Origin of the sequence: Longitalea luteola, from assembly GCF_017356035.1 — a bacterium.
GTDB classification, from domain to species: domain Bacteria; phylum Bacteroidota; class Bacteroidia; order Chitinophagales; family Chitinophagaceae; genus Niastella; species Niastella luteola.
The window spans coordinates 115,343-173,013 of the sequence record NZ_JAFIQX010000012.1; the positions used below are offsets into that span (position 1 = coordinate 115,343).

The 57,671-nt window shown below is 46.3% G+C and carries 39 protein-coding genes and 1 tRNA gene (2 of these 40 running past the window's edge); 28 read left to right on the plus strand and 12 right to left on the minus strand.

The window, feature by feature from the left end:
* Nucleotides 1–524, plus strand: the 3' end of a protein-coding gene (locus JUB15_RS23735; RefSeq protein ID WP_207515144.1) for a protein-disulfide reductase DsbD family protein. 1,141 nt of this gene lie to the left of the window's left edge; 524 of the gene's 1,665 nt are visible here — the last part of the coding sequence; the start codon falls outside the window, past its left edge; it ends in the stop codon at nt 522–524.
* Nucleotides 525–655: 131 nt separating this feature from the next.
* On the plus strand, nt 656–2,071 hold the full coding sequence (locus tag JUB15_RS23740; protein WP_207515145.1) for a glycoside hydrolase family 28 protein: 1,416 nt from the start codon (nt 656–658) through the stop codon (nt 2,069–2,071).
* 177 nt (nt 2,072–2,248) lie between these two features.
* Here JUB15_RS23740 and JUB15_RS23745 read toward each other — a convergent pair whose 3' ends face one another.
* Both JUB15_RS23745 and JUB15_RS23750 read right to left on the minus strand, forming a co-directional pair.
* Nucleotides 2,249–2,572: a hypothetical protein gene (locus tag JUB15_RS23745; RefSeq protein ID WP_242696492.1), complete on the minus strand. Its 324-nt coding sequence runs from the start codon at nt 2,570–2,572 to the stop codon at nt 2,249–2,251.
* 139 nt (nt 2,573–2,711) lie between these two features.
* A complete protein-coding gene (locus JUB15_RS23750; protein WP_207515147.1) occupies nt 2,712–3,452 on the minus strand; it encodes an SDR family oxidoreductase in 741 nt (246 codons plus the stop codon).
* A gap of 174 nt (nt 3,453–3,626) precedes the next feature.
* Between JUB15_RS23750 and JUB15_RS23755 the strand changes: the two genes are divergently transcribed.
* The 5 genes from JUB15_RS23755 (at nt 3,627) to JUB15_RS23775 (ending at nt 8,675) form a co-directional block, all read left to right on the plus strand.
* A complete protein-coding gene (locus JUB15_RS23755; protein ID WP_207515148.1) occupies nt 3,627–3,815 on the plus strand; it encodes a hypothetical protein in 189 nt (62 codons plus the stop codon).
* A gap of 125 nt (nt 3,816–3,940) precedes the next feature.
* Nucleotides 3,941–4,678 carry an SDR family NAD(P)-dependent oxidoreductase gene (locus JUB15_RS23760; protein WP_207515149.1) on the plus strand — a complete coding sequence of 246 codons (738 nt, stop codon included), beginning with the start codon at nt 3,941–3,943 and terminating at the stop codon, nt 4,676–4,678.
* A gap of 137 nt (nt 4,679–4,815) precedes the next feature.
* Nucleotides 4,816–5,457: a (2Fe-2S)-binding protein gene (locus JUB15_RS23765; RefSeq protein WP_207515150.1), complete on the plus strand. Its 642-nt coding sequence runs from the start codon at nt 4,816–4,818 to the stop codon at nt 5,455–5,457.
* Entirely contained in the window at nt 5,454–6,437 is a 984-nt protein-coding gene (locus JUB15_RS23770; RefSeq protein WP_207515151.1) for an FAD binding domain-containing protein, read from the plus strand. The genes JUB15_RS23765 and JUB15_RS23770 overlap by 4 nt, the downstream gene beginning before the upstream one ends.
* Before the next feature lie 9 nt (nt 6,438–6,446).
* Nucleotides 6,447–8,675, plus strand: a complete 2,229-nt coding sequence (locus tag JUB15_RS23775) for a xanthine dehydrogenase family protein molybdopterin-binding subunit (protein WP_207515152.1) — start codon at nt 6,447–6,449, stop codon at nt 8,673–8,675.
* 7 nt (nt 8,676–8,682) lie between these two features.
* Here the strand turns inward: JUB15_RS23775 and JUB15_RS23780 are convergent, their stop codons facing one another.
* From JUB15_RS23780 to JUB15_RS23795, 4 genes are all read right to left on the minus strand, one after another.
* Nucleotides 8,683–9,603, minus strand: a complete 921-nt coding sequence (locus JUB15_RS23780; protein WP_207515153.1) for a helix-turn-helix domain-containing protein — start codon at nt 9,601–9,603, stop codon at nt 8,683–8,685.
* A gap of 111 nt (nt 9,604–9,714) precedes the next feature.
* Nucleotides 9,715–10,467: an SDR family oxidoreductase gene (locus JUB15_RS23785; protein WP_207515154.1), complete on the minus strand. Its 753-nt coding sequence runs from the start codon at nt 10,465–10,467 to the stop codon at nt 9,715–9,717.
* Between the two features lie 238 nt (nt 10,468–10,705).
* Nucleotides 10,706–12,688 (minus strand): RagB/SusD family nutrient uptake outer membrane protein, encoded by a 1,983-nt coding sequence (locus JUB15_RS23790; RefSeq protein WP_207515155.1) that lies wholly within the window; start codon nt 12,686–12,688, stop codon nt 10,706–10,708.
* Nucleotides 12,689–12,701: 13 nt separating this feature from the next.
* Nucleotides 12,702–15,821 (minus strand): SusC/RagA family TonB-linked outer membrane protein, encoded by a 3,120-nt coding sequence (locus tag JUB15_RS23795; protein WP_207515156.1) that lies wholly within the window; start codon nt 15,819–15,821, stop codon nt 12,702–12,704.
* Nucleotides 15,822–17,431: 1,610 nt separating this feature from the next.
* Here JUB15_RS23795 and JUB15_RS23800 point away from each other — a divergent pair.
* From JUB15_RS23800 to JUB15_RS23815, 4 genes are all read left to right on the plus strand, one after another.
* Entirely contained in the window at nt 17,432–17,890 is a 459-nt protein-coding gene (locus JUB15_RS23800; protein ID WP_207515157.1) for a hypothetical protein, read from the plus strand.
* Between the two features lie 63 nt (nt 17,891–17,953).
* Nucleotides 17,954–19,513, plus strand: a complete 1,560-nt coding sequence (locus tag JUB15_RS23805; protein WP_207515158.1) for an FMN-binding glutamate synthase family protein — start codon at nt 17,954–17,956, stop codon at nt 19,511–19,513.
* Between the two features lie 13 nt (nt 19,514–19,526).
* Complete coding sequence (locus tag JUB15_RS23810; protein WP_207515159.1) at nt 19,527–19,922, plus strand: GreA/GreB family elongation factor; 396 nt, start codon at nt 19,527–19,529, stop codon at nt 19,920–19,922.
* 550 nt (nt 19,923–20,472) lie between these two features.
* Nucleotides 20,473–22,197 carry a GNAT family N-acetyltransferase gene (locus JUB15_RS23815; protein ID WP_207515160.1) on the plus strand — a complete coding sequence of 575 codons (1,725 nt, stop codon included), beginning with the start codon at nt 20,473–20,475 and terminating at the stop codon, nt 22,195–22,197.
* A 37-nt stretch (nt 22,198–22,234) separates the two neighbouring features.
* Here JUB15_RS23815 and JUB15_RS23820 read toward each other — a convergent pair whose 3' ends face one another.
* Nucleotides 22,235–24,100 (minus strand): PAS domain-containing sensor histidine kinase, encoded by a 1,866-nt coding sequence (locus tag JUB15_RS23820; protein WP_207515161.1) that lies wholly within the window; start codon nt 24,098–24,100, stop codon nt 22,235–22,237.
* A gap of 235 nt (nt 24,101–24,335) precedes the next feature.
* Nucleotides 24,336–26,717, minus strand: coding sequence for an ABC transporter permease (locus tag JUB15_RS23825; RefSeq protein ID WP_207515162.1), 2,382 nt, complete (start codon nt 26,715–26,717; stop codon nt 24,336–24,338).
* 334 nt (nt 26,718–27,051) lie between these two features.
* On the opposite strand from JUB15_RS23825, the gene JUB15_RS23830 reads away from it, so the two are divergent.
* The 11 genes from JUB15_RS23830 to JUB15_RS23880 all read left to right on the plus strand — a co-directional run bounded on the left by JUB15_RS23830 (nt 27,052) and on the right by JUB15_RS23880 (nt 50,080).
* Complete coding sequence (locus JUB15_RS23830; RefSeq protein WP_207515163.1) at nt 27,052–29,067, plus strand: serine hydrolase; 2,016 nt, start codon at nt 27,052–27,054, stop codon at nt 29,065–29,067.
* A gap of 234 nt (nt 29,068–29,301) precedes the next feature.
* Entirely contained in the window at nt 29,302–29,841 is a 540-nt protein-coding gene (locus tag JUB15_RS23835; protein ID WP_207515164.1) for a hypothetical protein, read from the plus strand.
* A gap of 397 nt (nt 29,842–30,238) precedes the next feature.
* Nucleotides 30,239–31,600, plus strand: a complete 1,362-nt coding sequence (locus JUB15_RS23840) for a PKD domain-containing protein (protein ID WP_207515165.1) — start codon at nt 30,239–30,241, stop codon at nt 31,598–31,600.
* 39 nt (nt 31,601–31,639) lie between these two features.
* Nucleotides 31,640–33,361 (plus strand): hypothetical protein, encoded by a 1,722-nt coding sequence (locus tag JUB15_RS23845; RefSeq protein WP_207515166.1) that lies wholly within the window; start codon nt 31,640–31,642, stop codon nt 33,359–33,361.
* A 19-nt stretch (nt 33,362–33,380) separates the two neighbouring features.
* Nucleotides 33,381–37,943, plus strand: a complete 4,563-nt coding sequence (locus tag JUB15_RS23850; protein ID WP_207515167.1) for a hypothetical protein — start codon at nt 33,381–33,383, stop codon at nt 37,941–37,943.
* Between the two features lie 10 nt (nt 37,944–37,953).
* Nucleotides 37,954–40,065: a fibronectin type III domain-containing protein gene (locus JUB15_RS23855; protein WP_207515168.1), complete on the plus strand. Its 2,112-nt coding sequence runs from the start codon at nt 37,954–37,956 to the stop codon at nt 40,063–40,065.
* A 32-nt stretch (nt 40,066–40,097) separates the two neighbouring features.
* Complete coding sequence (locus tag JUB15_RS23860) at nt 40,098–43,226, plus strand: T9SS type A sorting domain-containing protein (RefSeq protein WP_207515169.1); 3,129 nt, start codon at nt 40,098–40,100, stop codon at nt 43,224–43,226.
* 27 nt (nt 43,227–43,253) lie between these two features.
* Entirely contained in the window at nt 43,254–43,676 is a 423-nt protein-coding gene (locus tag JUB15_RS23865; RefSeq protein WP_207515170.1) for a hypothetical protein, read from the plus strand.
* Nucleotides 43,677–43,743: 67 nt separating this feature from the next.
* Nucleotides 43,744–48,054: a fibronectin type III domain-containing protein gene (locus JUB15_RS23870; protein WP_207515171.1), complete on the plus strand. Its 4,311-nt coding sequence runs from the start codon at nt 43,744–43,746 to the stop codon at nt 48,052–48,054.
* Nucleotides 48,045–49,067 (plus strand): hypothetical protein, encoded by a 1,023-nt coding sequence (locus tag JUB15_RS23875; RefSeq protein WP_207515172.1) that lies wholly within the window; start codon nt 48,045–48,047, stop codon nt 49,065–49,067. The genes JUB15_RS23870 and JUB15_RS23875 overlap by 10 nt, the downstream gene beginning before the upstream one ends.
* Nucleotides 49,064–50,080: a hypothetical protein gene (locus JUB15_RS23880; RefSeq protein ID WP_207515173.1), complete on the plus strand. Its 1,017-nt coding sequence runs from the start codon at nt 49,064–49,066 to the stop codon at nt 50,078–50,080. Before JUB15_RS23875 ends, JUB15_RS23880 begins: the two co-directional genes overlap by 4 nt.
* Before the next feature lie 70 nt (nt 50,081–50,150).
* Here JUB15_RS23880 and JUB15_RS23885 read toward each other — a convergent pair whose 3' ends face one another.
* Nucleotides 50,151–50,828, minus strand: coding sequence for a DUF3826 domain-containing protein (locus tag JUB15_RS23885; protein WP_207515174.1), 678 nt, complete (start codon nt 50,826–50,828; stop codon nt 50,151–50,153).
* A gap of 154 nt (nt 50,829–50,982) precedes the next feature.
* Between JUB15_RS23885 and JUB15_RS23890 the strand changes: the two genes are divergently transcribed.
* The 4 genes from JUB15_RS23890 (at nt 50,983) to JUB15_RS23905 (ending at nt 54,336) form a co-directional block, all read left to right on the plus strand.
* The gene (locus tag JUB15_RS23890) at nt 50,983–51,564 is read left to right on the plus strand and encodes a Crp/Fnr family transcriptional regulator (RefSeq protein ID WP_207515247.1); all 582 of its coding nucleotides are present in this window, start codon (nt 50,983–50,985) and stop codon (nt 51,562–51,564) included.
* 90 nt (nt 51,565–51,654) lie between these two features.
* A complete protein-coding gene (locus JUB15_RS23895) occupies nt 51,655–52,122 on the plus strand; it encodes a DoxX family protein (RefSeq protein ID WP_207515175.1) in 468 nt (155 codons plus the stop codon).
* Between the two features lie 112 nt (nt 52,123–52,234).
* A complete protein-coding gene (locus JUB15_RS23900; protein ID WP_207515176.1) occupies nt 52,235–52,882 on the plus strand; it encodes a DinB family protein in 648 nt (215 codons plus the stop codon).
* A gap of 32 nt (nt 52,883–52,914) precedes the next feature.
* Nucleotides 52,915–54,336 carry a serine hydrolase gene (locus JUB15_RS23905; protein ID WP_207515177.1) on the plus strand — a complete coding sequence of 474 codons (1,422 nt, stop codon included), beginning with the start codon at nt 52,915–52,917 and terminating at the stop codon, nt 54,334–54,336.
* A gap of 71 nt (nt 54,337–54,407) precedes the next feature.
* On the opposite strand, the gene JUB15_RS23910 is transcribed toward JUB15_RS23905, so the two are convergent.
* From JUB15_RS23910 to JUB15_RS23920, 3 genes are all read right to left on the minus strand, one after another.
* Nucleotides 54,408–54,481: transfer RNA gene (locus JUB15_RS23910), tRNA-Asp, on the minus strand.
* Between the two features lie 256 nt (nt 54,482–54,737).
* On the minus strand, nt 54,738–55,181 hold the full coding sequence (locus JUB15_RS23915; RefSeq protein ID WP_207515178.1) for a hypothetical protein: 444 nt from the start codon (nt 55,179–55,181) through the stop codon (nt 54,738–54,740).
* A gap of 208 nt (nt 55,182–55,389) precedes the next feature.
* Nucleotides 55,390–55,767, minus strand: a complete 378-nt coding sequence (locus JUB15_RS23920) for a winged helix-turn-helix transcriptional regulator (protein WP_255539670.1) — start codon at nt 55,765–55,767, stop codon at nt 55,390–55,392.
* A gap of 95 nt (nt 55,768–55,862) precedes the next feature.
* Here JUB15_RS23920 and JUB15_RS23925 point away from each other — a divergent pair, with 95 nt between their 5' ends.
* Nucleotides 55,863–57,254, plus strand: a complete 1,392-nt coding sequence (locus JUB15_RS23925) for an MFS transporter (protein ID WP_207515179.1) — start codon at nt 55,863–55,865, stop codon at nt 57,252–57,254.
* A gap of 200 nt (nt 57,255–57,454) precedes the next feature.
* Nucleotides 57,455–57,671 carry the start of an acetamidase/formamidase family protein gene (locus JUB15_RS23930; protein WP_207515180.1) on the plus strand. 839 nt of this gene lie beyond the right edge of the window, so 217 of the gene's 1,056 nt are visible here — the first part of the coding sequence; the start codon lies at nt 57,455–57,457; its stop codon lies off the right edge, out of view.

A 57,671-nucleotide genomic window follows, 5' to 3' on the forward strand; every position in this document is an offset into this window, starting at 1 on the left:
TTGATCTGTCATCAGGTATTGGTCATGAAAAAAATAAAATAATTGATGTGCCCAGGAAGTATGCGGATCTTTTTGAGGCGCCGAAAGGATTTCAACCTTTTTTTGATTATGAAGAAGGTATAGCCTACGCTCAACATACAGGTAAGCCGGTAATGATTGATTTTACCGGCCATGCCTGTGTGAACTGCCGCAAGATGGAAGCGAATGTGTGGCCCGACGGGGAAGTGGCAAAACTCATCAATGACGAGTATGTACTGATACAATTGTATGTAGATGATAAGACCAGTTTGCCGGATCCCGAACAATACACAACACCGGAAGGACGCCGGATAAAAACGATCGGCAATAAATGGAGTTTCCTGCAAACCAGTGTTTTTAAAGCCAACTCGCAACCTTTTTATGTATTGCTCGATCCGAAAACAAAACAGTTACTCGCGCCGCCGCAGGGCGCCGATTACGATGTAACCCGGTATAAACAATTCCTGAAGAATGGCTTGTCGTCGTATGAGCAGCTGGTGAACTAAACCGTACGTTCGATATAGTAAAGGCGTGGCACACTGTTAAAGTTTGTCACGCTTTTTTTATTGGTAAAACTGATTGAGCCGGATTTTATCCTAATTTAATGGCTCATTCCATGGAAATTAAAAATAATTTGATGAAACTTCCTTTGACCGCCACGGTGGTTTTTCTTTTATTTGCATCCATTATAAAAGGACAATCGAAAGTGTGGACTACATCAGCGCAGCCATTAAAAGAAATTGAGCAGTTACGTAAACTGATTAAAGCACCGGTTTTTAAGAATAAAGATTTTGTGGTAACCAGTTATGGCGCCAAAGGCGACGGCGTTACCAAAAACACGGAAGCCTTCAAAAAAACGATCGAAGCCTGTAATGCCAATGGCGGCGGAAGGGTAGTGGTGCCTGCCGGCAAATTCCTCACCGGTCCCATCTATCTTAAAAGCAATGTAAATCTGCACTTACAGGATAATGCTACCATTCTTTTCAGCCAGGACCCCAAAGATTACCCGATCGTTTTCACGCGCTGGGAGGGCATGGAATGTATGAACTATTCGCCCCAGATCTATGCCTGGAAAGAGGAGAATATAGCTATAACGGGGACGGGTAAACTCGATGGCAATGCCAATAAGGAAGCCTGGTGGCCCTGGTGCGGAAATCCAAGATTTGGCTGGAAGCAAGGTATACCGAGGCAGCAGCCCGACAGAGACAGCCTGCATGTGCTCATGCGTAACCAGGTTGATCCGCGCAAAAGGGTATTTGGTGAAGGCCATTATTTACGGCCCAGTATGTTGCAGCCTTATCATTGTAAAAATATCCTGATCTCGGGCGTAACAATGATCAGCTCACCCATGTGGTTTATCAATCCCGTGATGTGTGAAAATGTAACGGTAGAAAAAGTAAAAGTAGAATCGCGCGGGCCTAATACCGACGGCTGTGACCCTGAGGCCTGCAAGAATGTATTGATCAAAGATTGTTATTTCGATACGGGCGATGATTGTATAGCCATTAAATCCGGACGTGATGAAGATGGCAGAAGGATCGGCCGGCCCGCCGAGAACCACCTTATTGAAGGATGCCAGATGAAAGCAGGTCATGGCGGAGTGGTGATCGGTAGCGAGATAGCCGGTGGCGCGCGGAATATCTATGCCATCAACTGTACCATGAACAGTCCCCAGCTTGACCGCGTATTACGGATCAAAACAAGTTCATCAAGAGGCGGCGTTATCGAGAATGTGTTTATGAAAGATGTTAAAGTGGGTACGTATAAAGAATCAGCTGTACATTGTAATATGTTTTATGAAAAGCCAGGCAGCTTCATTCCTGTAATCCGGAATATCTGGGTGGAGAACCTTCACGTAGAAGATGGCGGTGAATATGCAGTGTATGTGCATGCCTACAAAGATTCCCCGGTGCAGCACCTGAAGATCGTTAACAGCACTATCAATGGTGTTAAAACGCCTATGAAGATAGATCATGTGAAAGACATGGAGCTGCAGAATGTGATGATCAACGGGGAACCAGCCAAAATAACTGCTGCGCCTGCCATGCAATGAGCTGTTAAACTGTTGGCAAAAAAGAGCTGGCGCTTTTGAGGCGGAAGTAAACGATATAGTGTAAGGCTTACTAAATAAATAAAGGAGGATCGCCCGTTTGCGATCCTTTTTTTGTTGGCTCATTCTCATCATCAGCACCCAATTGTGCGCCTGTTTATTGTCCCTTACCAGGTTGATTTAATAATCTGCCTGTCCGATCTCGAGTTTGTAAATTTTATTGTTGGCGTCAATATGGAATTTGAAATAGGTTTTGAAATTCCCCCAGGTGTCGCTATGAAATTTTCCATAAACAGACCGGCCACTGTCCTTCACTATATCAACGCTGGTGAATCGCTCGGTGCCGATGGCCCGGGTAGAGAACTTTTGAAAATCCCGCGGGCGGCCATCATCCAGCAATTGTGCATCTTTTGTGAAATGCGAAAGCCATAATGGTGAGTCGCCTTTTTGCCAGGCCTCAAACGCAGATCTTACAATGGGATTGCTTAGCTTGCTTGTATCCATATATATTGTTTTAGCATATTTTTTATTGCATTCACTTTTTACTTCCGCAGCCACACCGCCAACGGATAAAATAAACGCGATCAGTAATCTTGGGAAATGCATGATTGTAAATTTGAAAGTGATGGTATGATGCTGCTATTTACGCCATAGCGCCATTTACGCCAATGGTTTGTCCGCTGATCCATTTGGCCTCATCGCTCGCCAGGAAGCTGACTACTTTGGCTATGTCTTCCACTTCGCCCAGGCGATTAAAGGCGTTTAGCGAGGCGAGGCGGTCAATCTGCTCCTGGGTTTTTCCTTTGGTGAACAATTCAGTGTTGGTAGGACCAGGCAGGATGGCGTTTACGGTGATACCTCTGTTGCCTGCTTCTTTGGCAAACACGCGGGTCAGTTGTTCTACAGCGGCTTTGGTGGCTACATACGTTGAGTAAGAGGGCGTCATGACACGGGTTTGCGTGGTTGATGTATTAATGATGGTGCCTCCGTTGGCCAGTTTCGTAGCAGCCTCGCGCATGGTGTTGAAGGTGCCACGTACATTGATCTCGAATTGACGGGTAAAATCTTCATCGGTAGTGTCTTTCAGCAGTTTGGTGATCATGATGCCGGCATTGTTGATCAGCACATCTATCCTGCCAAAATGAGCAATGGCGGCATCGAACAGGGCGGTAACTTCGGCAGGTTTACTTACATCGGCTTTCAGGGCAATGGCATCACCACCATTATTCCTGATGGCCTTAACTGTTTCATCGGCTTCGCTTTGAGAGCCTGCATAATTGATCACTAATTTAGCACCATGGCCGGCTAATTGTTTAGCAATAGCAGCGCCAATTCCTCTTGAAGCGCCTGTTACCAATACCACTTTGTTGTTTAACGAGTTCATAAGACTTTGTTTTTATTTGTTGTATTTGTTTCAATTGACAACACAAAGATGGCTCATGAACGGCGCCCTGAACGTACAAGGATTACAGCATGAGTTGCAAATTTCTAAGATCGGCTCTTAAAACAACGGTGGCTGTCCCACTCAGGCAGGTATGTGTTGATAACCATCCATTTAATGTTTGGGTTGTTCAGCGGCAGGAGAATAAGTCTGGTAAACGTCTTAATCAAACAATCGGTAGCTATGGGTGGTGGCATCACAATTGAAGCTGAAATGCATCTATTGGCGCAGTCCGTCATTACGATGGACACCATCTTATCAGCAGAAGGAGGCAGGGCGGTTAAAATAAAACAGATAAAAGCATAAGGCGATATTCAACAGATCAACGAAGCTATGCACGCCTGTTGAAAGGCGATGTAAAATATCACTTCGTCATTGATATGAATTCGCTGATAAAAGTATAAGATCAAAAACAACATAACCACGCATTAATGGCTAGGGTATTTATTACAGGTTCGGCAGATGGCCTTGGGCAGTTGGCAGCAAAGGCATTGATAGAACAAGGACACCAGGTGCTGCTGCATGCACGCAATGAAAAAAGAGCCGGGGAGGCGTTGGCCAGTGTACCCGGTGCTGAAGGGGTGGTGACGGCCGATCTTGGCAATATGGAGCAAACAAAACAGCTCGCTGCAAAAGTGAATGCGTTAGGCCGTTTTGATGCCGTCATCCATAACGCGGGCGTTTATAACACTTCAGCAAAACATATCCTCATGGTGAATACCCTGGCGCCATATATTCTCACCTGCCTCATACAAAGGCCGCAGCGCCTCGTGTACCTCAGTTCGGGCATGCATATACAGGGACGCTTTGAACCGTTAGCTCTCAAAACCGGCAATCGCATTACCTACTCCGATTCAAAGCTGCATGTGGTAATGCTTTGTAAAGCGGTAGCCCGCAAGTGGCCGGATGTATACGCCAATGCACTGAACCCCGGCTGGGTACCTACAAAAATGGGTGGGCCGGGTGCTCCCGACAGTTTGGAAACCGGGTATAAAAGCCAGGTATTGCTGGCCGTAAGCAATGAGGCCAAGGTGAAAGTAAGTGGGCGTTATTTTAGCCGGTACAAAGAAGCAAGTGCTAATCCGCAGGCCGATGATGTACAACTGCAGGAGAAGCTTTTACAGGTTTGTACCGAATTGACGGGTGTTTCGTTTCCTGAAGAGGTTTAGCAGGCAACAATGCCCTGAATGTTTGAAATTCATAAGGATTGGTTTGTTTTTCATAACTTCAATGTGAATAACCGCGATTATCTTTAGCCAGCCTGATACTACGTAGCGACATTTTTAAAGCCGATAAAACGATCAGTATGGCAACTAAAGGACCGCACAACGAAGATCCCAACGACAAAGCGCTCAATAAAGGGAGAAGAGAATTTTTAAAACATTCTTCACTGCTCACGGCGCTGGCAGTAGCGCCGCCTCATTTAGTCAAAGCAGCCGAATCGGCATTAGATGAAAAAGCAGCCGTTTATTTTGAACAGGTACCACTATCACTGGAGGTGAATGGCGTTCATCACAAATTGTCTGTTGAACCGCGTGTTACTTTACTGGACCTGCTTCGCGAACAATTGGCTTTACCGGGCACCAAGAAAGGATGTGATCATGGGCAGTGTGGGGCCTGCACCGTGCATGTAAACGGAAGACGTGTTCTTTCCTGCATGTCGTTGGCTGTTATGCAGGAAGGAAAAAAAGTGACTACTATTGAGGGACTGGCCAATGGCGACCAGCTGCATCCCATGCAGGAAGCCTTTATCAAACACGATGGCTTTCAATGTGGTTATTGCACGCCGGGGCAAATAATGTCGGGCATAGCCTGCATCCGCGAAGGACATGCTAATTCTGATGAGGAGGTCCGCGAGTATATGAGCGGTAACATCTGCCGGTGTGGTGCTTATCCCAATATTGTTAAGGCAATTGCCGATGTAAAAAAGGGAGGGCATAAGTTATGATCAATTTCGAATACCTGCGTGTTTCAACCCCCAAGGCCGCCATTGAGGCATTGAGCAGGGATAACACGTCACAGTGGATCGCCGGTGGCACGAACCTGATCGATCTGATGAAGAAAGGCGTTATGGCGCCCCAGAAGCTTATTGATATCAGTAACCTGCCTTTAAAGGAAATTAAAAAGGAGGGCAATAAGGTTCACATCGGGGCAATGGCCCTGAACAGCGATGTGGCGGAGAACGAGCTTATACAAAGAGAACAACCGCTGTTATCCCTGGCGCTGGCCGCCGGCGCCTCGCAACAGTTGCGCAATATGGCTACTGTTGGCGGTAATATGATGCAACGCACCCGCTGTCCATATTTTTACAATACCGATCTGCCCTGCAACAAACGACAGCCTGGTAGTGGCTGTGGTGCTTTAAAAGGTTTTAACCGGATGCATGCCATCTTTGGCGCATCTGATAAATGTATTGCCGTTCATCCGAGCGACATGTGTATTGCGCTGGCAGCTTTAGACGCGATGGTATTGGTGAATGGGCCAAAAGGAGACCGACGCATTCCCTTTACCGATTTTCATCGCCTGCCAGGTGACACCCCGCAAAAAGACAATACCCTCGAAAGAGGCGAATTGATCATTGGAATAGAAATACCGGACAATCCTTATAGAAAGAATGTGCATTATTTAAAAGTGCGTGACCGTAGCTCTTATGCATTTGCGCTCGTATCAGTGGCCGCGGCAATGGATCTGGAGGGCGGCACCATCAAGGATGCCCGACTGGCCATGGGTGGCGTAGCCCACAAACCCTGGCGACTAAGCGAAGTAGAAACCTGGTTAAAAGGTAAGTCGGTTTCAGACGCTGTGTTCCGTGAAGCAGCGCAGCTGGCCATGCGCGGTGCAAAAGCATATGGGCAAAACAACTTTAAATTAAAGCTGGCACCCAACGCCATCGTTGAAGCATTAAAAGCAGCCACCCAAAAAACATAAAAGAAAGCTATGGGTAAGAACTTCTTTTTCGACAGGAATGAGCCTGTTCCCATTGACCGGGTAGACGGCAGGGCAAAAGTAACCGGTACGGCCACCTATGCAGCCGAATACAAAACACAGCAGATCGCCTACGGCTTTTTAGTGGGCAGCACCATAGCAAAAGGCCGTATTAAAAGCCTGGACACAAAAATGGCGGAACGGGCGCCGGGAGTGCTTTCCGTTATTACTTATTTAAATGCACCGAAGCTGCCAGGTTATCAAACCGGGAAAGACCCTTCCAAACCACCTACAGCCGGACAGCCGCTGCGCATTTTTTATGACAATGAGATCTTCTATTACGATCAGCCGGTTGCGTTGGTCATAGCCGATACGTTTGAACGGGCTGTACATGCAGCTACATTGGTGAAAGCGCAATACGAAAAAGCGGTCCATCAAACGGAGCTCGATGCCAACCTCTCCAGGGCAAAAGTGCCTACCGGGCCCCGGTTTGAAGACTATAAGCGGGGTGAAGCGGATGCTTATAAAAATGCGCCGGTAAAAATAGAACAGGAGTATCACCATCCCATAGAAGTGCATAACCCTATGGAACTGGCCAGCATTATTGCCCGCTGGGAAGGCAAAGAACAGGTGACCGTATATACTAAAACGCAAGGTGTTGAAGCAACGCAGCGCTCAATCGCCGCTGCGTTTAAAATGCCTTTGGAAAATATTACTGTTAATGCTGAACATATAGGTGGTGCATTCGGTATGGGGCTCCGTACCTGGCCGTATGAAATTGCCTGTGTCATGGGTGCCCAAAAGATCGGCCGGCCTCTAAAGTTGGTTCTACACCGCGAGCAAATGTTTACCAATGTAGGCCATCGTCCTGAGACGATCCAAAAGATAGGCATGGGCGCTACCACTGATGGCAAACTGGTGGGGCTTACCCATGAAGCGATAGCAGATACATCTTCCTACGAAGAATTTACCGAAGCTACCGTAAACATTTCACGGTTCCTGTATGCGTGTCCGAATGTAACTACCCGCTACCGGTTGGTGCCTTTGAATATTTGTACACCCATCTGGATGCGCGGGCCCGGTGAAGCTACCGGTGCATTCGCGTTGGAATCTGCCATGGATGAGTTGGCGTTTGCCCTGAACCTGGATCCGCTCGAATTTCGGATACGCAACCATTCAGACACAGATCCCGAGCGCAACCTGCCCTGGTCAAGCAAGCATGTAAAAGAATGTTACGAAATGGGCGCCGAAAAAATAGGCTGGAAAGAGCGGAAACTACAGCCCCGGGCTTTAAAAGATGGAGACTGGTTAATAGGTTATGGCATGGGCACTGGCTCCTTTGGCGCTTTTCGCGGTGCAGCTACTGTAAAAATAAAGCTGGAGCCGGATGGTAAACTGTTGTTACAATGTTCGGTAAATGATATGGGGCCTGGCACCGCCACCATGATGACTTCCATCGCCTCCAACGAAATGGGATGGCCGGTAAACCAGATCAAAGTAGAAATGGGCAGCACTAATTTTCCTCCGGGGCCTACACAGGGCGGATCAACCGTTACTTCTACGGTAGGCGCTGCCGTTCAGGAAACCTGTACTGCATTAAAAGAGAAAATAGCGGAGCTGGCAGGTAAAGCGGGTTCCGCCTTTCAGGCGGTAAAAGCAGAAGACCTGAAATTTTCAGCAACCGGCATTTCCTTACAAAAAGACGCTTCCGTTAAAATAGCATACAACGAGCTGCTTACAAAAAACGGGTTGGCTGCACTTGAATTAACGAGGGAATCCAAAGCAAAGCAACAACAATCTTACTCTATGTATTCCTTCTCTGTGCATTTTGTAAAATTACGCGTGCATCCGCCTACGGGTCGCATCCGGATAGATCATGTTGTATCGTGTGCCGATGCCGGTACGATCGTAAGTCCGAAAACAGCCGCCAGCCAAATGATAGGTGGTGTGGTAGGAGGTATCGGTATGGCGTTAATGGAAGACATGGTGATCGACCACCGCTTTGGCAGACCGGTCAATAATAACCTGGCCGACTACCATGTGCCCGTGAATGCAGACATTCCACCAGTAGACGTTTTGTTTGTCAATAAAAAAGATCCGCACACCAATCCTATGGGTTCAAAAGGGCTGGGCGAAATAGCATTGGTAGGTGTTGCGCCGGCTGTTGCCAATGCAGTATTCAATGCCACCGGAAAACGGATCAGGTCATTACCGATCACACCAGATAAACTGATGGAATAGTCGCGGGTTACACGAGCTGTTTGCGGTAATCAGCCGGGCTTTGGCTGGTGTGTTTCTTGAAATAATTGCTGAAATGCGAGGCTTCGAGGAAACCCAGTCTGCCGGCAATTTCTTTAATGTTCAGCGTTTTGTCCTGCAGCAGCGCCTTGGCTTCAGCTATGGTCTTATCGGCGATCCACGCGGTAATCGATTTGCCGGTTTTACTGGTAATAACGCTTGAGAGGTAATTCACGTGCAGGAATTGTTTATCGGCGTAATCCTGAACGCGTAGCTGGGTGTCGGTCTTACCGCTGGCCAGATCGCGGAAATGTTGTTCCAGGTTTTGCTTGAAAGTTTTTACGATCTGGGAGCTGCGGTTGCCTTCATAAATAGGATTATAGTCCTGGAAGAAGTACTCTTTGATCTTCAACAACAGCGTTACTACACAACTGCCGATGACCTTGTTCTTGTAAGGCGAATGGCTATGGTGTTCGCGGTAAATGAATGTATACAGTTCTTCAATGATAACAAATTGTTCTGGTGTCAATACCCGGGGCTCAACGGTTTCTGTAAGCAGGAAAGAGAATTCGCGGTAGATATCCGGATGTACCTGTTCTTTTAAATAGGATTCATTAAATACAAGCAGGCAGGTGTCTGTGACCTTATGCCATTCGAACCGCCGGAAATTACCCGGGTTGGTAAAATAAACAGTTCCGGGCACCATTGGAAAATTAAGATCGTCGATGGTGTAGTTTCCGAAGGCATCCTTGATGAAAAGGAAACTGAAAAAATTGGGGCGGAAAGGAATGGAGGAAACAGGATATTCCTTGAAGAGATCTTGCAGGTAAAGGATCGAAAAGCCGGAGCTTTGATCGATAACGCTGTGTGATAACCCCATAAGGTCGTACAGTTCGTTCAGTGTCTTAACTACAAGATTTTTGGTTGACATGGCCCGAATGTAGGGAATTAGTTGATAAGTTAACAAATATGCCTGTAAGGTACGCCACATGAGCCGGCGCAGCTATTATGATCAGGCGCACCTTACAGGTTGGGCCGGGTGTTACTGCGTAGCACCGCCATTCACCAGTAAATGTTGTCCGTTTACGAATGAGCTCAGGTCGCTGGCGAAGAACTCGGCAATATTGGCTACGTCTTCTACTTCAGCCAGTCGTTTCATGGGAGAACTTTCGATCAATGATTTTCTCAGTTCAGGATAGCTGTTAGGATCGGCAAAGATGCCGGAGTGATCTACCGCAAAAGGAATGATGGAGTTCACGGTAACGCCACGATGGCCGATCTCTTTTGACAGTACATCAACCAGGTATCGGGGAACGGTCTTGCTTCCGCCATATATGGCCATGCCGGGAATGGGGAAAGCAGTGGTACTGGAAGCAATGTAAATAATGCGGCCATTGTTCTCCACGGTAAGAGCGGCTTGTTGCATGGTGAAATAAGCGCCTTTGGCGTTGATCGAAAACAGCCGGTCGAACTGTTCTTCGGTAAATTCGGTAACCGGTGTTTCAACCATTTCAATACCGGCGTTGGCCACTACGATATCTATCTTCCCGAATGTTTTAATGGCTTCTGCAAACAGACGTTTAATATCAGCCACTTTACTCACATCTGCCTGTACGGCGATCACCCGGGCGCCCATGGCGGTGATATTGGTTACTACTTCATCGGCCGAAGCTTTGTCGCGTGAATAATTGATAACGATGTCGGCACCAAGCGCGGCATAACGTTCTGCGATGGCTTTGCCTAATCCTCTTGCTGACCCGGTAATTAAGGCCACTTTGTTTTTTAAGGAGTTCATAAGTTGTCGTTTTAATTGTTTGAGTTATTTGTTGAGTTTGTTTGTCGCTATTGACAACACAAAAATGGCTTATGAACGGCCCCCTGAACGTACAAGGATTACAGCAAGCCTTACAAATTTCTAAGGTTGGTGAACCCGTGCGGAAAAGCACGTTATTGGCGGTTGTTTTAATGATATAAACAGAAAGCCCCTCCCGGTGTATCGGGAAGGGCTTCTTTTTAGTTGCTCTTTATTATGTTTACTGATAGCCCGGATTTTGGTAGGCCGCTTTTTCTTCGGCAGTCAATTCCATACGGTCCATCTGGTCTTGCGGTATAGGCCGCAGATAATGGGTAGGATTAATTGTACGTGTTACCAATTGTGGAGTATGATTTCCGTAAGCAGGGCCTGCAATTTCATAGGTACCGGCAAGTTCATTCCACTTTTGTGTACGAACAAGATCGAACCAGCGATGACCTTCGCCGAAATATTCCCGCGAACGTTCTGCGAGAATATAATTGATATCTATGGTGGCCGGTGTAGCAGCTACCATGGCAGCGCTGTTATCTGCAATAAACGGCGCATTGTCCTTGTTGGAAAACTTCCACTTGCCTGCTCTGGCACGAATTACATTGATCAGGTCGCGGGCGCTTTTGCCAGCTGCCGGAGTAGCGCCTTTAACAGCCGCTTCAGCAGCTATGAAATACAGTTCGGAAAATTTGGCGATCTTGAACGGACGGGTGCTTGTGGCATTTGGCTGGCCCAGGCCTGCGCCATTATCGGTTCTGTATACGCCCAGTTTCCATAAATTAGGAAATACAATCCTGCTGATGGCGCGGGGCGTGATCACCCAATCTGCCCTGCCGGTTATCTGGCCGGCGCCAATATTATTGGCAGCAGGTTTATCGGCAAAAGTAGCTCCGGAAGGATAGGTGATAGCAGGCGCCAGTGATTCATCCTCAAGGAAGGTTAGTATGGGCTGCCCCGGCGTTACTGGTAATCCGTTCGCATTGTACAAGGTGGCATTCGTTGTGCCTCCTTTTGGCCAGTTACCTCTGAAGACGGTAGTGAAAGTACCGTCATACCGAGAGTCGAGCGTTTTATCGGCAAAGGTGTTCGTAATAGCTCCGATAGTTGGCGCCATACGGGTGTAAGGCCGTCCCAAAGGCTGGGCCGCTTCGCGCTGTACAGAACTAATGCCGGCGCCGGTACCGGTAGCATCTGGTGAGCTTCTGATTACCGTATAGTTAAAGGTTACCATCCAGGTGGCGGAGTTTCTGCCATTGCCGGCCTCTGAATCAAAGCAGGCAAGACAAGCTCCGTTATAAAACTCGCTTTCCTGCGTATGATCGGCATACAGTAACATTTCCTTGTTGCGGTCATTACCTCCTACATGAAGGTCGTAGAATGTATTCTCAAGGCCATAAGGACCTGGGTTCTCTATCGCTTGAACAGCTATGTCATAGGCTTTTTGAAAGTACCATTGTGCATTTTGACCATCGGGGTCAGTCCTACTGGTTAACGGGTAGGTTGGAATGTTATTCGGATTCTGCAGCCACCAGCCATACGTTAAATACGCTTTTGCCAGGTAAAGCCGTGCCACTGTTTTTGTAACGCCACCGGTTACCCGGGGTACAGCCGGCAACTCATCAATTGCCTGCAGCAGATCGGGGAATATAGCTTTCGTATATACTTCAGGCACGGTGTTGCGCACAGATTTCCTTGAAGGCGCTGTATTGAATTTCAATTCACCTGCACCCAGATCCAAAGGCACGCCGCCAAACGTTTGCACCAACAGGAAATAATCGAAGGCGCGGAAAAACCTGGCTTCAGCGATCAGCGAAGCGGGGAAGCCACCCACAGCAGTGGCATTCTCGATGATACCACTGGCGGTATTGATGTTTGAAAAGGCGGTTCCCCATAATACATCTGAGCGGCTGCTGGCTGGTGTTAGATTTCCAACACCGCTCAGATCCGCATCCTTGAAGTTGGCATCAGCCGACTGGGCCCAGGTATATTCATCGGTACCGGTCTCCAGCGTATTATAAAAATAGGGCTGTCCGTATATAAAGCGAAGGTGGGCATATTGTGATGTTATACCGCCCTGCACGCCTTTTTCAGTTTTAAAGAAATTGGGATCATAAAAGCTGCGCGGCTCTTCCTCCAATACTTTTTTACACCTTGAAAATAACAGCATGGTACATGCTGATAATACAAGTGATTTTATAAGCAGATGTTTCATAATACTAAATGATTTAAAATGTCAAATTAACGCCAACAATATAATTCCGGGTCGATGGGCTGTTATAGCCGACAGTAAGGATGCGCCTGAGCAGATTCGGATTGGAGCTGATAGCTCCTGTTGAAGAAACATTCTCGTTACCGAACGAGTTGGTTTCAGGATCGAGCCCTGATTCTTTGTGAAACGGCGAGAACATGACAAATGGGTTTTGCGCGGTAAAGTACATGCGCATTTTAAGACCCGAATTTTTCATCAGGCGCTGGTTGAAGTCATAGCCCAATGTGATGGTGCGTATTTTCAAGAAAGAGCCATCAAAGTAACTGAGCGTGCTGCCATACTTGGGGTTATCACTGCTGACAATACCGCCGGGTTTAGGATACTTTGCACCTGTATTCTCCGGTGTCCAGTAATCTACATCGATATTGTTGCGGCGGCCGCTCAACAAATTAAGATAACCGCTTGAACCATGTATGGTGCTGAAAAGTATGCCCCCCTTTCTGAAAAAACCTACAACACCCAAATCGAACCCTTTATATGAAACACGGGTATTGAAGCCGCCCTGAAAATCAGGGTCCACATCCAGCACCTGTCTGTCAGCCGGTCCAATGGCCCGCTCGGGTGTACCGTCTGATTTATACCCGCCAGTATATTTCACTTTGATCATCCCCACATTTCCACCCGGCTCCAGCGTGGTTAAATAGGGATCGTCTTTTTGCCACAAGCCCTCTCTCTCGTAATCGTATATAGCATTGATATTGTGGCCTACAAACCACCAGTTGCCTTCATCACGGCTTTGTCCGGAAGCAAGGGATACCAGTTTGTTGTTATTTACAAAGAAATTAACGCCCGCGTCCCAGGTAAAGCCATTCACATTGTCGAGGATCGTACCATTCAAACCAAGTTCGAAACCTTTGTTTTCCGTTGCTCCAATATTGGCTGTATAGCTGGTAACCCCCGAAGTTGGCGGCAGGTCGAGGCCGAGCAAAATGTCTTCGGTCTTTGTAATATAATATTCGATCGTACCTGACAAACGATTTTTGAGTATGCTGAAGTCAACTCCAACATTCCAGGTCTTGGAGAACTCCCATCCTAAATTGGCGTTGGGCAATTGAGATACATACAGGCCGGTGGCGTAATTGGTGGGACCAAAATTGTAGGGTCTTGTGTCCAGTCGTCCCAGGGTTGCATAGGGGTTGATCGCCTGGTTAGAGGTTTGGCCAAAACCTGCCCGCAATTTCAAATTATCGAATACGGGAAGGCCCTGCATGAACGATTCATTCGTCAGGTTCCAACCCACAGAGATCGCCGGATAGGTATGCCATTGATGTCCCGGCGCCAACCTTGAGGATGCATCCGAACGCACCGTAGCCGAGATCATATAACGGCTGTCGTAAGAATACATCACACGTCCCATTACCGACTGAAGTCCCCATAACTGGTACTCCTGGTTAGCAGGGTCTATAGTTATCTGTCCTGCGGCCTGACCGATGTTATAGAATTGAAAGTCATCGGCCTGGATGTCACGGGCCGCCATATTCGATCTGTTGTATTTATTCTGTTCTACAGAATACAGGGCCACCGCATTAAAGGTATGTTTGCCAATTGTGCGGTCGAATGTAAGCAGGTTTTCCAGTGTGTAGTGAACGGTATTCCTGTTATCAACAGAAGCAGAGGAAGCCGTATTCGGGTTTAGCGCATCGCCTACTCCTGCGCCGGTATAGGCGCCATTATGTGTTTGGATATAATCGAGCCCCAGGTTCACTCTGTATTTCAACCCATTCAGGAAAGGCGCTTTCACTTCGCCATAAATAGCATTGTAGGTAGCGAAGCCGCGGGTTTCATTCAACCACTGGTCATTGTCCCTTAAGTTCTTTACAACGTCTTTCGTATAAACGAACTGGTTATCGGCTATCATGCGTATGCCCCTTCTCAAACTTCCGTCGGGGTTGTACGGGGAAGAAATAGGCGTCATGCTTAAAGTATTATAAAGGCCTACCTGGCTTCCTTCAGTTTGATTGTAGTTGGTATTGGTAGTAACGCCGAAACGGAAGAGTTTGCCCACCTGTTGGTCTATTGAACCGCGCAGTGAGTACCGTTTATATTGCTGGGTAGGCACCACACCCTGGTTCAGGTAGTAACCGCCGCCGAAATTGTAACTGCCCGTTTCAGTACCTCCTGAAAGACTGATATTGTGGTCGGTTACGATGCCTGTTTGATAGAACAGGTCCTGCCAGTCGGTATTGATGCTGTCTGCCTCATCTTGTCCGTTCGTATATTGACCGGCCGCTTTACGCAGTGCAACAAACTTGGGCCCGTCCATCATGGGATATTTGGCAAACACTTTTTGTGCGCCAACATAGCCGCTGTAATTGATGCGGGGCTTTCTGTTCCTGCCGCCTTTATCGGTAGTAACCAATATAACGCCATTGGCGCCGCGCGAACCGTAAATGGCCGTAGCGGAAGCATCTTTCAATACATCGACGCTTTTAATATCGTTAGGGTTGATATCGGCCAAAGACCCAATGAAGGGAATACCATCCAGTACGATCAACGGGTTGTTGTCGGCACTGAGTGAGCGGGTACCCCGGATCCTGATCTGCATGGTGGCTCCCGGGCGGGTGGAAGTCTGCGCAATATCCACCCCGGGTAAACGCCCTTGCAGCGCCTGTGAGATATTGGGTGATGGCACTTCGCGCATTTTTTCCCCACCCATGGAAGCAACCGAACCGGTCACCGCTTCTTTACGTTGAGTACCATAACCTACCACTACCACTTCCCCGAGATCGGTTGATGAAGGCGAAAGCTGAATATCAATTGTGGTTTCATCACCTACCGTAACTTCTTTCGTAGCATAAGTGACGCTTGAAACAACCAGAATGGAACCTTTGGCTGCGGGAATTGAATAACTGCCGTCAACCCCGCTGTTAGCGCCTACAGCGCTTCCTTTAACACTTATTGAAGCGCCGGCAACAGGCTCTCCCGACGTGTTTGTGATCTTTCCTCTGACAGTATTTTGAGCATACGCTGCTGCTCCGGTGAAACAGCTTAGGAAAACAAGCAGCGTCATCGCAAGCACTTTTTCCCATAACAACCTTTGCAGGCTGATCTTTTTTGGGTGTTCAATTTTATTCATATTCATCGTTTTGATTATAAACAGTTTGTTTTTTATTGATAAGGCCAGGCGCAGTAACCAGGGCATGCCCGGCCGGTATGTTGTGAACAATTGTTTTAATTGCGATAGTTATAAAGGATGGATCCGGGTATACGGTACGGCGCGGGCTAATGGATAAATTATCCGGGAACCACGCAGGCGGAGAAAATGTAATAGATAAAGTGTCTGAAGTATAAGCAGTTAGGATGTTGCATACGGCAATTTTTAAAAAAAATTCAATCGTTTGGCCCCACGAATCTGAGCGTCTTGCAAAACGAATTTAGGAAAAAAAGCAAAAAAATGAAACCGATTACATTTTTTTAATCAAAAAAGCCGGTAATTCTGCCTGCAAAGGCAGCTGCAGGTACCCGTTCGCTATGTATTTATCAATACGAATCTGGTTTTGTTGCTTTTTATAGGCTGTAGCAACCGATTACAAAAAGTTCTCGTTGTGGACTGTAAATCGCCATTTCAGTGGAAGGACACCTTCATTTTACAAAGTGGCGGAGCTTGAGCTGGTTCCTGGTGCTCATTATTTCATCTGTCGTCAGGCTGGTTCGGGCAGGGTAAATAAGCAGCAAATCTCTTTTGAAGGGGTCGGGTCGGCAGGTTTTGGCATTGAATTAATACCTGAACCATCGGCTGCTTCATGATGTTCACACGCTGGCTGATAAAAAGAAAGCATCCGCATGCCGGGCGCTTTTTTTGATCGCTGGGCTGGCTATCTGTCGAGAATAATCACTTTATCGTTCAATGTGGCGTCAATCCGCATTTCGCATGACAGCCCGAATTTTGGTGATCCGTTGCTGTCCATAATAAATACACCGCAGGTTCCGCAACACCCGCCGCCGTAACATACACCAAAACACCTCACTGGAAAATGATCGGAAATAAGGCACATAAGGGAGTCGTATTCATCCTCATAGGTGTGAAACTGATACAGTCTTTTGTTATAATGCAGGGAGATTACGATCATTTGATGCACTAAGTACTCAAAATTAAATAATAACTATTGACCCGATTTGATTTTGCAGCAACAGCCTGGAAAAGAAGCGGCTTTTCCGCCTACTTGACCCGTTGATCAAATTTAGTATCTTTGGTATCAGGTAATACAGCGTAACAGCGAATGCTGCCTGCTTATTAACTATTATTTGACAGAATTGACTAAAGTTTTCATTAATTTTATTTCAATGCGAGGTATATCTGAAAATATGGTTTTTGTTCATCGTGTTGAGCACCTGGTGCTTGATATGACAAATTCGTTTACAGATTCCTTCACCGAATTCTATCCTTTCTGTACAAGATTGTTTTACATTTCCAATTTTAAGGACTTTAGCTCCTCCCTCTCAGGCCAGACATCCGCAGGCCTGATCTAGCAGACTTCTGCCGACAATCACAATCAATTAACGGGGCCGATCTGTCTCTATCCGGGTTGGTCGTTTTTGAAATGCTATCCTTCGTCAACTGGCTTTTATGCATTGCCATGCCGCTTTGCTGAGAGCCGCGTGCACCCTGGTAGTTTTTATTCATTTATGGCAACTGGCTTATCGGGTATACCATAAGCTTATGCTTTTGCACTTATTCTTATCAACATGAGCAATTGGAAAACAGCGTTTGCGAAAAGCAAATACCTGGAACTCAGTGAGCATGGATCAAGATTGAATTTATCGTTTACCAGCCATCTGATAACTGGCAATGCTATCATTGGGCTCGACGGCATAAAGAACTGTTTATTTGTGCTGGATACGAGCCACGGGGTAACACGTTCTTATGTAATTGATCTGAATAAAGTTCATGCCGTATCTGTTATAAAAACGTACCGCAATATAGAACATGATGAGCTGAAGAATAGAAGTATAACAGAGTTCCTGGAAAGAATAGCCCTGCAGTTTCACTTCAGTGATACGAACGATACCATTGTTTTACCCTTTTATGATTGTAATGCAGATCAGGAAAAAGATCGTCAGCAGTTGGAGTTGAATGCGGAAAACTGGCAAAAGATGCTTTCCAAGATGTCAGGGTCACGATCGGATAAACATGTTGGAAGATGAGGCAAAGCATTCGTGATCCATTTATGCCTAACCGCTGATATAAAAATCAAAGGAGTTATTATCATGAAAAATACAAAACCGTTGTCAATAAGCGCAACTGTGTTGCTGGTTATTGTACTGATAAATGTTATTGTAGCACAGGAAGCTTATACGGGAAATGAAGACCTTTATTATGTTCTGTTGATCACATTGCCATTGATGGTGCTCGTCATTTATAATGTGCGGCAAAGGAAGCATGCGATCCTGCGAAATTTTCCGCTGATCGGTTACCTGCGCTATTTTTTTGAATGGATGCGGCCGGAAATGCGTCAATATTTTTTTGAATCCGACCTCGATGGCAAGCCGTTTAACCGGCGGCAACGATCAATTGTTTATCAAAGAGCAAAGAATGTAAAACAAACCGTTGCTTTCGGGATGCAAACAAATCCTGATGCGCCGGGATTTGAATGGGTGGCGCATTCCGTTTATCCGGCCAGTTTGAAGGAAGATGAATTACGCGTGTGGATAGGTAATCATTTGTGTAAACAGCCTTACCATGCAAGCATATATAATATCGGTGCAATGAGTTACGGCGCATTGAGCAAAACGGCCATTACTGCGCTGAACCAGGGGGCGAAGATCGGTGGATTTGCGCATAATACCGGTGAAGGTGGTATCAGTGATCATCACCTGCAGGGTGGTGACCTGATATGGCAAATAGGAACCGGTTATTTCGGTTGCCGGGATGAGCATGGCCGGTTCCATCCATTTGCCTTTCGCAAAAATGCATTACGACCCGAGGTAAAAATGATTGAGCTGAAGCTGTCGCAGGGAGCAAAACCTGGTCATGGAGGCATTTTGCCGGCAACAAAGAATACGGACGAAGTCGCCAGAATAAGACAGGTACAACCGGGAACCACTATTTATTCTCCCGGAAAACACAGCGAGTTTGATTCTGCTGAAGGGCTGGTACGTTTCCTCCAGCTTTTACGGGAATTGTCAGAAGGTAAACCGGTTGGATTTAAGATCTGCATTGGCGATAAGCAGGAATTCATTGACATCTGCAATGCAATGCGGTCAACCGGCTGCATTCCTGATTTCATAACGGTAGATGGCGCAGAAGGTGGTACAGGGGCTGCACCGCTGGAGTTTACGGATCATTTGGGAATGCCTTTATATGAAGCACTGGCTTTTGTAAAGCAGACCCTGGATGAAAAAAAGTTATCACAACACATCAAATTAATTGCTGCGGGCAAGATCATAACCGGTTTCGACGTGCTTAAAGTGCTTTCATTAGGTGCGTCGGCCTGTTACAGTGCACGCGGAATGATGTTCGCCTTGGGTTGTATACAGGCGCTGGTATGCGATAGCGGCAAATGTCCGGTGGGCGTGGCTACCCAGGATCCAACACGGTACAAAGGACTGGATCCACAGGATAAAAGTGTGCGGGTGTTCAACTTTCATGCGAACACTATAAAAGCCACCAGGGAATTGATGGAAGCTTGTGGTTTTACTGAGATCCGGAAGATACAGCCTTCAAAACTGTTCCGGAAAATAGATCAGCAAACCCTGTTGAGTTTTGAAGAGATATATTTTGCCAACAACCTGAAAAAAAACAAACAAAAACAATATTTACTTACATAAAAAATAGATGATCATGCTAACAATAAAAAATGAACTGGTGCTTAGGACGGACGATTACAAGCTTTTGATCTCTTTCCTGAATGGAGGAAACGCAAAGACGGCCTTCGATCAACGTAATGCTGCTGCTTTACATGCTGAGCTTAAGAAAGCGAAACTGGTAGACAAGGACGATTTCCCCGATGATGTTGTCAGGATCAATTCTACGATCCGGGTAAAAGCTGAAGAGTCGGACGATATTCTGCAGTTTATGCTGGTAACACCAGATAAAGCTAATATCAAAGAAGGCAGGGTTTCGATCATGGCGCCCATTGGTACTGCGCTCATAGGTTTTAAAAAAGGGCAGCAGGTGAAATGGCGGGTGCCCGGGGGTGAAAAAACGTTTACCATCCTGGATGTTATAAATCAATAAAGCTATTAGGTGGTTACTAAGGGTAGTACTGTGCTGATCAACCGTCCTGGTTTAACCCGGACGGTTTTTTTTATTTTAGAAAGTCAAAAACAAACCTGCCCGCGTCATTAATGATCATGATCAGGATACAACCGCACGGCATTGATCAAAGACAAGTTTTTCGGGCGGTTCAATGAATGTTTTTTGGTGACATGAAAAAAATAATTAATTTATAAAAAATTTTAAACTGAACTCCAGCCAGCATGCTTTATCCTACGAATGTTAGGTTCAACTGATCAGTCAGTCCAGTAAACGTTACCAACTTTCTCAGTTACACTGCTAATACAATATCCAGATATCTTAATGAATTACCGGATAATGTTCCTGCTGTGTTAATCCCATCCAGAATTAATGATCGACTGTAAGTATTAACGGATAATACAATGACTTTCTATGCCCGAAAGCCAGAAGAAAAAATGTCAATGTATACTAACAGCTACCAATGTACGTATTTTGTAGCGTTGAGCATGAGCATTCTATAGAACTTCCCTGACAGCAAATAAAATAACTTATGTATAAAACTGTTAACCCTGAGAGCGGGTGCGAAGCCCAAATGCCGATATCCGGCAACGATGCAGCGGCTGCTCATGACACCAGTCCGCGCTTCAACAATGCCTCCACGATTGAAGTGATAACCGGTCCTGCCGTTATTCATCTGTTAATGAAACCGGAATTTCAAAAAAAGCTCGATCTCCTTTTTGTCTCTTGTCCGTGGGCAACCGTATTTCAAAGCAGTGTTTACATTACAGCGTGGTATCAGGTGTATCGCCACAAACATCTTCCGTTGATGGTACTGGCTGTTGAAAACGGACAACTTACCGGTATGCTGCCCATGGTCATGTTAGATACGCAATCCAGTAAAGACACCGGCAAACAGAACAGGATCACAGGTGCAGGGCATTATGATGCGGAATACCAGTCGTGGCTCGCGGCGCCTGCTTATAGCGAAGTTTTCATAAAGGCAGCACTGGAAGAACTTCTGAAACAGTTTCCGGGTCATCCCATCACATTCAGGTACCTGCCTCCGGCAACACCCCTGCATTGGTTAAAGACAGAAAGGAGGTGGCGACGGCTGGGTGTTTTACAGTCTCATACGCGCCCGCTGATCGATCTGAGCCAGCCAGACCATGCCAAATTATTAAAGAGCAAACAATTCCGGAACAAACTGAACCGGTTGAAAAGATTGGGCGAGCTGCAGTTGGAAAGCATTACCGACCTGGAGTCTTTTAAAAGCAGCCTCGACGAATTGGCGGTGCTGTATGATTTCCGGTTCAGCGCATTATATAACAAGCACCACTTTAAGAACGATCCGGCAAAGAAGGAGTTACTTTTGCAGCTGTTCCGTTTACAGTTGCTGCATGTAACCATATTAAAAGTTAATGGAAAGACATTTGCAGCCGTAGCGGCGATAGCAGGGGAGAATTGGGTGTATCTGTCGGGCTTCAGTTGTCATTCACCATTTAAAGCCAGGTCATATTCTCCCGGCATTATGCATTTTTTATTTTTGGCAAAAAGGCCAAAAGAAGAGAACATACAATATTTTGATCTCACGCCAGGTTATGATTCCTTTAAAGAAACGCTGGCCAATGAACACGATAAAGTGCATGAGCTGCTGATCAGCAGCGCTCCCGTATACCGGCTGAAAAAGAGAATAAGGAAATGGATGCATCTGCGTCTGCTCAGCGCCGGCATACGACCGATGACTGCTGAAGTGACCGTGAAAAAATTTTGGTATCGCCTTAAAAATATAAGCTTATGGGTTGTGATACAAAAACTGGCGGGAAGTGTACTCAGGAGGTCGCCCAAGCAATGTTATGTAATACCACCGAACCCGGTTCTGTCAGGTGTGAAAATAGCAGTGAATAAAGATGATCTCAACGATCTGCTGCAATTCAGGGCTGAAAAAGGAACCGGTATCACAAGATGGGATTTTCTGGCCGATGCGATGTGCCGGTTGGAGACCGGGCAGCATTGTTATACCTGGATGGAAAACGATCGCTTATTGAGCTGTGCCTGGTTTACTTTCCCCGAGGAAACGGAAACAGATGTGCTAAACGGTAATGTTATTGAACTGAGGCGACTTTATTGTCACGGTGCAGGTAAGAATCATTTGCATTTATTCTTGTATAGTGTTATCGATGCTGCGATCAATGTAGGGAACGGGAAGTATTTTATTTCAAATGACCCGTTGTTTTGCCAGGCACTGGAGGCGATCGGATTCAACCAGGTAAATTAATAAGCGCCCGGTTCGGGACTGGATGATTTTTACAGGATCAACTATAGGGCAACAAAAAATAAAAAGTGGATCCATCGCCAGGGTGTGATGTTACGCCTATTGAGCCATAATGTTGTTTGATGATTTCCGCAGAGATATATAAGCCCAAACCAAACCCTTTAGCCTCGGGGCCATGTTCTCCCCGGTAATACCGGTCAAAGATAAATTGCTGTTCTTCGGGCGGAACACCAATGCCCTGATCCTTCACACTGAGCATCGCCTTGTCCTGCTTGTCTTCCGTTGAAATAACAATATCAGTTTGCTGAGGCGAATACTTCACCGCGTTGGAAACCAAATTGTTTAGTACCTGACCGATCCGTTCACGATCTGCGTGAATGAGGCCGATGGGCCCCGCCTTCCAAATGAGATGATGATCAGGGGCAATTGATCTGAGTGCCTCCAGTTGTTCTTCAACCATGGCATTCAGATCAAAAGTTTGCAAATATAATTTCATTCGTCCTTCTGAAAAGTTACTTGAGTCAAGCAGGTTCTGGATGAGCTTGACTAGCCGGTCAACCTGGCTATTGAGTTTGCCAAGTAATAAAACGTTTTGCCCTTCGTTCACTTCTTCGAAATTTTCACGAAGCAGTTCGCTATATGTTTTGATGGCTGTCAGAGGCGTTTTCAGTTCATGGCTGGCCAGGCTTATAAAATCATCCTTTTGCTTTTCGAGTAATTTGCGGGGCGTTATATCGTAAATAACACCGATCATTTTTGAAGCCTGGCTGCCTGTATGCGATAATACACGGCCATATACATTTACCCATTTCACCTGTCTGTTATCTGGTCTGATGATCCGGCATTCCGTATTAAAAATATGCAGGCCATTCAACGCAGCATCTAACTGCTCCTGCACGGCGTGTTTGTCTACGGGATAAATATAATTCAGCAGGACATCCGGCTCCTGTTGTGCATGATGGTCGGGTAATCCTATCAGCAGGGCAGCCTGATCGCTTAATTTAACAAGGTTGGTTTCCCCATCCCATTCCCATTCGCCCATTTCCGCAGATTTCATGGCAAGGCTTTTACGCTGCTCGGACAGTAGTAAGGCTTCTTCCGTCAACTTACGGTCAGTAATATTGCGTCCTACTTTCACATATCCTTTTATGTCGCCCTGATGTATAGGCGTCATTACGCCGCTCATGAAAAAGCGGCTGCCATCCTTATGCAGGTGCCAGCGTTCATCGATAGAGCGGCCGGTTGTTTTTACCATGTTGATCTCAAGTTCGGGAATAAGACCCTGCTGGTCCTCTTTAGTGTAAATGATCCGCGTGTGACTGCCAATGACTTCATTCTTCATATAACCGAACATGATCTCGGCGCCGCTGTTCCAGTCTATGATAACACCTTGCTCGTCCATGGTAATAATGGCAAAGTCCACCGCTGCTTCCACCATCGCCCTTAACCTGCTTTCCGAAGCTGCCAATGCTTCCTCGGTCCTACGAAATTCCGTTACATCCCTGGCAACAGTAGAAACGCCTATAACTGAACCCTTATCATTTTTAACGGGTGATAATGTTATTTCCAGATGAATATAGTGACCGCCTTTATGTATCCTGTAAGTGTCGTACAACACTATCGGCTTTCCCTGTCTGATCGCCTCGATCTTTTGAAGAAGGTCGCTAAAATCGTTGGGAAAGGTGACCATAAGTAGTGATCGCCCGATGATCTCTTTTGCCGGATAACCGTATAATCGTTCTGCTGCCTTGTTCCAACTGGTTACTATGCCGTGTAAATTCACAGTCACAACAGAATCTTCCATCGTATCTATTACAGACGCCAGAAAGAACTTTGCTTCATCATCCTTTATCAGCTGGTTGCCAGAGCACGAGTCATCGTTGTGTTTGCCACTATTATTTTCCATATAAAGACGTTGAATGTGGAAAGTTGTTTGAGAAACATATTCCAATCGCAAGTATTAAAGGTAGTCTTTTAGGAAGACATAGCCGGCATGGTCCGCACAATTGTTAGCCATACTGGCATCATAACCTTCCCTGTTCAATAAAAAGATCCCCGGTACAACAAAATACCGGGGATTTAGATACCCACCGTATGGATGCCCCTGATGAGCGGTCAGGTGGTTATGATCATGTGGTCGCCTATTCGGTGCGCAAACTTTTTACGGGATTGGCCAGCGCCGCCTTGATAGCCTGAAAACTTACGGTGATCATGGTAATGATCAAAGCGCCAATAGCAGCCACTGCAAATACCCACCACGACAAATTGGTTCTGAAATCGTATTTCTGCAGCCAGGTGCTCATATAATACAATGCTAACGGGATAGCGATGAGGCAGGACAATATCACCAGCAGGATAAAATCTTTCGTTAGCAATTGCCATATGTTCAATATGGAAGCGCCCAGCACATTGCGGATCCCGATCTCTTTTACACGTTGTTCAGCCATAAATGAAGTTAATCCGAACAAACCCAAACAGGAAATGAAGATTGCCAGCATGGCAAAGGAAGTGGCCAAAGTGCCAATGCGTTTTTCATTGCCGAACTTCTTCGCAAATTCTTCATCGGTAAAATCGGCTTTGAAAGGAGAGGAAGGATCATGTTTTTTCAGCACAGCTTCTATTGCACTCAAAGCGTCTTTAGCGCTCCGGTTGGGATTTATTCTCATGATGAATAAATTCTGCTGCTCAGGCGAAATGTGGAATAGCGCAGCACGTACCGGCTTGTAAGGCGATTCTACCAGCATATCTTCTACCACCCCAATGACCGTAAACGGTTTGTCTTCCCAGCGGATCACTTTACCCACAGGATCTTTCAGCCCGATAAAGGCAACCGCAGACTCATTTAGTATAAAGGCCGAGGTGTCAGTAGCGAATGCTCTCGAAAAATCCCGCCCCTGTTTTATTTTCCAGCCTACTGTTTTTCCATACTCATGGGTTACTGCATTGTTCGGGAAATCTACGCCCAGGTTCGGGTCCTTGCCTGGCCAGTCGAAACCGCCATTGGTATTCCACACGCCGGTGGTAGGACTGCCCGATTCCGTCATTTCAACAATTACGCCGGCATTTTTCAGATCATTTCGTATTGCTTCAAAATGTTTATGCAATTCTTCTGAGACGCGGTGTGTGATCAGTCCGTCACGGTTATAACCAATCGGCCGGTTCATGCCAAGATTGATCTGTTTGTATACTACAATAGTGCCTATGATAAGGATAATCGAAATGGTGAACTGTGCCACTACCAGCACTTTTCTTGGCAGGGATGCATATCGCCCTGCCCGGAAAGTTCCTTTAAGCACTTTTACGGGTTGAAAGGAGCTAAGGAACAATGCAGGATATAAACCTGCCAGTAAACCGGTAAGCACACTAAGCCCCAGACCTGCAAACCAGAACAGCGGATCATTCCAGGGAATGACCATTTTCTTTTCTGCCACCGAATTGAAAAACGGCATAAGGAGGGCGGCCAGTAAAATGGAAATCATAAATGCTATCAGAGCGGTGAGCACGGACTCACTGAAAAATTGCGCGATCAGTTGGGTCCTTGCCGAACCAACGGTCTTGCGTATCCCCACTTCCTTGGCCCTTTTTTCAGACCGGGCGGTGCTCAGGTTCATGAAATTTATGCACGCTAGCAGCAGCACGAAGATGCCGATGATCCCAAACAGCCACACTGTTTCAATACGCCCGCCGACATTAACGCCCTCCTTGAAATCGCCATACAAATGCCATTTGCTCATGGGATGCAGAAAAACCACCGGTTTATACCGCTTGCCATGTTCATCCAGATTGTTGAGCTTTACATTCCTGATCTTTGCCGAAACTTTTTCGATGTTCACATGGTCGGCTACCTGCGCATACGTTTGGGTGAAATTGCTGCCCCAGGGATTCTCCATTTTTTCGATCCAGGGATTCATACTCAGGTACAATTGCCAGGGCAGAATGAATTCCATATCGCGGAAACTCGTATTGTCGGGCAGGTTCTCATAAACGCCGGTCACTTTTACATTTGTTTTATTTTCCAGCCGCAGCAGCCTGCCAATGGGGTCTGCGTCACCAAATATAGCATTGGCAACAGATTGGGAAAGCATAATAGAATTCATATCCTTCAAACCATTCTTTGATCCCTTCAGTATTTTCAAACTCAGCATATCGGTGGCCTCTGGTTCCATATACCTGCCCTGTTTTCCAAAGATCTTGTCGCCACAGGCAAGGCCCATAAGCGTATTCCAGCTCGACTGTACCACATATTTAAAATCATTGCCGTACAATCGCCGGATCTCCGGGCCCATGACAGCTGGGTTGGCCACCTGCGTTTGCCATTTGCCATTGAAGAGCTGGTGCTGCATAACCTGCGTTATGCGATCATAGTTTTTATGATAGGTGTCATAACTTACTTCATCTTTGATCCAAAGGGCGATGAGAATAGTTACTGTTAAACCCACTGCCAGGCCACTGATGTTTATAAAAGAGGAGGTTTTGCTCTTGAAAAGATTACGCCAGGCGATCTTGAAATAGTTCTTAAGCATACCAATATAATTGTGCAGAAATTAAAATGAATAATAAAAGCACTAATCAGGTGCCATTTTGCAACCGTATAAAAACAAATACATTACAGATCGGCATTTCCACGAACTGTACGGTTTCGATACACTGGTGAACGCTATCAATACAAACGGCAGGCGGACTGGGCTGCCATTTCCTAACGGCAGCTGCCACGAAGTTGCCGTTTTAATAAAACACCTATGCAACATTTTATGATAAAAAGCTACATTAAAAAAGGCTTATTTCACAACATTGTGTAACTTAATTACGCGCCGGTTCGTCACAGCTTATTCATCCTTCACTTTAAACTTTGGGAATATGCAAGTAAGATCATCGATCAGGACCATCTCCCTGTTGGCTGCTGTTACCTTATTATGTATTCAATCGCTGGCCCACAATGGGAGCGTAGCTCATGCTTATCCGCTTGGAAAGATCACCATTGACGGCAATCTGGGCGACTGGCCCAAGGATGCCACCCGGTATCTGATCGCCATGAACCCATCGGATACAAAACCAAAGAGTGAAGCTGATTTTTCAGGTTTTTTTCAGGTGGGCTACCGCCTCGACAACCAGTCGCTATACGTGGCGTTTACCATAACCGATGATGATTTTATTGAAGATACTTCCAGGAACGTACGATGGAATACGCAGGATGGACTGGAAGTGAGTGTTGACGCCCGTCACCTGTTGTCCGGCTCAGGTGTTGCTTCCTTTTTGTACACCAAACACCTGAAATATATCAATAAGGCTTTTTTCGATCCTTTTGCCAATGCAGCTTCCTGGGATATCACAGAAATAGCGGTTACCCGGCAGGGAAATACCCGCCTGTATGAATGGCGGATCCAGCTGGGAAAAGAAATGGTGGTTGGCAAATCACTTGGTTTTGACTTTCATGTATTCGATAAAGATAGCGATGGAAGTTTCAGCTGGTCAGGCTGGGGCAAAGGCGGTGCAAAATATATGGACCCCAACAGCCTCGGCGATATTATATTAATGCCGGCAACAGCCAGGCTGTCAACCGTGTCGGGCAACATGCATTGGGATAAACAGGCGGCTGTAAAGTTACCAGGCGAGGTGCGGTTGCATGCAGCAGCAAATCCAAACCTGTGGGTAGAAGCAGCATTGGATAGCTTGGGAAATTATTCAGTAGCAGTGCCTCCGGGAAAATATGGCATCAGTTTACCGGATCCTTATTTTCACAATGATGACAAGTTATATGTGGCTACGCAAAAAGCGCCTCTTACCATTGTTGCAAAAGCCGGACAGAAAACCATTGCTCCTCCGCTTATTGTTCCGGTAACAGCGGCGCCTGATCTGATCCCAGACAAAGGCATCTTGCATGATCTTACAACCGCCGGTACGAAGCAGATCGATCATTTTATAGAAACCTACCGCAGTTATTACAAAATTCCCGGAGTGTCACTGGCATTGATAAAAGATGGTAAACTTGTTTATCATAAGACCTATGGCGTTAGCAACGCTGTGACAGGTGAAAAAGTAAATGACAATACCTTATTTGAAGCGGCTTCCATTACCAAACCTGTATTTGCCTATGCCGTGGAACGGCTGGCCGAACGCGGCGTCATTAACCTGGACAAGCCATTGTATGAATACCTTCCCTATAACGATATTGAATATGACGAACGCTATAAACTGATCACGGCCCGGCATGTATTGACGCACCGAACTGGTTTTCCCAACTGGCGTTCTATGAATGCAGATAACAAACTGGATCTTAAGTTTACACCCGGCACCTCCTTTGGCTATTCAGGCGAAGGATTCGAATATCTGAAAATGGTCGTGGAAAAAATAACCGGTAAAAATGTAGAGCAGGTATTACAGGAAGAAGTGATAGAACCGATGGGACTATACCATACATTTTTTTCAAAGAACGATTCCTTGCAACGGATGGTGGCCTATGGGCACTATGACGGGCGGCCAAGTAAGAACGACCTTCCTGAAAAACCGGGAATGGCCTATTCCATGCATACCGAAGCCAGGATCTTCACACGGTTCATGTTGCATTTACTGGAACAAAAGGGACTTAAAGCGGAAACCTATGATACCATCCTGTCGAAACATTCGGAATATAATTTTGATGACTGGGACAAAAAGCCGACAGTGCCCACCTATATGGGAATGAGCCTCGAGATACGGGAAACCCCCTGGGGAAAAACGTTTGGCCATGGCGGCAATAACGGCGATTTTAAATGCCGGTTCGAAGTATACAAAGACCAGAAAATGGGTTATGCCATCTTTACCAACTCCAGTACATCGGACCCATTGTTGCAAAACCTGAATAAATTTTTGGTGGAGGGAAAGGATAAGGAATAGAATAAAACAGGAAAACCCTGCTGTCCGTTTGATTTCCAATATTGTTGGCTGCTCTTCATGGGCGGCCTTCGCCGGTAATAAACAGCATTCCCGGGCGACGCAACAAGCACCCGCCTGGGCTAATGTGAAATTTTTTTTCAATCCACTTAGTATTTCTCATGAACCAGATCGTATTATATAAGAGCCCGGTCGCGGCTTTCGCCAGACACCGTAAAGCTTTTAATTACTGCTCATATGGAAAATTCATTTTTATGGAAACAATGCAGGCTGGCATACAGGACAATGCAGCTTCAGTTAAAAGAAGGCGCCCCTGCCGCCGATGAAGTGAAATGGATTGAGCGCGCCTTTGGTATTGCAATGCATACCTGGTTCAATATAGAAAAACTGGTAACCAATTACCATTTTGCCGATCAGGAGGAAGAGAACCATTTTTACCGCACCTTACAACCCCAGTTCCTGGGACTGATCGATTATCTTACGATCCTTTACAAGTCGGTTTTGTTTGAGCCCGATGAAAGAATGAAACGATGTGAGTACTGGCAGGATGAATACCAGCATTGCAGAAAGATTATTGCCAGGTGTAAAGCAGAGCGCCGCTATTATGAGCGGGCCGTTATGCAGGAACACACAGGGCAACCCAGCCATGAGCAACCGGTGATCTTTGGAAGCAACATAAATTATAATAACATTCAAACTATTTCTTACAGCAACCTGGCAGGCAGAATGATTGCATTGAAGAAATATATGCAGTACCTGAAGGAAAAAAGAATGTAAGTGATTTTGTCTTAAACGAAGCTGTCATTAACGATTTAATAACTATACGTTTATTGACTTTGTGCATATTGTTTTTAATATCATAACAGCGTACGTTAGAAGGCGTTACCTGTAAAACGGTGATCCATATCCCCTCATGTGTTTGGGCATTTTTTTCACAGGCAGTTGATGAAACCGGAAATTGTTATTACTTTGTCGAACAAATATCATTAACCCCCTAACTCCCTATGAAACAATTTTACGCTCAATTGTCGAACTCTTCTTTCAATCCATTCCTCCGCAGGAGACAATACATTAACATAATTATTAATTAGCCGGCAGTTTAATAAGCCGGGCCACGGTTTTCAACCTGACCCGTCATTCGCACTAACTAATCATAATACCTAAACCTTGTCGCATGAGATGGCATAAACTGCGCTGGCTGTTTGCATTATTATGCCTGTTTACAGGAACAAAGATCGCCTCCTGCAAACGGGAACAGGTGATTGCTGCACATGCTGATTTCAGTTATGAGATTGTGGACAATAATTTTACCGTTCCGGTAAAGATCAGATTGACCAATAATTCATCTGGCGGAAATCAATACAAATGGACGTTTGAGGGGGGCACCCCTGCCACATCCGATAAACGCGATCCCGGCGAAGTGGTTTTTAATCAGGCAGGTTCCTTTAATATAACACTGGAAACATGGAATGCTGACAGCCGGGACGAAAAGTCCGACAGGATAGCACTCGACAGCTCGGTAAGGATCGATTTCATTCCGGAGATCCTGGTTAACGAGTATGCACCCGCGCAGGTAAGAATAAATAACAGAACAGTGGGCGCATCTGCCTGGTTATGGACCTTTGCCGGCGGATCGCCTGCAACAGTTTTGACGCAGCATCCGGGAACCATTTCCTTTGCAGAACCAGGTGACCATGTAATAACGCTCACTGTGAACAATGGTAGAAAGGAGTTTACCCTTTCAAAGACCATTACCCTTAAACAGCCGCTGGCACCGGCTTTTTCCATAGAGCCTTCATTCGACGATGAAGACTACCAGGCGCCGCTCACAGCCACCCTGAACAATACGACGATCAGTGGCCTCACCTGGAAATGGGAAACAACCGGAGGAACGATCCCTAATCCTGCCGACAGTTCGCCGCACATTCACTTTGCTGCACCGGGCACTTATACCGTAACACTTACAGCGGATAATAAGAAAGAAACAAGATCTGTATCCCATACCATCACCGTATTGCCGAATTCCAACCTGCGTACTTTTAGTGATGTGAAATTAGGCGTCAACACAGCGCATGGCAGTATCGGAAGCTTTTTCTCTACCAGTCTCCGGAAAAAATTCAAAGCAGGAGACGATCTTTCAGTCGCCGGAAGGGACATAGACATTGTGTTCTTTGGCTTGAATAAAAATTTCCTGTACAACCGGTTTGCAAGTCCTGATTCCGCTGATAAATACGTGTTTGACCCCATTCCCGGTGCAACGAATGTGACCATCATCAATTCATTGGAGAACTCACCGTATGCAGCCCAGATGACGCCGGCTGTTTTTGATGGCATGACCACCGATGCGGTATTACGGTCTATTCCGGTAGATTACAGTGATGCCGCCTGGAAGCAGTTTGATAATGGGGTAGTGCCAAGGATCGTACTGTTTAAAAAGAGTAATGGCATTAAAGGTGCCATAAAGATCAAACAATTTGTTCAGGATGAAATGCAATCATATATAATCGTGGATATAAAAGTGCAGAAAGAGCCCTAACAATAAATGGCCCGGGGCCTTTGTTGAAAACCCAACCTTATGAAACAATTTTCGCTGATAACCCTATCCCTATCGATCTGTGCATTCACCAATGCGCAACAGGTAGATATCGAAGGATTGAAGGATGTATTTAAAGCGAAGCCTGTAAAGTTCAACGGCGGCATTTCTGCCGGTTCCATGTTCTACAATGGCAGCGGCAATACCGGCCGCCAGCCATTTACCTGGTATGTGCAGGGCAATGCGAACGCCAATATCCTGGGTAAAGTGAATTTACCCTTCAGCTTCAACTTCACCAATGCAGGCTCAGGTTTTTCCTATCCTGTAATGCCTAACCGGCTTAGCCTGCACCCAACCTATAAATGGATCAGTGGGCATATCGGCGATGTAAGCATGAGCTTTTCGCCATACACCTTGAATGGTCACCAGTTCAGAGGGGCCGGCGTCGACCTCGCATTCAATGGGCCGCTGAAAGTAAGCGCCATGGCGGGCAGGTTGCAAAGGGCCGTGGAATACGATAGCACTAACAAGAATGCGCTGCCTGCGTACGAGCGCATGGGATATGGCATTAAGACCGTTTATGAAAAAAGATGGTGGAAGGCAGGCCTCAACGCTTTTTATGCAAAGGATAACGCCCGCAGCCTTTCGTACCCGCCAGACAGTTTGCAGATCTATCCACAGGAGAACCTGGCCATTGCTTATGAGCTTGGCCTTAAACCGTTCAGGGGCATGGAGATCAGTGCGGAATTAGCCAACTCAGCAATTACGCGGGATACAAGAACAAATAATATCAAAGTAGAAGCTGCCGGCGACGATGGCTTCATGACAAAGCTCATCAATGGTAATTCCTCAACAACCGTTTACCAGGCATTTAAAGGCCAGCTGAACTATAGCTTTTTGAACAGTTCAATAGGCGTGGCGTATGAACGGGTAAATCCCGGGTATACAACACTCGGTGCTTATTATTTCAACAGTGACCTGGAAAATATAACCGTGAATCTTGCGCAAAGCCTGCTGCGCGATAAAGCCAATATTGCGGTAAACATCGGCTCGCAGCGCGACAACCTCAATGGTCAGAAAGAGAGTGCCACCAGGAGACTGGTGGGCGCAGTGAATGTGAACTATATGCCCATCGAAAGATTACAGACCAGCGCCAGTTATTCCAGTTTTCAAACCTACATGAATATCAGGCCGCAGTTTGACTATATCAACAATGTATCACCCATTCAGAATTTTGACACCCTCAACTTTACGCAGCTTTCACAAAATGCGTCGCTAACGGTGAACTACATTACCCGCAGAGATGAGCTGCAAAATCAATACCTGAATGTAAATGCCACCTTCCAGGATGCATCCGATGGACAGGGCGGGGTGGTAGCCAAAGGCAACAGTTCCCAGTTTTACAATCTGGCAACAGCTTATGGATTTCTTTTCCTGAAGAAAGGTATGAGTGTAACACTGGCCTATAATGTAAGCTATAACACAATTGCCAGGAACGATTTCATTACGCAGGGACCTACTGTTTCCGCCAATGCGAAATTGTTTCAACGAAAACTAACCACCGGGTTTTCCTCTTCTTACAATACCAGTGCCGCACAGGGTAACAGGCAAAACAGTGTATTCAGCATCCGGATCAATGCCGCTTATACCTTGCTGAAGAAACACAATATCAATTGCAGCCTCATCAACCAGTACCGTACGGTAGTCAATAAGGAGAATACCAAAGATCTTACCGGCACGCTGGGGTACAGCTTTGCTTTTTAAAATATTCAATGAAGCACACATGAATCAAAGGATCTTATATATCGTACTCTTCCTGCTCACCGGCGCATCGTCATTGGCGAACGATAGCCTGGCCGTGCATACAATGCACCGGAACATATTGCCGGATAGTGCCATGGCCACGCTTCAACAATATACGATCGCAGATTCAGTGAAGGTCAAAGAAGTAGCCAACGGCGCCGTGCAGCGGGTAGATGATATGAACCACTGGCTGGAGTCTTTACAACCAGATGACCTGAACGAGCTGCCGGTTGGATTGAAGAAAACCATAAGTAACGTCACCTATAAACTCGCCATCAGCAGCGCCGTGTTCCATGAAACATTTGCCGAGCTGACGGTATTTGCAAAAGTGGAGATCCCGCAGCATCCCGGACAATTGTTCTTCGGTATCAGCGGACTGAAATTATCTTACAAAGGCGGCATCATCGGCGATGCAAGGCTAACCTTGCTGGGTGATGTGCCCATCAATATCAATGGCGGCAATAGCCAGGTGATCCTCAAGGGCGGTTTTAACCTCAACAATGGACAGGCGGCTGACGGCCTTACCTACCTGAGCATGGATTGTAACGGATTCAAAGAGCTGGGCCTGGCGGCGGATGTGGTATTTCCCCGGTCATTACTGATACCATGTGATGATAACGGCGAACAGCTGGCCGATGCAAATGCGAAAGTGAAAGGAAGCTTTAAAACCATTGTGAACGACTGGAATGATATGCTGGTAGGCATTACCTTACCCCGGTTCCAGATAAGCGGCCTCGACGGATTTGTATTCACCGTAACCAATGCCGTATTTGATTTCAGTGACATCCGCAATAGTTCAAGTATTATTTTCCCCCAGGGTTATGAGCTCAGGCATATGAGCTATCCTAACCCCTCCATGTGGCGCGGCGTATATGTGCAGCTGGTAGATGTGATGCTGCCAAAGACATTCAAAAGAAATAACAGTAACGACCGGATTTCTTTTGGCGCCCACGACCTCATTGTAGACAATAACGGCGTCAGCGGTTTTTTCTATGGAAAGAATATCCTGCCCTATAACAGCGGTTCTGCATCAGGCTGGAAATTCTCTGTAGATGAATTTAACATTGGTATTGAAGCCAACAGGCTGATAGCAGCGGGGTTCAAAGGAAATATAGGACTGCCTGTTGCTGATAAAGATTCCCTGTCCTATGAAGCGGTAATTACCCAGGATAACAAATACTGGCTTACGGTAAGCCCCAAAGGCCAGATGGACTTTAAACTCTGGCAGGCTACCTGTACGCTCGATTCCAATTCTTATGTAAAACTATTGGTGGAAGACGGGCAGTTCATGCCGGAAGCAAACCTGTACGGGCGCCTTACGATCAACGCATCTACCAATCCCGACGGATCAAAAAGTATTGCCAAATTCAACGGTGTAACCTTCAGAGGGTTGAGGCTCCGCACGCGCAGCCCTTATTTCTCGGTAGATTATTTTGGCTATGACGGCGAAGTGAAAGTGGGCAATTTCCCAGTATCGATCGATAAGATAGCGCTAACGGTCAACAATACCCATGCCGATCTCTCATTCGGCCTGAAACTCACTTTGCAGGACAATGCGTTTAAAGCAACTACCAGGCTGAACATTGGCTGCGACTTTGAGAACAGCAACGGTTCACATAGATGGAAATTGGATAAGGTACGACTGGAAAGCATCCGGATTGACAATGCAAAACTTGGCGGACTTATCCTCAATGGAGAAGCGCATTTCATGCAGGACGACCCTATCTATGGTAATGGCTTTGCCGGCGGCATCAACGCTAAATTCACTTCACTCGACATAGAAGTACAGGTACGGGCCATATTCGGGAATACCACCTTCCGCTACTGGTTTGTAGACGGTATGGTGCGATGGTCGCCTGGTACACCAGTAGTAGGGCCTGTTATGCTGAATGGTTTTGCCGGCGGCGCCTACTACCGGATGAGCAAAATGAATCCCTTTGCCGGTATCAGTAAAAGCCTGATGCCGGAATACAAACCGGATAATGCATTAGGGCTGGGTATCAAAGCAGGAGTATTATTCTGTGTTACCAGTCCGGAAGTGGTGAATGGCAGAGCCGAATTTGAGGTGGCTTTTAATAACGGCGGCGGTATACGCTATGTAGGCTTTTTCGGGAATGCCGATATTATGAAAGGGGTGACAGATCAAATTGGCGATGAACTGGAACAGGCGAAACAGATCTTTGCCAATGGCAGCGCCAGGGAAGCGAAGGAAATGGAAGGTAAAACCGAAGAACAAAAGAGAGCCGCCATTGCAGCCGAGCAGGAGCAGCGGGCAAATGATCCGCAATCAGCGGCAGCCGATATACCCTGTTCAATAGGCGGGCCCAATTTCAAAGGACTATCAGCATTTGTTGGTATGTCTTATGATTTCCAGAACAAGATCTTTCAGTCGAATTTCGAGATCTATCTGAATATAGCCAATGTGCTCACCGGGGTGGGGCAGAACTATTGCGCCGGTTGGTCGGAAATGTATTTTTCGCCCGATGAATGGCATGTTTACATGGGTACGCCCTCAAATCCCGTGGGTATCAAATTCGGATTGGGCGGCTTTAGCCTGGAGACCAGTTCCTATTTCATGATGGGAACCAAAATACCCGGCTCACCACCACCACCCCAGGAAGTGGCAGATATTCTTGGTATGGACATGCAGCAGCTGGATTACATGCGCGACCTCAATGCCCTCGGCGATGGCAGAGGTTTTGCCACCGGTGCCAGGTTAAAAGTGCAGACTGGCGATCTCACCTTCCTCATACTCTACGCTAACTTCAAAGCTGGGCTTGGCTTCGACCTGATGTTGAAGCAATACAAAGATGCGCATTGCGAAGGAAGCAGTGAACCTATTGGTATCAACGGCTGGTACGGCAATGCCCAGGCCTATGTTTACCTGCAGGGCGAACTGGGCGTAAAAGTGAATCTCAAATTCCTGAAATTCCGCTTTCCGATCATTCAGGGCGCCGCAGCAACGCTCTTACAGGCCAAACTGCCCAATCCTTCCTGGTTTGCCGGTTACCTGGGCGTGAAGTTCAATATCCTGGGTGGATTGGTGAAAGGCAATATGCGGTTCAAGCTGCAGGTTGGTAAAGAATGTAAAATTGTGAACGGTGAAGGAAAAGAGGCAGTAGTGGGAATGGCCGTTATCTCCGATATAACGCCAAAGGATACTGCCAATGCCGACGTATTTACCGCGCCACAGGTGGCATTCAACTTTGCCATGGATAAAGACATCCCGATCCAGGACGATAAAGGCGACAAAACCTTCCGTACACAACTCGACCAGTTTGACCTGGTGAGCAATGGTAAAACCATTCCAGGCGTAATAAAATGGAATGCCAATAAAGATGTAGCTACTTTCTATTCTAATGAAATCCTTCCCCCTAACGCTACCGTAAAGGCATTGGTGAAAGTAAGTTTTAAAGAACTGAAGAACGGAAGCTGGCAAACAGTATATACAGATGGACAAAAAGCCGAAGAAAGCAAAGAACTGACCTTTGTAACCGGTTCGGCTCCGGAAGCTATTCCCCTGAGCAATATAGATTACTCATGGCCGGTGGTAGACCAGCGGAATTTCTACAAAGAAGAAACGCCGATCGGGTATGTGCAGCTGAAACGCGGACAAACCTATTTGTTCCGGGTGCCGGGTTACAGGCAGGAATTGTCGTTTGTTACTGCCGATGGCGCATCCGTCGTTACGGTACCATTTCAGTACGATTCTTTGAACCGAAAGCTCACTTTCAACGTGATCAAGCTGAAGGGCGGCGCTCAGTATAAATTCCTCCTGAGCAGTTATCCCATTGGTGGCAACAAAGCGGCCAGCACACCTGCCCAAACTACAACGAGCGATGAGAATGGTCTGGAGCTCACCACAAAAAATGCCACAGAAGTAGGCCGCACAGATCTCGGCAAGGTGATCCTGGACTATGGTTTCATCAGCAGCCGCTATGGCAAGTTTTCCGACAGGATCAACAGCTTTACGCTTACGGCCACCCGTGTAAGAAGACTTAGCTCTGACCTCATCAACTTTACCCAGGGTGTGAGCAATGGGGAAGCATTCGATCTGGCAGAGCTCGCCGGTACTGAATACACGGCCGGTATGCCGCTGGTACAGCCATACGCTGTTGTGAACGATCCCTATTTCACGCAGGATCTCAATCCATTGTTCTATGCCGACCTGCCCTACGGGGATATAACGATCGCAGAACGCGACACTGCCGAGTTGGGCTTTATTCCAAGAAAGGCCCTGCCCATTTCTCTTGGCTACCGGTCGCTGGTAGAGAATGGCAATTTCAGCGATCAGCAGGTTACCCAATGGCTGCCTTACATCTATGACCTGCCTTCCATTTACAAGGCAGACTTCCAGGATATCCAGAACCAGCTGGTGAACAGGTACCTGGGAACACCCCGGCAAAAAGATTTTGAAAAGATCATAAACGGTTACTATCCATTTATCAGGGAAGGCTTCTACGAAGTAAGTTACCAATTCGTATTGCCGGGCGGAACAAAAGGAAGCGCCAGCACAGTGCGCTATCAGAATGAGATCAAGTAATGCGGAACCTATGAAAAACGAAACCATACAAATGAAGACTTTATATATTTTGACGGGCGTGCTGCTGATGCCGCTGCTGCTGCTGGCTCAGCCGTCGAACAAGAAAAAGCAGCCGTTGCTTCGTTTCATCGGCCGGGCAGACAGCACGCAAAAAGCGATCTACCTGAGATGGGCATCCGCTACGCCGCAATCATGGAAGACCAACAACAAATACGGTTTCATCCTGGAACGCTATACCGTGATCCGCAACAAGCAAATGTTAAGCACTCCGGAAAAACTGGTGTTGAGCCCATCGCCATTGAAACCGCGTCCGCTGGAAGAATGGGAAACACTGGCCAAAAAAGACAACAACGCCGCTGTGATAGCACAGGCGCTGTATGGAACGGATTTCGATGTAAGCATCAATGAAAAAGGCGCCGCAAAGATCCTGGCACAGTCGCAGGAGCTGGAGCAACGCTTTTCTTTTTCACTGTATGCGGCCGATAATTCTTTTGAAGGCGCCGTGATGGCCGGCTGGGGCTTTGTAGACAAAAATGTGAAACCGGATGAAAAATACCTGTACCGGATCAAAACAGCGGCGCCTGGTAATTTATCCAGGCCCGATTCCATCAGCGTATTCATCAGTCCATCAGAGTATGAGCCGCTGCCTGCCGTGCAGGAAGTGATCGCCCGCTTTGGCAACAAGGGCGTGATGCTGACCTGGGACATCCAAATGCTTTCGCAATATTTCTCTTCTTATTATGTAGAAAAATCAGCAGACGGCGGCGCCAGCTTCAAAAAAGTGAACGGGTTGCCGGTAAGCAATTTTGACAATAGTACGGGAAAACAAAACCGGATGTTCTTTATGGACTCGCTGCAGGAGAACGGAAAAGAATACCAGTACAGAGTAGTGGGCATAAATCCATTCGGGCAATCGGGCCCGCCTTCATTGATCGTAAAAGGCATGGGAAAAGAAATGCTGATGACAGTACCCAATATCCGTAATGCGTATCTAGACAAAAAAGGCATCCTGCAGGTAAACTGGGTATTTGATGAAAAAGCAAACAAAGCCATTCGTGGCTTCCAGTTAAAGCGTGCCGACAATATTAAAGGGCCTTACGAGATCTTTAGCGATACCCTGCCTGTAACAAGCCGAACAGCATCCATCAAAAAAGAACTGGGGGCTTCCAACTATTTTATGATCACTGCGCTGGCCAAAGAGGGCGAAAGCAGTACTTCTTTTCCTTATCTGGTGCAGCCGGAAGATTCCATGCCGCCGGCCATTCCAACCGGATTGAAAGCAATTATCGACACCAATGGCGTGGTGACCATTAGCTGGAACAGGAACACGGAAAAAGACCTGATGGGTTATAAAGTGTTCAGGGCGCAGAAAAAAGGCGAGGAATTGGTTCCCCTGGTGGATTCTATCTGGTATGGCACCACCTTCAGGGATACGCTCAGCCTGAAAATGCTGAATAAAAAGTCTTACTATGCAGTAACAGCATTGGATACACGCTTCAATCAATCTGCACAATCAACGCTGGTAGAAGTAAAGAAACCGGAAGTGATACCACCTTCGCCGGCCGTAATATCGAAATTTAAAGTAGAAGGCAACAGCATAACCGTACAATGGATACCCAGTTCAGATCCCGATGTGGTATCCCATACCTTGTATCGAAAGGCACCAGGCGATACGATAGCACCCACGACGGTGCGAATATTCCGGGGCCGCGATACGACCAGCTTCACGGATAAAGAGCTGCCAGGCGGAAAAACATATATCTATTACGTAGTGGCTGCCAGCGAAGGTGGATTGACGACGGCCTCTGAAGAGTTGACGATCGCCACTGCCCAGCAGGCAAATACGGCAGATGCAAAGATCACCAGGATGTACGCCTACACCCAGCCCGAGAAAAGGCGCATAGAAATAACCTGGGACCATGAAATGCAGAATGTGGCAGAGCTGCATGTGTACAGGGCCGAAGGCGGAAAACAGCTGGTGTTATGGAAAGTGCTGCCAGCCGGTGGAAAAGGTATATACGATACGAATGTGCAGGCCAATACTGCGTACCAGTACGGTGTAATGGCGGTGTTTACATCAGGGGCGTTCAGTAGTATGAAAACCGTAACAACAAAATATTAAGGATGGCTAATGCTTTCAACAAGATCAAATTCATGAGAAAATTTCTATTCATATTGTCTTTGTTGACTGCAGGGTATGCAGCAAAGGCACAGAACTATACGGTCGATCTCACGGGCCTTACATTTGAAGTTAAAGAAGGCGTAAAGAATAATACAAGCTCGCACCTGAATATCGATCTGATCCTGGAGAATGGCTCCACCCTCCGGCTCTATAGCAGGCATCTGGGCGAAGAGGGCGACCGGGAGAACGGCTGGCGTTTAGCTCAACCGGTCACCGTGAGCAGCAGGCCCGTGGAAATGCACACGGAAGGTTTCGTGAATTTCAGGTCAGGTACCGATGCGGATTATGATATTAAATCGGACATCGATTTCTGTTCTTCCAATTACCTGGATATTCCTTCCGGTTCACCGAGGATGACATCCATCAGGTATACCGTGAAAGTAACGCCCCTTTTATCTATTAGCGCTAATTCAACGATCCTGCCGGATAACGATAAGATCAGGCTGACCGCAACAGCCGGTTTTCCGGCCAGTGTTTACAACTGGTATTATTGGACGTCGACGAATGGCTGGTTACCCTTTCCGGCAGCTATAAACAGTGCAGGAAGGTCAACAGTGGATGTTATGTTAACAGATTTTATCCAGGGAAGCCCGCTCAGCAGCATTACCCAAAATACCTTTTTCAAAGTGCAAACCTGTGCATCCGTAGCTTCTAATTTAATTACCCTGAGCAACAGGCTTTCTTCACCCAGGATCATCGGGCTGGATGTTCAACCCAACAAATGTTTCGGCGAATCCAATGGGTATGTAAAGATCCGGTTCGACCGGGCAATCGTTGAAAAAGAATTATTGAACATTTTTTTGGAAGATACGACCAACCCCAATGGCTACAACAGTTCTGTTATCAATCTTACAACAGCCGGTCTTGCTGCCGATAACTCCTATACCTGGCCGGCAGAGTTACCTCCCGGTGGTTACAAGATCACATTGATAGGAAAATATCCCAACAGCAGCACCTCAACTTATACAGATGGGCCGGGGCATGTAGGCCGATTCGGTTTCGAGGGGCCAACCGCATTGTCTTATACAGCGTCAAAAAGAGATGTGTATTGTTTTGGCGGCTCAGATGCCATGATTACTGTAAATGCGTCAGGGGGCGTAGGGAACTACAGAGTTGGCTACAAGAAGATGCACGAAAGCACCTACAACTGGATTGCCTTCTCCGCTGCAGGAACGCATACGATTTCAGGTCTTGATACCGGCTCTTACAACATCAGTGTGCGGGATGGCAATGATTGTATGATGAAAGATGGCAGTGGTCAGGAAGTCATCCGCACCATCACGATCAATCAGCCTGCAGAAGCGCTCCATATAGATAATGCACAGCCTATTAACCCGCTGGCATTTGGTTATACCGATGGAAGCATCAGGGTCATACTCTCCGGAGGTACCCCCGTTAATGGCGACAGCTACGACCTGCAATGGAAAACGATCGCGGATAACGTGCTTACGCCAGAGCCGGCTACCACTGATCCATTCACTACCGTGTTGAAAAATATCGGCGATGGCAAATACATCCTCTTTGCAACCGATGGCAACTATGCGCTCACATCAGGCGCCGATGCAGAAGGCTGTATGGTAAAAGATACATTTACCCTTACGGAACCACCACCACTGATAGTAACGGTTGAACAATACCGGTACGTTTCATGTAAAAACTTTGCAGACGGAAAACTGTATGCAAAAGCCCAGGGTGGTATTGAAATTCCCATCTTCCGCTACCAATACCAATGGTTCAGGAACGACAATGGCGTATGGACCGACATTCAACAGGACGACAGTATTGCCGTGAAACTGAAAGCCGGTGAATACAAGATCATCATTACCGACAAGAACAATATCACCAAAGAATCAGCGCCCTTTACGCTGGTAGAGCCAGACCTGCTCACCCTTACTTTAAGCAGCACACCGTTGAATTGTAATGGCAGCAACAATGGAACCGCCAGTGCGGAGATCACAGGCGGCACCGGTCCTTATCACCTCGAATGGACCACCGGCGAAACCACTACCACCATTTCAAACCTGGCGCAAGGCAACTACAAGGCTTTTGTAAAGGATACCCGCAATTGCCAGACGGAAACCCAGATAAAGGTTACGTCACCTGATCCTGTTGAGATCAGTAATGTGATCGTGAAAGATCCCACCTGTTACCTCGGGGCAGATGGTGCTATCAGTTACACCGCAACAGGAGGAACTTTGCCCTACAACTATAAATGGAGCAATGGCGCCACGTCCGCCACCCAGAACAAGCTGCCGGCGGGGAAATATAGGTTGACCCTCACTGATAGTAAGAATTGTCCGCTGGAGCACACCTTCACGGTGAATGAAACCGCGCCCGTTGTAATTGAGCTGCCGCAGGCCATTACATTATGTGTTGACCAGGTGTATGAAGCCGATGCCACTATTCCGCGGGGGAATACATACGAGTGGACAGGCACCAATAATTATTCGGCTTTTGCGCCCAAAGTAAAATTGACGAATGAAGGAACATACTATGTAACGGCTACCAATGTTAACGGATGTATTGGCAAAGACACGCTTCGCATTACCCGCAGCAATGCCGCCGTGGCAGCAGAAATGGTGGCTACCACCCAGGCGTTCACCAACGAAGTGGTATCGCTGGTAAATATCAGTCAGCCGGCTCCGGAAAAAGTAGAATGGTTGTTGCCATCCGGCAATGTAACCGTGGTAAGTAAGAACGATGAAGAAGCGCAGCTGAGATTTGCCGATACCGGCTTATACATTATTGGTTTGAGAACGATGGTAGGCGCCTGTGAAAAAACAGTGAAGCAGCCGATCACCATTGTGAAGGCGCAGCAATTTGACCAGCCTGGCGCTGTCAGCTCGCCATTCATCAGAGAATTTACGGTGGCGCCAAATCCGTCGAACGGACAGTTTACTGTGAAGGTGGCACTGGAAGAAGCGGCCAGTATCAAACTCAGGTTAATTCAGCTGAATACCGGCATTGTAGTACACCAGCAGCAACAGAATGGCAGCAAACAGTATCAGTTGCCCTATAATGTTCAGTTGAACGCAGGTGTTTATTCCCTTGTGCTGGAAACTGCAAAAGAATACCGGATCATTAAGATAATCATTCAATAAAAGTTCAATTAATAAAATCCAACAGAAATGAAAAAAGCATTCTTCAGCGTGGTGGCAATAACGGCAGCAATTATTGCAGGATGTTCAAAAGATGATGACGGTGGCGGACCGGAAAAAGATCTCCTTGGTAAATGGACGCCGGTATCCACCAAAGTAGTGGTGAGCGACATAAAGAATGGTGGTTCCACCACGACGGATAAGCCTGTTTACCCTGGCGACTACATTGATTTCCGTAGCGACGGTAAGGTGTACACCCGTACAACCGATCCACAGGAAGCGCCCGGGTATGATCCGAACGATACATTGACATACCGGTTAACGACAACTTATTTGATCATAGATGGTGATTCCTGCTTAATAAGCAAGCTGACCAAAGACAGCCTGACCTACATCCTTCAGGAAAAAACCGAAGATGAGCTCTGGGAAACAATTATTTCGCTGAAAAAATAAAAATCATTCAGCAGAACAGTTCTTTTCCTGAACAATTTTTATCTAAGAAGCACTCCAAATCTTTTCTGTGAAAACAAGCATAATGATCCGCGCCATTCGCCTGGCAAAACTGACTGTTTTGCTGTTGGCGATGCAGTTGCCGTTGAATGCGCAGGTGTATCCGGTACAGGTGGTGTCGCAATTGCTGCCACCTTATACGCTTAATACCAGTGAATACTTTCAGGGCACCCAGGAAAGGCTGGTAGTGCTTCTTACCAATACAGATCTTACCAAACCTGCTTTGCAGGTGAGGCTTAAAATGAGCATCCAGGGGCAGAATGCAAAGCTCAAAAGTCGTGATGGCGTATATTACCCGCCCATTACCCTCGATGCAGGCGTGCCGCAACGGATCACCCTGGCCGATCTGGCGCCTTATTTTAATATCAACAACCTGGAGCTGGAGGGAATTACCCGCAGCCAGTTCCAGCAAAGCCAGAAACTGCCGGAAGGCTTTTATCAGTTCTGCTTCGAAGCTTATGAATACAATACCAACAGGCTGGTTGGCCGCAGTCATTGCGCTATGGCATGGATCTCCCTGCTGGATCCACCCTTGCTCAACCTTCCGCGGAAAACCGAAAGCATTGCTTATAAAGATCCTTCCAATATTATTTTTCAGTGGACGCCCCGCAACATGGGCAGTCCAACCGCTGCTTTCAACACCGAATATGAATTTACGTTAGTGGAATTGTGGGATAATGGCATTGCGCCCGAAGCCGCCTTTGGCACCACACAGCCATTGTACCGTACAACAACCCAGGCCACAACGTTATTATACGGTCCGGCTGAACCACTGCTGATCCCCGGTAAACGGTATGGGTGGCGCATCAGGGCCCAGTCATCCAATGGCAGCCAGAATACCGATGCTTACCGCAATAACGGCTACAGCGAAATATTCTGGTTCACCTACCAGCGCGATTGCCCGATGCCTTTTAATGTACAAAGTGAAGTTAGCGGCGGCAGGGCCACCATTACCTGGAATGCGGCTTTGCAGCAAACCCGATTTAGTGTAGACTACCGCGAGAAAGGACAGACCGCCAACCAGTGGTACACCGTAAACAGCAGCACCAACCGGGTGATGTTATACGATCTTAAAAAGGATAAACAATATGAGTACCGCGTAGGCGCTTACTGTGATGTAAACAATGGCGCCACATTCCCGGCAAATGGCGCAGTGTATAGCGATATAAAAAGTTTTTATATCGATGGCAGCAGCGTAGATGCAGAAGCAGGTTGCAATATACTGCAGCCTGAATTGAAGATCACCAACCGCAATCCCATACAAACCCTCATGAGCGGCGACGTCATCATGGCGGGCGATTTCCCGGTAAAGCTCATCACTATCCAGGGGCAAAGCAGCTTTACCGGTACCGGTTACATTACTATTCCCTTCCTGGGTAAAGTGGCGGTCAAAGTGCGTTTCAGCGGCATTACAGTCAATACAGATAAACAGTTGATCGGCGGCGTTATAGAAACTACCTACGATAAAGAAGCAAAACAGATAGCAGATGTTACTGATTTCACCGGCGATCCGAAAAGTGTAGCTATTCTCAAAGACCTTAGAGACAGTATGCCTGATCCGGATACGGCGCCGCTGGATGATCTGCTGGAGTTTGCAGAAAAGTTGTCGGAAGTATCGCCGGCTACCATCGACAACGCCCTCGCGTTGACGCCTGCAGAAAAAACACAATTGAAGCAGAACATCGCAGCCATGGAAGAGGCCAGGGACGTGCTGGAAGATAAGAACACTACGCCTGAACAAAAGGCGGAAGCTGAGCAGAAGCTGCGGGATGCAGTGAAGCAGGCAGCACCGATCGTTGACAAGCTGGGAGAAACGGTAGGTAAGGGGCTGCAATCGGTAGTAAGCAAATGGTTCAATAATGTTCGTGAATTTCTGAAAGGGTACCGCGGCACTGAAGCAGACAGGCAGCAGGCCGCCCAATGGCATAAAACAACCGATAGCCTGGTAGCGGTGCTGATGCAAAGCAGGAATGTGCCCAACAGCCTGCTCGATTCACTGGATAAAGCAACCCGGGCAGCAACACCGGCCTGGATAGCGCTGGAACGTGCCGTAACCTGCAATGCCCCCGATGAAAGCCAGTCGCCCAAAGGGCCTTATATGTTCGACGATGTAATGAACGATTACAGTTGTTATGTGGCACTGGGCAATAAACAATACGATGTAATTGACAGGGTATACGAAACAGCTAAGAACAACCTGTTCGAAAGCGCCGAGGACAAGGTGATTGAGAAACTGGTCATCCGGAACTCAATGGCAGATGGAGCTACAGTGTACACCCCGGATGCAAAAGAATACAAAATAAAAGGAACGATCATCAATTATACCATTGATATAAACGGCGCCCTGTCTTCCTTCACTTTCAACGGCAACGGTTATGTGGCCGCCTATAATGTAGACAGGAAGACCAATGTGCGTACCGGTTTTGCCGGTTACGTGATCCTGGAAAAAGCAAAGGGAATGTCTGATAAGGACGGCTTCTTTAACTATGCTACTGCAAAGGCGAATGGATATATGTTCGATATAGACAATCACTGGGAGCTGCAGCAGCGGAATGCCGATATCGTGAAAATGGTGGAGTACTATTTTGGAAAGTATGGCGATAAGGATAATAATCTGTTGCTAAACGATAATCCCGCAATTAGAGAAGAGATCATGGCACTGGTAAAACAATTGCCGAATGCGCTCTTCAAAGTGGAAAAGGATCCGAACTATGTTCAATTCCTGGACCTGGTAAAATTCAGGGATCACCTGAAACAACAACTCAAAACTATCGAAAGCGCCATTGACAGGATGCAAAAGCTGATAAATGCCTATAAAAAAGCAAAAGGTGACAGAACACCGGAGATGTTGCAGGTGCTTCATGCCGGGCTTGATAAAGACCTGGATGATGCAAGATGTAAGATCACCAAAGAGCTGGAAAGCTGGAATATAACGGCGGTGAAATACAGTGCCGACAGAGCATCGTTAGGCATTTTTGAAAAGTTAAGTCAAACGCTGCGGCTCGACCTGCTGCAGATGATGTATGAATCGCCTGACCTTAATACCACAGCCTGGAATAAAAGCGGCTACAACTGTTTCCTTACCAATTTCGGCGAGGAGACGGTGATCGCCCTGCTGAAATATGCGCCTGATCCTGACAAAGCCGCCATCATTGGTTATTTCAATACCCACAAAATGGTGCTGCCTCGTCTCTATAAGTTGATCGACAATAAAGGTATTATTGATGATCAGAATTTCGACCAGTTCATCAGGGAGCTTATCAAAGCCAACGCCCTTTACCTGGCGGCAAAACGCGCTAAACCCAGTGATACGGCAATTACCATAAAGTGGGCAATACCCAATGCGCTGGATATCATTAAAGGGGTAAGCTTTAACAGTGAAGGAAAGCTGATGATCAACTATGCTACCTATGATTTAAGCCCGGCAGGTTTCATTATGCCTATCGTGGTTGGTCCGCTGGGCACATTGGCGGGTTTCTCTTTCGATCAAACCAAACCGGTTGATCCTTTGGCAATAGTGAACCTGGTGATACCTGAGCCTGACAGTAAATACTGGCCTGATCTGAAAGATCCTAAACAGTTCCCCTATACGTTACAGATCCCGGCCGTATCTGCTGCCTGGATGATCAATAAGACTACCAATGACAAGATCCAGATGGGAGTGGATCTTGCCCTGATAGCCTTGAGCGCCGGTGAGTATGCGGCTGCCAAAGGAGCGTTGCAATACATTTGGATAACCGCAAAAATTGCGGTGCCGGCGGCAAATGAGTTCATGAAAACACCAGCGGGCAACCGGGCCATCAAAAAGCTCTACGGTGCAGAAGATCCCAACGTGAGCCCGGAGGTAAGAAAAGAACGGGAGCAGAAGGCCGAGGCCTTTATCAACAGGTATAACACCTTTACCAATCTTGTGAACCTGGGCGCCATGGGTGAAGGTATGTACAGTCTTTACAAAAATGTACGGGGTTCTGTAGATGACATGAAACAACTGGGCATGACAGACGAAACCGGCACACTGGGCAAATTGGAAACAGACCTCAACAAAATAGATGACGGTATGCCCGATAATTTAAAGTTGGGCAAACTGACCAGTGCACTGACGGCAGAAGAAGCAGCCCTGTATAAAAAGCTGGCCGGGAAACATGGCCGGGTCGCAGACGAATTTTTGTATATGGAAAAAGCCACCAAGGCGAAGTTCATGGATGATTTTGCCAATGCAAGTGAGGATGTGCTGAATGCGCTGAATAAAGAAAATTCTGAATTGTTGGCAGGCTGGAAAAATTTCCGCAAAAAATATCCAAATGAAGTTTTATGCAACTAATTAAGAATATCATGCAATCGAGGATATTGCGTAACCTATTTGTAATTTTCGCGTGTTGCCTGTTGCAGTGTTTACATGCACGGTCGCAATGTATTATTGAGGCGCTTGCCAAAGACTTACAAAATCCACCCGCGGGCTTCGATGACTTTCTCAAGGGTAATAGTGAAGGCATGATGGCCTATAAAAAACTGGTGGGTAATCCGCAGGTGAGAAGGGATGTGGATGCGTTGAAAGCTACTTCTAAATTACTGAAGGACCATGCCGATTATTTTAAGGATTATCCCGGGCATTTCGAAAAGATCCTCAAGAACCTCGTTAGCCAGGAAGTGAAGGTAAGATGTAATGGCTGTTCGGGAAGGAATTTTGGCATCCCTAAGCTGGACCAGATTATCGATGATATGGATTGGGTGCTGGCAAACTTCAAGGACAAGAATGTAAGCGTTCATAAGCTGTTTACGGAAATGGGCACCCAGGGTGGTTATAATGTTTACAAAGCGGATGGCGGGGCATTTATGATCAACGCAATAAGGCAACAGGCAGCAGCAGACGCCAATTATGTAAAATCTATTCAAAAATTCGAGTACAAATTCCTGGATGACGGAAGTTTTGAAGCGGACCTGTATCGTTTAGTAGATGATAAGATGCAATTGTCGGAATTCAAAAGCCTTGGCGAGAGCAGATGGTATAACTTTAGCACCGATGCTCAAAGCGTTAAACAATTCCTGGCTTATTTCAAGAATAAACAAAAATTTGAATACTTCGCCAATGCTTCTAAATTGGGAGGCGTTGATAAAGCGAAACAATTGGTCAGGGGGCAATTTGTAAAGCTGTTTAAAGATAAAGATACGGGCGCACAGCTGTTCAAAATAAATGCCTCTTTTTTCAAAAATATCAAATACGGGGATAAAACAATTAATATTGCGGATGCGGAGGAATTAGCAAAATTATGCGAAGAGGCTGCTTTTGCCAATTCATCATTGTTTAATTTCGTTAACGTAATTGAGATTAAATGAGACAAATTAATAATGTATTCGTCTGGTCGTTATTAGAAAAACAATTGTTTTATACGGATGATGTAAATAACCTGTTTTGTATAGACGCATTAAATAATGAAGCGTCTGAAAAATATAATTTAAGTTATGAGCCATCTTATTTCTATCAGCTCCCGGATGAGCGCTTTATTATTGTCGATCATGTAAATAAACCTTCTTCTATCTATTCGGCCAGCAAACTGGAGCCATTTAATATGGATGAGGCAGGCCGCATTGCTATTCAGGAGCAGGATGCCAGGTATCTGGTTCTGTATAAAGGACATCTGGACGAGAAAGTATACAGGATCTTCGACTGGGTAAAAAACAAGGTGACTGCAGAAGCCAAAACACCATTTACCATTGTAAAGGACAAAGCACTTAGCTTCAATGAAGGTGTACTGAATTGTTATAACCTGCAGGGAGAGCTGAGCTGGCAATACAAACCAGGGGCGGCTGATCCGCAATTGGATAAGGACGAGCCGGCGAAGATGATCGGTTTGTATAAAAATGAACTGTGGATCCAGCCCAATAGTAACAGCTTTATGGTTCTGGATGTATTAACAGGTAAACCCGTTATTCCTGTTTTCAATGTAAAAGAGGAGTTAGGGCTTACGAGCTTTTCGATAGGGAACGCTTACCTGGACGAGCATGCGGGTAAGATCAGGATCATTGCCTATTCGTATTATCTTGAGGTGGACCTGGCAACGCATAAAGCCCTGTTGAGAAAGAAACAGGAGGGAGGTTGGCGAATCGAGAACAGCCGGTTCTATGCAGGTGATCCCCGGGTTTATTTTACCGGGAATAATACATTTTCAGCAACGTCGATGGGAAATATTATGGCAGGTATCTTCAATACCGAAACCCTCGAAATTGAATGGCATTATTCATTGCCCGATGACGATAAGTATCATTTCTTTGTAGACGCGCCGCAGGCCAATGAGAAGCATATTGCGGTGAAAGACAGTAATAAAACACTTTATCTGTTTGAAAGGTAAAATAATTGTTTTGCTGAATAAAAATGCCGGGACATTGCCCGGCATGATATTGAAGTAGTAAGCTGGCGCGTTACTTTTTGTTTTTAGCTTTTTCCGCCTTTACCTTATCAACATAGGCTTTGAATAGCTGGCGCCAGTTGCGGCCATTGTTGTTTAAATACTGCTCACATTTGGTCTTGTAGATCTCGAAAATGGCGGAGATCTGTTTCATACTTTTATAATCGATGGCCTGCTCACGAGCCTGTTTAAGATATTCCAGGATCTTTTTTTCTTCTTCCGGTTTCAGGTCTGGAACAATGGCCTGGTATCCCTTCAGGGTGAATGCTACTTTACCAATGGTGTATTGATCGAGGATGTATTCAACCTGTTCAGGGGTAAGTTCTTTGTTCAATACATCCATCAGGTCTTTATGAATGGAGGCCGGCATGGCAGAATTGGCAATGATCTGCCGGTCAAGCTCAGACAGTTTGTTACCCGTAGCAGGATTGATGCCGGCAGGAACCGTGGTGAAGGGGTGTGTATTATTCCAGTCCCGAATGGCTATTAAATGAGCGGTAATCGCCGTAGTTACTCTTTTCTCTTTGTCGCCGTCGGTCAGTTTCAATCCGGCTGACCATTCCGCTGCTTTTTTGGCTGCTTCTGCATTGGCTTTGGCCGTTGCTTCTGCAATTTTGGAACTGTCAGCCTGCGCCCGGGAAAAGAAGGGGAGTAAAAAGCAGAGTGCAATAGTAAATGGCAAAAATTTCATCGTTACTTCAGTATTAAGTGTTTAAAACACACCTAAGACGGCAGAATACGATCGATAGTTGCAGCTTTTCATAGATATCGTCGGCTTACTACCTGCATTATATTAAGCCAGAATATTTGCCGGAGTGAATAAACAAGGTGTTTATCTTTGATCAATGTACGATCTGTTATCAAATCATATAGCCCGGCATGTAACGCTCAGTGAACTGGATCAGCAGACCTTTTTCGCCGCCTTGAAACCGGTAAAGCTGCGGCGGCATCAATATCTGCTGCAGGAAGGAATGGTTTGCCGTCACGACCATTTCGTGATCAAAGGCGGCGTACGGCAGTATGAAGTGGATAACAAGGGTCACGAGAAAGTCATTCATTTCGGTTTTCAGGATTGGTGGATCACCGACCGCTATAGCTGGTTAACCGGCTCGCCTTCCATATACAATATCCAGGCGCTGGAAGACAGCGAACTGCTGCAAATAGATAAAGATACCCTTGATCAATTGTTTATCAATATACCGCGGCTTGAAAGGTATTTTCATATTGTATTGCAACATACGTTCGCTTACTGGCAGGAACGCATTCTCGTGCTGCAAAAGCCAGCCATGGAAAGGTATCTCCATTTCAGAAAGCTATACGGTCACCTTGAACAAAGATTGTCACAACAGCACATCGCTTCCTATCTGGGTATAACCCGGGAAAGCCTTAGCCGGCTAAGGAATCAGTCGGCTCAGCGCGGCAGCTAAAATGTGATAATTGTCACAGTAAAAAATTACCAAATGTCACCACCCTGTACATGAGGCTGTCTGCATCTTTGTGCTCTAAAATGTTAAACAATGACCAAAGATCTGATCCAATTTCTCATTGCTACAGACAGTGGCTTCACAGGTTTTATCTTAAGAATTACGTTGGGTGGAGTACTATTTCCACATGCTGCACAAAAATTGTTCGGATGGTTCAATGGCCCGGGTTTGTCGGGTGAAATGCATTTTATGACAACGCAGGCAGGCTTGTCAGCAGTAACTGCAGTTCTTGCTATTGTTGTTGAATGTACCGGAACATTCATGTTACTTACCGGTGCTGTTACCAGGCTGGCAGCTGTGGGTGTTTTCGGATTATTTATAGGCATGATAACGGTGTGGCATCACAAACATGGCTTTTTTATGAACTGGTTTGGGAAACTTCCGTCGGGCAAGGAAGGCTTTGAGTTCCATCTGCTGGTGCTAGGCCTATGTATTGCCATTTTTATTGAAGGCGGAGGCCGTTTTTCTGTTGACAAATGGATAGCTGATATTTGGAAATAATATGATTCACGGGAAACACCCTCTTCCGCCTGGATTGTGATTGTACTACCACTTTCAGGTAATTGCGATTTCAGCAAATGGTGGTAACTTCAGCGAATACAAAACTAATGATATGAAGCCTTACCTTACCACCAACCGCCGGGCATTTATTAAGACTACTGCCACGTTAACTGCCGGCTTAACTGCAATCCCAACCATGTTGATGGCCGCCGATACGCCTGTTGAGGAGGGTATCCATATTATCGGGCCCAAAGAAGGTTTCTCGCCACAGATCGGTACCCTGGTATCGATGATGAACTGGATGCGGGATACGGTGTTGCGTTCAGTAAAAGGATTGAAACAGGAGGAACTGGACTATCTGCATGATGCAAAATCAAACACCATAGGCGCTATGTTATTGCACCTGGCTGCCACGGAAGTTTTTTACCAGGGAAATACATTTGAGGGTTTGAGAGATTTTAAGGACAAAGCCACCTGGTCGATCCCCATGAGCCTGGGTGAGCAGGGCCGCAAGACCATCAAAGGACATGATCTGGCCTATTATGTGAACATTCTTACGGAAACCCGCGAGAAGACGCTGACCGAGCTGCGCAAGCGCGATGATAAATGGCTGATGACCGTAGACCCGAAATTTTTCGGGGGTCAGCCCACCAATAATTACTGCAAATGGTTCCATGTGGTGGAGCATGAATCGAACCACAATGGACAGATCAAGTATATCAAGGGCCGGTTGCCGGGCGCAACAGGAGGAGGGGATTAGTAAAGCATCATGCGCGAATCTTTTTTATAGATATGAAAACTAAGTTTGTTTTATTTATAGGCCGTCGTCTATCTAAGTTACTTCTGTATAGTGTAAGTTTATTTCCTGTAACGATGCAGGCGCAGGCAGATCGAAAAGCGTATGATGCCGTTAAAGACGTTATTGTAGCAAACTACAATGCGAGAGACTACAAAGCGATCTACCGGCTATTCGACAGCGCTTTCACCAGGAAGGTGTCTGAAGCCCGGCTGATTGATTTTTTGAAAGGCAATCAAAATTCAGGTAAGATATTAACGACCTCGTTTTTGTCAGAAGAAAAGGGTAAGGCGTCGTATTTGCTACAATCGGAGCTGCGGGATCTGATCCTCGACCTGCAGTTAACCGGAGGTTATAAGATCAGTAGTTTCGGCCTGCGTAATAAACCTGCCATGCTGTTCGCAATGCCACTGGCGGTACGATCGAACAACCCGAAAAAAACTGCGCTCGATAGGGCAATAGACACCATGGCTAGCGAGTATTTCCGCAATGCGAATGCCAGGAGCCTGGCGATCGGCATTATCAAAAACGGACGACGTTACCTGTATTTTTATGGAGACCGGCAAAAAGACCTGTTGCCCGATTCGAATACTTTATATGAAATTGGCTCCATTACAAAAACATTTACTGCGACTGTACTTGCGCACGCTGTGTTGAATAAAAAGGTATCGTTAGCCGATGATATCAGAAAATACCTGCCCGCCGGTTTTAATCATCTTGCATACAATGGCGTTCCGATCACTTTGCAGGATCTTGCCAATCATACATCGGGTTTGCCCGCTATGCCGCCAGACGTTGGCGACTATTCCGACTATGACCCTGTGAATCCTGATGCGCATTACGATTCAGTAAGATTCTTCAATGCCTTAAAACAGTACAGCCTCGACACGATACCAGGAGTTAGATTTTCATATTCCAACTGGGGTATTTCCCTGCTGGGGCATATTTTGGAGAAGGTGTACGGTCAGTCAATGGACGTTCTCTATAATCAATTTATTTTGGATCCGCTGCATATGAGCCGAACAAGTTATGTGCGTAATGTACAGGGCAAAAACCTTGCGTATCCGCATAGCGAAAACGGGCGGCAGCTTCCGGTAACGGATCAGGGTTATTTTTATCCGGCAGGCGGACTGTGTTCAACGGTTAACGACATGATGAATTATTTGGATTCGCAATTGCGGGAAAAAGATCCAGCGATCAGGTTAACCCACCAGCCCACCGTGAACAATATCGGACTTGGGTGGGGTGTGGTTGAGAAAAATGGAGTTCGACATTTAGAGCACAATGGAAGCGAGCAGGGTTCTGTTGCGCATATTTCGGTGTTCCCGGAAATGAACAGCGGTTGTATTGTTTTTGCGAATGCCAAAACCAATCTTGCAAAAGTAATAGTGGGGATACAAAGTGTTTTTAATCTCTGAAATCCAACCGGCTAAAAATAAGCTGGCCTAAAACGAAAAAAGGTCTCCCGATACATCGGAAGACCTTTTTGCGGACCGGACGGGACTCGAACCCGCGACCTCCGCCGTGACAGGGCGGCATTCTAACCAACTGAACTACCGATCCATTTGCTTAAGAACTTATCCCTTGAACGTTTTCGCCGGAGGCTTGTCGTTTTTGGGATTGCAAAGATAATGATTTCCAGATATCACCAAAAAATTTTTCATTTTTTTTGAAGAAAAAGTAAAGCTCGGGAACACCTGCTTCAACCTTGCTACTGGAACTTACATTCGCGCCGACGTACACAATTAAATTTACCAAACAGAACTGCCAAAAAAGGCCAGGCAGGACTTCTAATAGTGGTTGGAATTCGAACCGGTTATTATTCGAACTGAATAGTTCCTTTACCATCGATATTGGTCCTGCCATCAAATGCAAAATCAACATAAAAGGCATCGCCTTTCTTACCTTTTACTTTTTGGTGTACCCGGCCATATTCCTTGCCCTGTGGCGACAATACTTTAATGGTTATTTCCTTATCGAAATTGCTGTTAAAGATCAGGTAGGCAGAAACGATATCGTCTGAATGATGCTCAGAACTGCGAATAACAACTTTCCCTGATTCCAATCCCTGTTTGGATAATTGCTCGGAAATTTTAACTTCATTCTCAAAAGTTTTTTCAACGCCTTTTGTTACGCCATCGACGAATTCGGAACCCGCTTTTCCTACTACTTCGCCGGTTTTGTTGACAGTTTCTTTGGTCTTTTCCTTGGCCCAATTACAAGAAGCGGTCATTAGGGCAAGGGCTACAATCAGGTATTTCATTGCGTTATTTTAATAAATTTCAAAGGGTAAAATACAGATAGTTTTAGAGATTTCAAACCCGTTAAAATAGGGCACTATTTCTTCGATAAAATTACACCTCCCTTTATCCGCCAACGTCTACCTACACCAAGCGGCCGCACACATCCCGTCCTGTCCACCAAAAGGCTCACTTCAAAAAGCGAGCTTTTCTTTTTTGAACGCCTCAAACCTAACTCTTACTTTTATTTTCATCATACAACTTACCCCACTCACACAAAGCATCCATGATAGGTATAAGTTGTTTGCCCAATGCTGTAAGCTTGTATTCCACCCGTGGAGGAACTTCGGGAAAAACTGCCCGCGTTAGAATGCCATCACGTTCCAGCTCCCGAAGCTGGGCGGTAAGCGTGGTCTGTGTAATGTATTTCATCTCTTTTCGTAACTCGCCAAAACGCTTCGGGCATTCCCTACGAATGCTATCGAGCAGTAATAGTTTCCATTTTCCGCCAATGGCCTGGAGGGCAGCGGTCATTGGATTTTTTTCGTTCTCTTCCAAATTATTTTGATCGTTAACATGCTGGTGCTCAGCAATAGTATTTTTTTCCATACTTAGTATTTTATATGGCCCTACTTGTTTACCTGGGTGGCCCTATTCAAATTTGAGGTTCATTAAAGAAAACATTCAACATACAGATTAGTTTTATGAATGCCTCATTTTATCGATCTACTGCCATCGTTTCGCGCTGGGTTTCTTTGCTTATTGTTTCCACAGCGGCCTTTTTGTCGGTTATTGACCTCTTTATCGTAAATGTCGCATTGCCTTCTATTCGTGAAGGTATTCATGGCTCCAATGGTGATACGCAGCTGGTGATCGTGCTTTACTTACTCGGCCATGCGGCCTTCCTGATCATTGGTGGCCGCCTGGGTGACCATTATGGCCGGAAAAGAGTATTTGTATGGTCAATGCTTTTATTTACCCTGGCCTCTGGTTGTTGCGGCATAGCGCAGAACGCTGCTCAGTTGAATATCGCTCGTTTCTGCCAGGGCGCTTTTGCTGCCTTTATGGTACCGCAAAGTATAGCCTATGTACAGATCTTGTTTCCAAAACAGGAAGACCGGGTAAAAGCTTTAGGCATTTATGGCGCCATTGCAGGTACAGCTTCAGTGATAGGTCAATTCCTGGGTGGCGTGCTGCCTGTAATGGATGGTATAATAGCCGGCTGGCGTTGGTTATTCCTGGTGAATCTGCCGGTGGGACTGCTCTCTGCGTATATAGCATGGCGCTTTTTACAGCAATCTACACCGGCAAACGATAGCCGGCCAGATCACTTCGGCGTGGTATTGCTAAGTGTTGGCCTTATTTGTTTGATCTATCCTCTCATCAGGGGACGTGAATTAGGCTGGCCCTTGTGGAGTATATTGTTATTACCTGCTTCTTTATTGCTATTAATATTATTTGTGTATGATCAGCGCCGTAAGCAACAGTCCGCGCAACCCTACCTTATTGATTTGCGTTTGTTTGCTTTTCGTGATTTCAATATTGGTTTGGGCGCGGTGATCGCTTATTTTATTGTGCAGGATTCTTATTTCCTTATCAATACCATTTTGTGGCAATCGGGTTTGGGTATGGGGTCAGTAACAACGGGTAATTGTTTTGTGCTGCAGGGAATTGGTTATGTGGTGGCTGCCGTTACTTCAATCCGGCTTGTAGGCAGGTACGGTAAAAAGGTGTTACAGGCTGGCGTTTTGTTAATGCTGGTAATGCTTTTGTTGCATATATTAGTGATAGAAAACCGGCATTTGTTATTGGTTGTGCTCTTTCTGTACGGTATGGGTTGTGGGTCTGTGTTGCCAACACTGTTAACGTTGGCATTGCAAAATATTCCGCCTACGATGGCAGGTGCAGCTGCCGGTACTTATGTAACCTTTCAACAAACTGCTATTGCATTGGGCGTATGTATAACCGGTGGATTGTTCTTTCACTTATTGGGAGATTCACCATCATTACACCAATGGTTACTGGCTTATCGACGGGCTACAGGCTTGAACATGTTCTTTCTGGTAATGGTAAGTTACTTTTTGTGGAGGCTATAAAATCATTATTCCGTATCTGGAGAATTAAATGGATAGCATACTTTGAATCGGCAGCTTCTTAACTTAAAGTGGCTGCAATAACTGAAAAGACAAGTGCCGTCTAACTTACTGGAGGATATGTTTGTGCCGGTACATAGTTAGGGCCTCATCCGTTATATGCAATTTGACCATCACCTTTAAACTATTCAAAACCATAATCTATGAAGTCAAATCTCATACTGCTGCTAATATTGAATTGTAATATTTTAAGCAGTCAGATAAAGACATCTTCCCACCCGCCATCACAGTACATACATTTTTCACCCTCCAAATTCTACAACTCTTATGACGCAAAGACATTGCCTGTATTGAAAATAAGAGATGGCGATACTATAAATACCGAAAGTCTTGATGCATTAGGCTTTGATAAAAATTCAA

Excerpts from the sequence above, each read along its gene's own strand:
- JUB15_RS23890 (WP_207515247.1), top strand. The coding sequence starts at position 50,983 with ATGTACGATCTGTTATCAAATCATATAGCCCGGCATGTAACGCTCAGT.
- JUB15_RS23855 (WP_207515168.1), top strand. The coding sequence starts at position 37,954 with ATGAAAAACGAAACCATACAAATGAAGACTTTATATATTTTGACGGGC.
- JUB15_RS23830 (WP_207515163.1), top strand. The coding sequence starts at position 27,052 with ATGCAAGTAAGATCATCGATCAGGACCATCTCCCTGTTGGCTGCTGTT.
- JUB15_RS23775 (WP_207515152.1), top strand. The coding sequence starts at position 6,447 with ATGGGTAAGAACTTCTTTTTCGACAGGAATGAGCCTGTTCCCATTGAC.
- JUB15_RS23760 (WP_207515149.1), top strand. The coding sequence starts at position 3,941 with ATGGCTAGGGTATTTATTACAGGTTCGGCAGATGGCCTTGGGCAGTTG.
- JUB15_RS23770 (WP_207515151.1), top strand. The coding sequence starts at position 5,454 with ATGATCAATTTCGAATACCTGCGTGTTTCAACCCCCAAGGCCGCCATT.
- JUB15_RS23895 (WP_207515175.1), top strand. The coding sequence starts at position 51,655 with ATGACCAAAGATCTGATCCAATTTCTCATTGCTACAGACAGTGGCTTC.
- JUB15_RS23755 (WP_207515148.1), top strand. The coding sequence starts at position 3,627 with ATGTTTGGGTTGTTCAGCGGCAGGAGAATAAGTCTGGTAAACGTCTTA.
- JUB15_RS23925 (WP_207515179.1), top strand. The coding sequence starts at position 55,863 with ATGAATGCCTCATTTTATCGATCTACTGCCATCGTTTCGCGCTGGGTT.
- JUB15_RS23750 (WP_207515147.1), bottom strand. The coding sequence starts at position 3,452 with ATGAACTCGTTAAACAACAAAGTGGTATTGGTAACAGGCGCTTCAAGA.
- JUB15_RS23745 (WP_242696492.1), bottom strand. The coding sequence starts at position 2,572 with ATGGATACAAGCAAGCTAAGCAATCCCATTGTAAGATCTGCGTTTGAG.
- JUB15_RS23880 (WP_207515173.1), top strand. The coding sequence starts at position 49,064 with ATGAGACAAATTAATAATGTATTCGTCTGGTCGTTATTAGAAAAACAA.
- JUB15_RS23885 (WP_207515174.1), bottom strand. The coding sequence starts at position 50,828 with ATGAAATTTTTGCCATTTACTATTGCACTCTGCTTTTTACTCCCCTTC.
- JUB15_RS23875 (WP_207515172.1), top strand. The coding sequence starts at position 48,045 with ATGCAACTAATTAAGAATATCATGCAATCGAGGATATTGCGTAACCTA.
- JUB15_RS23900 (WP_207515176.1), top strand. The coding sequence starts at position 52,235 with ATGAAGCCTTACCTTACCACCAACCGCCGGGCATTTATTAAGACTACT.
- JUB15_RS23810 (WP_207515159.1), top strand. The coding sequence starts at position 19,527 with ATGCTAACAATAAAAAATGAACTGGTGCTTAGGACGGACGATTACAAG.
- JUB15_RS23865 (WP_207515170.1), top strand. The coding sequence starts at position 43,254 with ATGAAAAAAGCATTCTTCAGCGTGGTGGCAATAACGGCAGCAATTATT.
- JUB15_RS23825 (WP_207515162.1), bottom strand. The coding sequence starts at position 26,717 with ATGCTTAAGAACTATTTCAAGATCGCCTGGCGTAATCTTTTCAAGAGC.
- JUB15_RS23915 (WP_207515178.1), bottom strand. The coding sequence starts at position 55,181 with ATGAAATACCTGATTGTAGCCCTTGCCCTAATGACCGCTTCTTGTAAT.
- JUB15_RS23815 (WP_207515160.1), top strand. The coding sequence starts at position 20,473 with ATGTATAAAACTGTTAACCCTGAGAGCGGGTGCGAAGCCCAAATGCCG.
- JUB15_RS23795 (WP_207515156.1), bottom strand. The coding sequence starts at position 15,821 with ATGAATAAAATTGAACACCCAAAAAAGATCAGCCTGCAAAGGTTGTTA.
- JUB15_RS23785 (WP_207515154.1), bottom strand. The coding sequence starts at position 10,467 with ATGAACTCCTTAAAAAACAAAGTGGCCTTAATTACCGGGTCAGCAAGA.
- JUB15_RS23780 (WP_207515153.1), bottom strand. The coding sequence starts at position 9,603 with ATGTCAACCAAAAATCTTGTAGTTAAGACACTGAACGAACTGTACGAC.
- JUB15_RS23860 (WP_207515169.1), top strand. The coding sequence starts at position 40,098 with ATGAGAAAATTTCTATTCATATTGTCTTTGTTGACTGCAGGGTATGCA.
- JUB15_RS23765 (WP_207515150.1), top strand. The coding sequence starts at position 4,816 with ATGGCAACTAAAGGACCGCACAACGAAGATCCCAACGACAAAGCGCTC.
- JUB15_RS23845 (WP_207515166.1), top strand. The coding sequence starts at position 31,640 with ATGAAACAATTTTCGCTGATAACCCTATCCCTATCGATCTGTGCATTC.
- JUB15_RS23800 (WP_207515157.1), top strand. The coding sequence starts at position 17,432 with ATGAGCAATTGGAAAACAGCGTTTGCGAAAAGCAAATACCTGGAACTC.
- JUB15_RS23835 (WP_207515164.1), top strand. The coding sequence starts at position 29,302 with ATGGAAAATTCATTTTTATGGAAACAATGCAGGCTGGCATACAGGACA.
- JUB15_RS23840 (WP_207515165.1), top strand. The coding sequence starts at position 30,239 with ATGAGATGGCATAAACTGCGCTGGCTGTTTGCATTATTATGCCTGTTT.
- JUB15_RS23920 (WP_255539670.1), bottom strand. The coding sequence starts at position 55,767 with ATGGAAAAAAATACTATTGCTGAGCACCAGCATGTTAACGATCAAAAT.
- JUB15_RS23820 (WP_207515161.1), bottom strand. The coding sequence starts at position 24,100 with ATGGAAAATAATAGTGGCAAACACAACGATGACTCGTGCTCTGGCAAC.
- JUB15_RS23805 (WP_207515158.1), top strand. The coding sequence starts at position 17,954 with ATGAAAAATACAAAACCGTTGTCAATAAGCGCAACTGTGTTGCTGGTT.
- JUB15_RS23850 (WP_207515167.1), top strand. The coding sequence starts at position 33,381 with ATGAATCAAAGGATCTTATATATCGTACTCTTCCTGCTCACCGGCGCA.
- JUB15_RS23790 (WP_207515155.1), bottom strand. The coding sequence starts at position 12,688 with ATGAAACATCTGCTTATAAAATCACTTGTATTATCAGCATGTACCATG.
- JUB15_RS23740 (WP_207515145.1), top strand. The coding sequence starts at position 656 with ATGAAACTTCCTTTGACCGCCACGGTGGTTTTTCTTTTATTTGCATCC.
- JUB15_RS23905 (WP_207515177.1), top strand. The coding sequence starts at position 52,915 with ATGAAAACTAAGTTTGTTTTATTTATAGGCCGTCGTCTATCTAAGTTA.